Here is a 57,671-nt window from a genome sequence, read left to right on the forward strand (position 1 = left end):
GATTTACATAAATACTTGTGATTTACATAAATACTTGTGATTTACATAAATACTTGTGATTTACATAAATACTTGTGATTTACATAAATACTTGTGTTTTACATAAATACTTGTGATTTACATAAATACTTGTGTTTTACATAAATACTTGTGTTTTACATAAATACTTGTGTTTTACATAAATACTTGTGTTTTACATAAATACTTGTGTGCTAAACTACATAAATACTTGTGTACTAAACTACACTGATACTTTTGTACTAAAAAAAGTGACTTTTATTTACGATCGCCCCTACCGATCGACAGTATCCAAGTCAACAAGCGATTTGGGAGACAGCAATGAGCAAATTTCAGTTATTCGATGCAGTGAGTTTAACTGAACCCATCGCCCTCGCCGATCGCAAAATTGCGCCACCAGAAACAGCCGGGGCTATCGTGGTACGGGCGTCTCGCCCGTACATGATTTGTGATACGGGCGTCTCGCCCGTACATCATCTGCGGTTAAAATATTCATTGACAACAAAAAGTGCGATCGCCTTCCCAGGGCTGGGAACGGATGTTAAACAAGGTTTAAATGTTCATTGACAACAAAAAGACCGATCGCCCTTAACACCACCCAAACCAACTACTTGCTCAATACCACAGTATCCGTCTTCTCTTCCAGCGTGATGTAACCTCGATCTACAGCTAGCTGCATCACTTCCTGAAGAAAACCTCTTAGCACATCTAATACGTGAGTGCGATCGCATTCAAAAACCTTTTCCCAACCAGAAGTTGCAAACTTCCTCAACTAAAACTTACGCAGGGGAACTCACAAACCGGGTTTTTTGCGATAAAACTTCGTTACAGCCTGCAGATTCACTAAAAAACCCGGTTTCTTTGGGGGAGTGCGTAAGTTCTGTTTATGTAATTTTCGCATATTAAAGTGGTAAGTTGGGTTTTGTTACCTCAACCCAACCTACTAATAAACTTACGGTGTCGGATTCGGATACTTAGCGTGCACCGCATCGATTTCCGCTATGATATCCTTATCCAAATTAACCTCCAAACTACCGATATTTTCCTCCAATTGTTCGAGACTGGTTGCACCGATAATTGTGCTCGTGACAAACCAGCGCGATCGCACATACGCCAAAGCCATCTGCGCCGGACTTATCCCATGTTTCCCCGCAATCTCAACATACGCTTTCACCGCATCGTTCAGATTAGTTTTATCGTAACGCTGACCAAATCCAGCAAATAAAGCCAACCTTGAATTTTCGGGAATTCCATTCAAGTATTTACCCGTTAACAGCCCAAACCCCAAAGGACTGTAAGCCATCAATCCCACATTCTTAAAGCGGCAAGTTTCTGCTAAATTTAGGTGAAATGTCCGATTGGTCAAACTGAAAGCATTCTGAATCGAAACAACTTTCGGCAAACCGTGTTTTTCCGCCAACGTGCAGAACTCGCAAACTCCCCAAGGCGTCTCGTTACTCAAACCCAAATAGCGGATTTTGCCAGCTTTAATTAAGTCAGCAAATACCTCTAACTGTTCCAAAATCGGGACTGTTTCGTGCTCTTGGGCGATGTCGTAATCCGGCGCGCCAAATAGCGGGACGTAGCGATCGGGCCAGTGGATTTGATACAGGTCGATGTAGTCAGTTTGCAAGCGCTTCAGGCTGTCATTCAGGGCTTTTTCGACATTTGGGCGATCGATCTGATTTTTTCCTTCCCGAATCCACTTTAAGCGAGTGCTTCTGCCCGCCACTTTAGTCGCTATAATGACTTTATCCCGCTGCTGTTTCGCCAACCATTCGCCGATATATTCCTCTGTTTTTCCCTGAGTTTCCGCCTTTCCAGGGACAGGATACATTTCTGCCGTATCGATAAAGTTGATTCCTCTATCGATCGCAAAATCGAGCTGTTGGGCCGCTTCCTCAACGGTATTCTGCTGGCCGTAAGTCATCGTACCCAAACAGATTTCAGATACTGATAAGTCGCTGTCGCCGAGTTTTTTGTATTCCATGATTGCGATTGCTTGCTGCAAAATTATCTGCTTCTATATTACCGAAAAAACTCATTTAGTTGCTGAATCAAAAAAAAGTACGTGAAGCGCAGCTATTCCGGAAAAACTCTCCCTTTCCCCTCTTTTACTATGCGTCCTCTGCGGTTAAAAAAAATCAAATGCTATCCGCACTAAAATGTTAATATAAAGAATTATGCCTCGATAGTTTATGAGTAACCGCCCGCCAAAAGTTCCGTTTGTAAACTTCTCATTGCAACACCAACCAATTCAATCGCAAATAGCAGAAGCTATTAGAAAAATCATCCAGGAAGGAGACTTTATTTTAGGCGATGCACTCGCCGAATTTGAAACAGCATTTGCAGCAGCTTCTGGAGTAAAATACGGCGTAGGAGTGGCTTGCGGAACTGATGCGATCGCTCTGGGACTCCAAGCTTGCGGCATTAATGCGGGCGACGAAATTATCATACCCGCTAACACTTTTATCGCCACCGCGATCGCCGTCCTCCAAGCCAAAGCTATACCTATTCTTGTAGATTGCGACCCGGAAACCGCCCTGATTGACCTCACAGCAGCCGAAACAGCAGTTACCTCGAAAACTAAAGCAATTATTCCCGTACACCTTTACGGTCAAATGGTATCGCCCGGGCAGCTTTTAGATTTTGCAAACCGCCACGATTTAATCATATTTGAAGATGCCGCCCAAGCGCACTTAGCCCACAGAGAAGGATACCGCGCTGGTTCCATTGGTAAAGCAGCAGCATTCAGCTTTTATCCCAGCAAAAACCTCGGTTCTTTTGGCGACGGCGGGATGTTAATTACTAACGATGCACAACTGGCAGACAAAATGCGAACTCTCCGCAATTACGGAGCACCCAGTAAATATTTGCACACAGAAATTGGCACCAACAGCCGCCTCGACAATTTGCAAGCCGCCGTGCTCAACGTTAAATTGCCTTACTTAGAAAAATGGAATCGCGATCGCACCGACGCCGCCCAACACTACAATACTCTACTAGCACCATTGAAACACAAAGGCATTGTACCGATCGCCAACCACAGCAGCAGCGGTCACATTTATCACCTCTATGTGATCAAAATTACTGAGGAAAGCTCGATCGACCGCAACACCCTTCAGGAAAAACTCGCCCAAGACGGCATTCAAACAGGCATACACTATCCCGTACCTTGTCACCTGCAACCCGCCTACCAAAACTTAGGCAATCGGGGCGACTTCCCCCGCGCAGAAACCCTGTGCCAACAAATTTTATCATTGCCAATGTATCCCGGATTGAGCAATACTCAGATCGAGCAAGTTGTTCGGGCGATCGTACTATCATTGAATTGCTAATTGTTCATAAAATTTATGCGGCAGGTGTTTCAAGCAGTAAGGTGCGGTTCTCAAAGCGTTTTGGTGGGGAATTAATAAATCTTTAACTCACAGTTTAAAACCCGAAAGCGTTGCGAATCCAGCGCGGCAATCTTAAAACTTCTCAAACCATGCACATCCAGCGCAGAATTCGCATTGTTTTCAAGCGATACCTCCTGGCGGAAGGTATCACGGTGCTCCTAGTGCTGCTGTACGCCCCCCTGCTATTACACTGGTACGACGGCTGGTTTAACAAAAGCATCAGCCTCGAACACGAATATTTCAGCCACGGACTAATTGGTTTGCCCTACGCAGCTTATACTGCTTGGATGAACCGAAAGTGCTGGCGCAGCTTGCCCAACTCACCGCATCCTGTGGGAGGCTTTTTGCTGGTACTAGCCACGCTTTTTTATCTGAGTCGCTTGAGCGATTTAGTAAATTTATCCCTGCCCGTAATGCTGGCCAGCATTTGCTTATCTTTAAAAGGAATTCCCGGCTTGAAATTGCAGGCGATGCCGCTTTTATTTGTATTTTTTGCCTCGCCAAACCACATTCCTTACCTCATTGAACCCTACGCCTTGCCGTTGCAGCAATTCATTGCTGAGACATCAGGATTGATATTAATTAAAGTTGGTCTCAACGTGAGAGTGGAAGAAATTTATCTGTACGTAAACGATCGCATTGTAGAAGTTGCTCCGCACTGTGCAGGCTTGAAAATGCTGTTTACCAGTCTTTACGTCAGCTTAATTCTGCTAGATTGGACGGGAGTTTGGAGTTCTCACAAAAGAAGCATTTTGTTTTTAGTTAGTACATCCATCATTAGCATCACTTCCAACATTGTCCGCAACACTTTGCTCACTTACTTTCACGGAACCGAGAGAGAGGGGCTTTTTACTTGGCTGCACGCCGGATGGGGCGGAGACTTGTATTCTGCTTGTATACTAGGCTTATTGGTACTTCTCCTCAACGGGGTAGAAAAGTATTTCCCAAGCCAGTCTAGCAATTAATGAAACAGATGATTTCAGCACGGAAATTACTGCGGCGGTATCAATTATCTAAAATTATGATACTGGTGTTTTTGCTGATACTGGTTGGGGTAGTAGCAATTCCCGGCTACGCGACAGGAAGGTGGCCTTGGACAAACCCGCCAACTGTTGCAAACCTCAAGCAATTGAAAAGTTTGCGCCAAAACGGGATGACACTTCCCGGGTGGCAGGTGATGCGGGTCCAGAATAACGTCCAAATTGGCGGTCACAGATGGTTAGCTGAAGAAATTAAAAATGATCGAACAGTTGCCATTTTATTGCTGTTGCCTCAAAATGGCCCCAAAAACCAGCCCCAGGTAGAATGGTTAGATATTGATGGATTTCACCGGTGGCAAACAGATTCTCATCGCACTTTGAGGTTTACAGTTAAATTAGCGCCCATACCCGACAAGCCGCCCTCTACCGTCGAGGCCCGGTTTTTCCGAAGCTGGAATCCCCAACAAACTTTTGCTGTCATGCAGTGGTACGCTTGGCCTAACGGTGGTTCTCCAGCAACCAGCCGTTGGTTTTGGGAAGACAGCATTGCTAGACTGTCGAACCGCCGCGCCTCTTGGGTTGCTGTCAGTATCATCCTTCCCATTCAACCGCAGGGCGACATTAAGATAGCTCAACCATTGCTGGAATCTCTTGCCGAAAGTGTCCAGGCTAAATTAATTACAGAAACTTTTCGCTTTGAGTAAGCAGGTAGGTGCAAATAAATAGGCCTAGGGGGTGGGCGGGTTTTGCCAAAATCAACTGCTTCCTAGTAAATATCCGGCTTCAACTCGCCCCTAAAATATCTTATTGTTTTTTCTCGTCGCTATATTTAGATGAAACTTACAAGTCAGGTCATTATTCAAAATATTACTTTTTTAAATCCTATCAAAATGCGGGAAAAATCCACTATTAAAAATCGCCTCGCTTTTTCCTTGGCAGGTCTGTATTCAACTGCTTGGACTCTATCTTTTGCTGCTGTATTCTGGGGCTTTAACAGCAAAATTTTTTCGGAAACGGCTTTAGCTCAATCTGTTGTTCCAAGAGACGAGCGGCTCCTGCCGCCACCGCCATTGCGCGTACCGCCACTGCCGCCTGCCAATTTCAACCGGGATATTAACCCAGCTTTTCGGAATCGGCCCTACCGCCTTGGCCCGGGAGACCAGATTTCTGTTCAAGTTCAGCGCTTCCCAGAGCTAGGTTTTACAGGTCCAATCAGCCCTGAAGGGGTAATTGTACTACCGCTAATCGGAACAGTAAATGTGCGCGGTCTTACCGTCGAAGAATCACAGCAGCGCCTCCGCGAGCGCTTTGGCCAATTTATCAAAAATCCTCAAGTCTCGGCTGCTTTGCTGGTTCAGCGCCCGGTAGTGGTGACGGTGACGGGGGAAGTGGCCAGACCGGGTTTTTATCCGCTGCAAACCCCCCAGCTTCCTGCGGCTCTGGCGGCTGCTGCTGGGACTAATCCTACGGCGGAACTGCGGGCGGTGCGGGTGCGGCGGACTCTGCCGGGAGGTGCTGTCGCGGAGCAAGTTGTTGATATTTTGACACCGTTGCAAACTGGTATTGCTCCGCCGGATTTGCGTTTGGAAGATGGAGATGCGATCGTCGTACCGTATAAACAGGTTACGCCCGATCGCAAATCCGATCAAGATTTAGCATCCAGGTACAGCCTCGCTGCTGCTGCTGTCCCCGTCCAAATCACTGTCACCGGAGAAGTCAGCAAACCGGGTTTTTACACGCTTCCGGCGGGTTCTGGTCGAATTTCGGCTGCTTTGGTGATTGCGGGGGGAGTGACGGGAAAAGCCGATTTGCGGGAGGTGCGAGTGCGGCGGACGCTGATGGACGGCTCCTCGGTGGAGGAACCAATCGACCTCTACACTCCCCTAGCAAACGCTAACGATTTGTTCGATTTTCCTTTGGCCTCGGGAGATGTGATTGTCATCCCGGAATTGGACGCTAGTACCAAAAACCTAAACTACGACAAAGCTCTGGTGGCGCGGTCTACCCTGATTAAGCCGAGGATCTACGTTCGAGTTTTGAGTTACGCTAGTGGTGGTTTGACCTCGTTCTACGTAGAAAATGGCAGCAGGTTTTTGGATGCTCTCAACAACTTGCCTGTTAATCTAGCTGACTTGCGGAAAATAGCCCTGATTCGGTTCGACGAAAAGCAAGGTAGAGCAATCAACCGTTCGATAGATGCTAAAGCTGCTTTGGAGGGCAATGTTTCTCAGAACCCGATGCTCGAAGATAATGATGTGATTGTGATTGGTAGGAATTTGGTAGAGCGTATTGGTTATGTAATCAATACTTTTACTCGACCATTCCGGGATACTTTGGGATTTATTCTGTTCTTTGAACAGTTGAGAAATGGGGTAACAGATTTGTTCGGCCCGTCACGTAATGATAGGTAGTCATACCATTTTAAAAATTAAATTTGCGAGTTTCGATGGGGAATGACTTATGCGATATGCGTTTACAATTTACCTACAGTTGCAGCTTTTTGGGAAATGGGTATCATTTGTCAGCAATCATTAGTTATCGTTAACAATTAGCAATCTAAAATCTAAAATCTAAAATCGTCATGACTTTATCAGTTGTCAAACGTTATTTAATTGCTTTCGACCAATACAAGTGGGTGGGACTGGCTACTCTCGCGGTGAGTGTGGGGGTGTCGGGAGTAGTGGCCCTGCAGCCAAAGGCGGCGCCAGTTTACGTTGCAATAGGTACGCTGGCCTACGACAGACCGAGCGTGATTTTTTCATCGACTACTACTAAAATTCAACAGGAAGGACAAGAAATAACTAAAGATATGCTGCTGGATACAAGGGTGATTAAACCAGCCGCAGAAAAACTCATCAAACCCCAACAAAAATTAAACCAAGAAGAAGCGGCAAAAAAAGTACAGGCTTTGGCTAAAAAGCTGGCAAAAGATGTGCAAGTAAAGATGCCCACTAAGAATAATGACCCCAGCGCTTTGATTCAAGTATTGTACAAAAATGCCGATCGTAAAAAAGCAGTAGAGGTAGTAGAGACGCTGATGAAGGAAATGGTGGAGTACAGCAAAACATTTAATACTTCTAGACTGCGAGCGACGATCGCCCAAATTAACCAGCGTTTGCCGAAAGTAACTGAGGAACTCCGAGAGACGGAAGCAAAACTTGAAGCCTACGAAAAACGAGAAGGAACTTCAATTTTAGCAGCTCAGAGCGGTGCTTTGCCGCAAGCGATTACCAGCATCCAACAGCAGCAGCGGCAACTCCGCGTGCAGTTGGGAGGAATTGAAGCTCAAATTAATAGTTTGCAGGCTCGCTTGGGATTGAATGTGGAGCAAGCTTACGTCGCTCAAGCACTCTCTGCCGATCCAATTATTGCCCAACTGCGAGTGCAATTGTTTTCGATCGAATCTCAGCTCAAAATTCTCCGCAGCGACTTGCAGGAGGAACACCCGAAAATTGTAGAATTGCTCAAACAAAAACTTGCTTTTGAGCAGCAGTTGCAGCAGCGGCAATCTGAGGTACTCGGCGGTAACGGGGTGGCGGCTCCGCTCAGAAGTGCCGATCGAATTCGGGTAGACTCTTCTTTAGATCCGGCCAGACAGCAGTTAGCTCAAACTTTGATTGCTTTGCAAACGCAGCACGATACGGTGCAACAGCAACTTCAAGGAATCGAGAAAACTGAAAAAGAATTGCGCCGGGAACACGCGACAATCCCCAACAAGCAGTTAGAACAAGCTCGGTTAGCCCAGCAAGTGGCGTTCAAAAAAGCTCTCTACGACAAGATGCAGTCGGCTTTGGTAGATGCTGAGGCGGCGGTAGCTGAGACAACGGGGAGTTTGAGAATCGCCGAATTTCCGAAAACTGATGACGTTGAGTCAAACAAGAGAGGTTTGCCCGTGATGCTGGCGGTGGGCGGATTTGTGGGATTGCTGCTGGGCGGGGGGTTGATATTTTTGTTGGGGATGCTCAACGGCAAGTTTTACAGTTGGGAAGAAGTGCGGGCGGCTTTGGTGGAAAAAGAGGTGCCGATACTGGCAGTTTTGCCTGAAGTCACGGTGTTTGATTCCTACGGCGATGAAATGCCTCTGGCCCTGGAGGTAAATTCTCCCTATTTGGAATTTTACGAGCGGTTGCGTACTAATTTGCGCCGGATTGGGGACAAACCGGTGAAGGTGGTGTTGCTGACTTCGGCGGCGCCTTTGGAGGGGAAAAGTTTTAGTGCTTACAATTTGGCAATTGCATCGGCTCGATCGGGTAAACGGACTTTGCTAATTGAAGCAGATTTGCGATCGGCTTCTAACGTTGAATCTTTGAAAATTGCTGCCGATCCTTTGGCGACGGTGGAACCTTTGCACTATTACGGCAATATTAGCGAGTGTGTCCTTTTGGTTCCAGAGGTAGAGAATCTATACGTTGTGCCGAGTCCCGGCTTTTTGCGGCAAGCCTCCGCCGTACTCGAATCGAGCGAAATGCGGAGATTGTTTGAGGATGTTCGCAACCGCTTTGATTTTGTGGTTGTGGATTCTCCGGCTTTGAGCGAGTGCAACGACGCGCTGACGCTGGAACCGTACACGGACGGTATGATTTTGGTGGCGCGGCCTGGTTACACTTTGTCTAGTATGTTGTCTGAGGCTGCAGATCAGTTGCTGGAATCTGAGGAGGACGAGTCGAATAAATCCGGGCCGCGGCTGTTGGGAGCGATTATTAACGGTGCTGATATTCCGGTCAAGTTCCGCAATGATCTTGATGAATTGGAGTTGCCTTTGAGTGCGATCGGCGATCGCGCGATTGAAGTGCGAGCGAGGCAATTACCGCAGCCGTCAAAGCCTAAAAATAAGGCTATTAATAGTAAAGTGAGATAATTTATTTGGCTTGATTCTTGTAAAGCCATCCTCAATGAAATATGAATATATTGTAGGCGGCGACATAAGCACCTTAAGCTTAAAGCACCGTTAACAGCCAGTCGATTTTAGATTTTAGATTTTAGATTTTAGATTTAAAAATTGACTCCACAGATGAATCTGGGAGCTGGAACTTCGGTCTAAAATTTTTCGCTTGTCAACAGTCAACAGTTAACAGTCAACAGTCCTTACTTGAAAATTTGTCATCGCACTATTGATTGGATTCAGGGCGTTTCTGGTGTTTGCTCTGGATAAACTGTTCCAAATCGGCGATCGCATCTTCAAAATCCGACAAATTAATTTTCGCCGGTCTAGTCTTCTTCGGCAAACTCGAAGACTGACTCGCAGACTTAGCCGGAGGCGGTGGAGATTTAGGTTGTGCCGCTTGAGTGCTGTTCGATTCTATAGAATCGAACAATTCATCCAGGGACTCAAAAAAGGATTGAGCCGAGGCCCGGCGTAAATCTTTCTGGTCGTCATCTGTCATAAGCCACTCCATAGACTCTAAAAGTTGCCAATAAACTCTGCCCGCCCCCGGCGCGTACAGACATGAAAACCCGACTAAAACAAGCAAGCGCACACAATTTAACCGGACGGTGGAATGCCTGTTGCTGAACTTGCTGCCCCATATAAAACCTGCAGCGACCATTGTCAGCCTTCAAACTTATATTTAACTCTACAGCCGCCTACTGAGTGATTTGAGACTTGGTGCAGACCCAGCTCAAAATCATTGACCCTGAAAAAATCTCAGTTACGGCTCTTTCGTTGTCTAATTAACCCTAGTCTAGTCGAGAATAAGGAGACAGGACTTATGCAACTATTACCGCTGTTCAAAGGTTGCGATGGCAACGCGCCACCTCGAAAGGACGGAGAGACGGTGTTTTTTGCTTGAGTCCTAAGATTTCAAAGGCATTAGGAGATTTTAAGGTGACTCAGGGATTTGATTACGATTTAGCAATTATCGGCGCTGGCGTGGGCGGACACGGCGCGGCCATACACGCGGTTAGCTGCGGGCTGAAAGTGGCAATTATCGAAGCAGGGGACATGGGGGGGACTTGCGTCAACCGCGGCTGCATTCCCTCGAAGGCGCTATTGGCGGCTTCGGGGCGAGTGCGAGAGTTGCGGAATGCCCACCACCTGAAGACTTTGGGAATTCAGTTGGGGAATGTGGATTTCGATCGCGGGGCGATCGCCAATCACGCTAACACTATTGTTAGCAAACTTCGCGGCGACTTGACCAACAGCCTCAAACGTTTGAATGTCGATGTCATCCAAGGTTGGGGCAAAATTGCCAGTGCTCAAAAAATTACCGTCGAAACCGATAAAGGCGAGAAAACTATTACCGCCAAGGATATTATTCTCGCTCCCGGTTCGGTTCCCTTCGTCCCCCCCGGGATAGAAATTGACGGCAAAACTGTATTTACCAGCGATGATGCTGTCAGGTTGGAATCGCTGCCGAAGTGGATCGCAATTATTGGCAGCGGTTATATCGGTTTGGAGTTTTCGGATATTTACACGGCCCTGGGCTGCGAAATTACGATGATTGAAGCTCTAGATCAGTTGATGCCGACTTTTGACCCGGATATTGCTAAGTTGGCAGAACGAGTGTTAATTGCACCCCGCGATATTGAAACAAAAGTAGGTGTTTTGGCGAAGAAGATTACTCCTGGTTCGCCGGTCATTATTGAATTAGCTGATTTCAAAACTAAGGAAATTGTCGAAGTTTTGGAAGTTGATGCTTGTTTGGTAGCAACTGGGCGAGTTCCTGTCAGTAAGAATTTGGGGTTAGAAACTGTTGGCGTGGAAACGATGCGCGGTTATATCCCAGTTAACGATAAGATGCAGGTTTTGGCGGCGGGAGAACCGGTGCAAAATTTGTGGGCGATCGGCGATGTTAACGGCAAAATGATGTTAGCGCATTCTGCGTCTGCTCAGGGAATTGCTGCGGTGGAAAATATTTGCGGCCGTGCCCGCGAAGTTGACTATTTGAGTATCCCGGCGGCGGCGTTTACTCACCCGGAAATTAGCTATGTGGGGATGACGGAACCTGCGGCAAAAGAGTTAGGAAAAGCTGAAGGGTTTGAGGTAGCTTCTGTCAAGACTTATTTTAAGGGAAATTCTAAGGCTATTGCTGAAGGGGAAACCGACGGTACGGCTAAGGTGATTTACCGGAAAGATACTGGAGAGTTGTTGGGAGTTCACATTTTCGGTTTGCACGCTTCGGATTTGATTCAGGAAGCGGCAAATGCGATCGCCCAGCGCGATTCGGTGAACAATTTAGCATTCCGAGTGCACACGCACCCAACGCTTTCGGAAGTGTTGGATGAGGCGTTTAAACGGGCGGCTGGAGCGGGAAGTCATTAATTTGTAGGGGCTGTTTTCTTGTTTTATATCCCCGGCTTCTTGAAGAAGTCGGGGATTTCATTATTCTATTTTAGGGCGGTGGTAGAGCAAGTTAAAGGAGATGAAACTGCTCGCAATTGCATCTTTTAGCATTCTCCAGAACAGGCAAGATGCCTGTTCCACAAAGAGTAAGTTTTTTTGTGGGGTGGGCATCCTGCCCGCCCGTCAAAGGCTTATTGAGAAATGACATTCCCTCTTTGCGAATGTTCCTCAATAAAGGCCCGTTGTAATGTATAAATCGCTGTTCGTCCATAAACAGACAGCTAATCACTTCATCATTTTGGAGCGACAAATCGGCTCGAATGTGGCTGGTTCTTTTAATTTTTTCGCCTGGGTTTACTTGCCCTTTGAGGACGACTAAAATATCAATGTCCGAGTCGGGGCGTGCGTCACCTCGGGCTTGGGAACCGTAAAGTACCATTTGGGTGAGGCGATCGCCGTAGAGTTGCTCGGAGTGCGATCGTAATTGCGTCAGTATGTTCTTAAGCTTATCGTTAACGATCATATTTGTAGTAAATGATTGGAGGGCAAACTTTAAGCACAATGCTGCAAATATGGCTGAATTTTGGCAATAACAAAAGGGGATTCGAGATCGATCGACCAGTTTTCATCAATAACTTTGAGATGGACATCTAAAATCAAACTTCTATAAGTCCCTTTTTTTTTAGCCTTCTTCCGCAAGTTCTTCAGCTTTCTTTTTTCCTTGATAATGCAAAGCTTTGATGTCTGTCTCAAACTCCTGATATTTCTCGATTTTTTCCGTTAGATTTGTATCAAGCTTGTGAACTTCTCGGATATTTTCAACCGCTTTTCCAATTAATTCAGCATCAAAGTTAGTATCTCCTATTAGCAAAGCATTTACCTGACGTAAAAGAACAACAGCATCTTCTTTTTTAGCACCATTAGGATGATTATTCAAGAAGCTTTCCGCTAAACCCAAAATCTTCTCTGAAGCCTTTTCACCCGTTCTTTCAAGTTCTGCTTCAGCAATTCGCTCATCAAGTTCGCGGAACAGAATTTTAAAGTTATTGTTGAACTCCTTGAGTGCCTCTAAATCTTTTGGATCTAAATCTTTTTGGTCGCTACAGCTTTTTTTATGAAGATCCTGTACTACCTCAATGACGCTTCTGGCAAAAGGAAGCTTGTCTAAATGTGGTTTATTTTTCGAGGCCGCTTCAACGCAGGAATTGAGCGCTTTGAACATTGTTATACCTTCGTCGAGTTTTTTCTGAATCTCTTCTTCCTTGATATCTTGTATATCCTGCTCTGCCATGCTATAAAAATACTTTACATACTTGCGAGCTGCTAATACACTGAGCCTCAAAGGAATAATATCTTCTATTTGAGGCTCTTTGAGTTTTTCCGGAAAATTCACTCCTAGTTTCCTCAAATCACCGATTTGAAGTACATAACGTGGTTTGAGTAAATAATTCTGCTGCCAGCCATACTTTTCCCCCGTCAGTTGTAGCTTTGCTTTATTTCCATCTGAATCGCTGTCCATAAGGACAATCACTGCTGCTTGCTCAGTATCCCGACCACGTGCTAAGTAAGTCATGTAAGGAACATTTCCAGTTCCTCCAGCAGGCACAATCGTTATTTCATTCAAGTTCAAAGTTTCTAGCTCCGATGCACCGCTTCGCTGTAAATGAGTTGATGCGCCTGCCAGCAAAACTTGATCGACCGGCCCCTCAACCATAAGATTACACTGACTGATATAAACAGTTTCAGCGACAAATGCCCCTAATGAAGAACGAAGCGGTTCATAGCGGTTATTGGCAGCACTCTTAACCACTTGTGTCCCCTCATATCCAATTCCTTTATTCAAAACACGGATGCGTTCAGAGTGGTTCTTATCGATCAGAAAAGGAGAGTGAGTAACATAAACTACCTGAGAACTAGGAGTACCATCTTCAGAACTGGCAACTTCTTCAAAAATCTTCAGTAGATCCTGTTGAGCTTGATTGGATAAGTAGGTGTCAGGTTCATCCATGAGAAGAATTTCAGGGATGCTATTAGGTGGTTGATACGACTTATGTTGGATAAAGTAACTGAGAAAATATTTTAAACCTGAGCTTCTCTCCTTAAAAGAATATTTTGTTCCCGTCCGATCGACTATACTGAATTCTAAATTATGATCTTTAGCTTGAACGATAATTTGAAATTTTTTATCTTGTGGCCAATACTTCGGGAAATTTAGATTAGCTGATAGTTGTTTGTTAATTTGATCTATTAATGCTTCCGTATATCCTATATCATTTTTCCCCATTGCATTTGCTAGCTCAACAATAGCTGTCCTGCTAATCTTGGCAATAGTGCATATCATGTCATAGGCAAGTTTTACACTTTTTTATTCCTTTAATTCGCTGTCTTTATCTGTATTTATATAGTGAATTTCAAGTTCTTTTAAAAGAGTATTTATTAGTTCATCTCCTTTTTTTTCCTCATTATTAGAAGATGGAGAATTTTGAGGAAGTGAGTTTTGAAAGAAGGTTGAATTTTGCATTAATTGATCTAGCAATAATCTAATTTTATCTCTTTTTTCAAAAGATAATAATTCATATCTTGTGCCTTCAGGCTTTCCATTGATAATTTGAACTAATTTTTGAATCGGTACACTATCTGGGAGGGCTGTATTAGTATCGAGTCTTCTCGTTCTTGGTAGTATTTTCTGAAATTGTTCAAGAGAATGTGATTTAACTGGATGTGGGTTTTCACCCTCAGGTAGATAAATTATTAATTCATCAACGTTTTTCCTGAACAAATAAAACCTATTAAATTGTTGAGCTTTCGGGATGTCAGAGAGTTCCTTGATTTGGTCGGCTTCTTCTGTAGAAACGCCAGACCATTCAGTAACAAAATCTGGAATACGTGATTTATCAGCCGTGATTAGAAATCTGTCAGAGTATCGGCAAAAATCTGAAGCGGAGATTTCTTCATTTTCATGATCACGTCCAGTAATTGCTTTCTCTATCGCAGTCAGTAGGTGTGATTTTCCTGATTCATTAGCACCTACAACTGCCGTAATTTCAGGCTCTATAGGGACTCTAATAAAGGGAAACCATAAGTTGCTACCATCTGCATTAATTATTTCCCACGGATATTTTGTGATTTTTTTATTGGACTTATTGGACTTATTGGGCTTATTGGGCTTGGTAGATTGATTGTCGGTAGCGAGGTATTGCCGCGCGTGATCGACGTTGAAAGACTTATAGAATCGGATAAAAATTGTATCTAGTCTCATAGTTAAGGAAAAATGGGAAACACTGAAATTCATTATAGCTCAACAAGGAGAATGGCAAAAAGCCCGATCACCCCTACAATATCCTTTAGCACTCATAAGCAGTTACGCGAAACGCACACTACACTGCAAATGTCAACGCTTTTAACTGAAAATCAAAGCCAGCTCGCCCTTTATTCCCCTATCATGCTTCAAATCCGCCGCCGTCCCCCTAGCACCTCAGTCTCCGTCCTCTACCTCAGCTACCAAATCGCCGTACCCGACGCCGAACCTCAGCACATCCTCGAAGAAATCGTCTGGCAAAAAGAAGTAGAAGTGGCCCAAAAGCGCGATCGCACTCCCTTAGCCGATCTTCATAAAAAACTCCCGTTTGCACCGCCCATCCGCGACTTTCTTGCCGCCCTCAAAAACGGCAAAACCACACCCGCTATTATCGCCGAAGTTAAAAAAGCTTCTCCCAGCAAAGGCGTAATTCGTGAAGATTTCGACCCAGTGGCGATCGCTCTAGCTTACCAACAAAACGGCGCCAGTTGCATCTCCGTACTTACCGATGAAAAGTTCTTTCAAGGCAGCTTCGACAACCTCGCTAAAATCCGTGCCGCCGTCGATTTACCCTTACTTTGCAAAGAGTTTATTATCTATCCCTACCAAATTTATCTCGCCCGGATTCACGGCGCCGATGCTGTATTGTTAATCGCAGCTATTCTATCTGACAAAGACTTACAATACTTTGTAAAAATTGTCAAGACGTTGGGCATGACAGCTTTAATAGAAGTTCACACTCTCGAAGAACTCGATCGAGTATTAACCCTAGAAGGCGTTAACCTGATCGGCATCAACAACCGCAACCTAGAAGACTTTTCCGTCAGCCTAGAAACTACCGGTCAACTATTAGCCGATCGACAAACCGAAATCCAAGCAAAAGGCATCCTCATCGTCAGCGAGTCAGGAATCCACACTCCCGACGACTTAAATCAAGTTGCCAGCGCCGGCGCCCAAGCCGTCCTCATCGGTGAATCTTTAGTCAAACAGCCCGATCCGGGTGCAGCTTTAGCCTCGCTGGCAGATCGTCCTCCCAGCCTGTGAAAGGCGAGACCGCTTGACAAACCACCCTTAATTCTGATAAAAAATGATTAAGTAGGTAAATAATGAGAATTTCTAGCCTGCATCGACTCAAGCGCTACTGTAAAAAAAAATAGCACTCAAAGCTATATTGCATAGAAATATTTTGCCAGAAAGCAATTAAATCTATTCTGTAAGCGGGTCGATCGCAAGATTTAGCGTGTCCAACGCACCCAGCCCCGAATATTCGATCGGCAAGGCAGGGGTTATTGTACGGTTAGAAAACAAATAAAAAATCGGGCATCTAATGTTCACCTGTGATGCCTCATGCAATTGCAATGGGGTGTCGGTTCGCTGAGGTATATTAGCTTTCATGGAGCCAATCCCCCTTCCTTCGTACATTCATTATGAATTGCTACTTCAATTGTTAGAGCGCAAAACGATGTTTGCTGTCAGTCCACAATCGCCGCAGCAGCAACAAGTGCACCAACTTATTATTACACTGCGTAAAGCCCTTGCCATTCAAAAGCAATTAGAACAAAGCTGCGAGCGATCGAACATAGCGGTAGAACACCGCTGGTCTCTAAATGAAATTAACCACAAGGGAGTTAAAAGTTAAAAAAGTTAGAGTAGCGACGTGACGTATCGTATTTGATTTATTCTATATAACTCCCACAGAAAAACTTAGGACAATATCATGGACAACAAATTAATGCTGATGATTCCCGGCCCGACGCCGGTACCTGAAGCGGCCTTGTTAGCGATGGCAAAACACCCGATGGGCCACCGCAGCAAGGAATTTGACGGGATTTTTGCAGAATGTACCGAAAATTTGAAATGGCTGCACCAAACTAAAAGTGACGTGCTGAGTTTAACCGTTTCTGGTACCGGCGCGATGGAAGCTGGGATAATTAATTTCTTGAGTGCGGGCGATCGAGTTTTAGTCGGTACTAACGGCAAATTTGGCGAACGCTGGGCTGAAGTCGCCGAAGCTTACGGTTTAAACGCCGAAATTATTAAAGCCGAGTGGGGCCAACCTTTAGACCCCGAAAACTTCCGCGAAAAACTCGAAGCAGATACAGAGAAGCAAATCAAAGCTGTCATCATCACCCACTCGGAAACCTCTACCGGCGTCCTCAACGACCTCGAAACCATCAACCGCCACGTTAAAGCCCACGGTGAAGCTTTAATTATGGTCGATGCTGTCACTAGCTTAGGCGCTGTCAATATTCCGATGGACGCTTGGGGAATCGATGTCATTGCTTCGGGTTCTCAGAAAGCTTACATGATTCCTCCAGGTTTGGGTTTTGTGGCCGTCAGTCCCAAAGCTTGGGAAGCTTACAAAACTGCGAAACTGCCCCGCTATTATTTGGATTTGGGTAAATATAGCAAAGACGCTGCCAAAAATACCACTCCTTTTACTCCACCGGTCAATATGTTTTTTGCCCTGCAAGCATCGCTGCAGATGATGAAAACAGAAGGGTTGGAAAATGTTTTCGCAAGGCACAAACGCTTAATGACAACTACTCGCGGTGCTGTCAAAGCTTTAGGTTTGCCGTTGTTTGCCGCTGACGAAGCCGCCAGTCCTGCGATTACTTCGGTTATGCCACCAGAATCCGTAGATGCTCAAAAAGTTCGGACTTTGATGCGAAAGAGATTTGACATTGCTCTCGCCGACGGACAAGACCATTTGAAAGGTAAAATCTTCCGAATCGGCCATTTGGGCTTTGTGTCCGATCGCGATATTCTAGCAGCAATTTCCTCTTTAGAAGTGGTGTTGCGAGAATTGGGTCATGAAGGCTACACTCCTGGTGCCGGCGTTGCCGCTGCTGCGAAGCTTTTGGCTGAATCTTAATCCCAGTTATGAAAGGATTTTGGATTTTTGATTATTTATATCTAAAATCTAAAATCCTTTTAATATGCTTGGGATAACCAATCAAAGATTTTATCCAACTGGTCGAGAGTGACTAAACCGTATTGCCACAGAACCATCGGCAAGGAATTCGGGTCTTTATCGCGCTGCCGCTGTTTGTCACCGCCGACACGTTCGGCGACAGCAATTGACGCGGGAGAAATTGCCAAATCTTCTTGTAAAAATCGAATTAATCGAGTGTATGTAGCGGGTGCCATGTGATTTCACCTCTAAGTATAGGACACCATTTTCTGATGTGAACCTGATGTTTGTGATGAGTAATAAGCCAGTTTTAAATTTGTCTTGTAACCGTCGATAGCTGTTAAAACAGTATTAGCGGTTGAACTGCCAAAAGTAATGCTGAGTGCGAGCGCACAAGCTAACCTTTCCCAAAAAGTGAAAGGTTTTGCAATTTTGCTGATGTCGGCCCGATCGACTTGCGATCGCGATCGAACTTAAACTGAATACCTCGGCATCTTTGCAGCGCGAATCAGAATTTATTCTGCTACCTAAAACTACTAAACCAGGTTCAGAGTTTAACTTCATCTGCCGAAATGCAGAATCCGCAAATCTACTTCGGCAAAATTAGTTAGATATTTCGATCAAACCCGAAACTGCTACCAGAAGTTAAGTTTGCCAATTACCGCCAATTAACTTGGCTCGTAGCATATTACTTTAGATAGGTTTAGTAGATTTACCTCGCTCGCCAGAACTTCCAGAGAATTTCTTTTCGTCTTGCTATACCTTGAGGCTGAGTATCGTCTCTCAGGATTGGTAACGAGTCGCTGACTCGTCTCATACCTGCGACCAACAATCTACAGCTTCCGGAAACAAGCTCAAGTCCTGACTGGCTGAGATCGACATCGTAGCAAATCTTTCGGTGTTTGTACTGAATCTTACATTAATATTCTAATAGATTTAATCAATTTTTGTAAAGTTTCTAAATTTTCTGCGGTATTCCGAAGGTAGGGGGATCTCTGGGCGATGGAAAGCGGGGGATTGTGTCTGTCTGCAGGTTTTACTGAAACAGTCCGAAGTTTTACTGAAAAAACTCGATTTCAAGACGATCGCCCACTTTGACACCGAGTTCAGCAGCCCGCCCGCCCCTGAGTTCAATAACTCGATCGACAACAGTATCGGGCCCGTAGGTAGGACAAGGATCGGCAGTACAAGGAGGTGCAGAAACTTCGATCGCCTCAACCACCTCATCCCGGACAAAAATCATATCCAAAGAAATCTTGCAATTTTTCATCCAAAAATTGACCTGCCGCGCCGCTTTAAACTCAAACAGCATTCCTCTGTCATCCGGCAAAGAAGTTCTGTACATTAAACCCATAGCCTGCTGTTCCACTGTTTTCGCGACTTCGAGTTCGATTGGGCGATCGCCTATCCGAGCTCTAGCAGAAACAGGTAGCACTTGACCCGATGTTGTCGCCGTCGGAGACCGATCCGCCACAATACCAGTAGCACCAGCATTCGCGACAGGTAAAGTCGGCGAACATCCCAGCAAAAATATACTTACTCCAATACCGAGCAAATTAGTTAAATAACTCATAATGATTTTAGATTTTAGAGTTTTGATTTTAGATTGGTAATTGACAATTGGACATTGGAACTAGCCAACAGTCAACAGTCAACAGTCAACAGTCAACTGACTGCTTCAAGCTTCCCGCATCACATAGCCAACACCGCGCACCGTCTGAATCAAGCGCTTTTCGCCCTCATCTTCAATTTTGAGCCGCAGATAGCGGATGTAAACCTCAATCACATTCGACTCGCCCAAAAAGTCGTAACCCCAAACATTTTCCAGAATTTGTTCCCGAGTCAAAACCTCGCGGGGATGTTCCATCAAATACTTTAGCAGCTCAAATTCCTTCATCGTCAGGTCGATCGCCCGTCCGTTCCGCAGGGCCCGCCTAGAGGCCAAATCCAAAACTAAATCGCCAAACCTCAATTGTTCGTTGCTGCTGTTATCCGGCTGCAAATACAAGCGCACCAACTGCAAAAACTCCTCAGTGCGGTAAGGTTTGAGAAAATAATCGTCCGCGCCAGCTTCCAGACAAGCTACGCGATCGTCAACTGTATCACGACCGACGAGTAACAGCACCGGCACCCGATTGCCAATACTTCTGAGGTAAGAACACAGTGATAGCCCCGACTCAGCGCCAAGTATCCGGTCAATTACAATCAAAGCAGGCTGCAATTCATGAGCTAAATTTTGGCCGGTGGCGGTGTTAGAAGCTACTACGGGTTCATAGCCGGAGGATTTTAAGTCGAGACTCAAGTGTCCGGCGAGAACTTCGTCTGTTTCAACTAGCAGGACACAGGGATTGCGATCGAGAGTAATTGCTGCCATTGAATTGACCTGTGAAGACCATAACTGTTCTAGCACGTTTGAGGGTTGTTGACTGTTGTCAGTTGACTGTTGACTGTTGACTGTTAGCTGTTGTTTGTTGGCTGTTGACTGTTGACTGTTAGCTGTTGTTTGTTATTAGACTTCTCCTAAAAAGCAGATTTTGAACAGGCAGGATGCCTGTTCCACGATAATTATGGAAGATGTCTCTTTGTTATGGGTTATTTGCGAGTTGCTACCCATTATCAATTCCCAATTCTATAATGCCCCATGCCCCATGCCCAATTCCCCATGCCCAATTCCCAATTCCCAATTTAAATTATGACCATCATCGTATTCGGCAGTATCAACATCGACCTAGCAGCAAAAACTCCCCGGTTGCCGCAGCCAGGGGAAACTATCATCGGTAGCAATTTTTTCACAGCAGGCGGCGGCAAAGGAGCAAATCAAGCCGTCGCCGCCGCCCGTCTCGGCACTTCCACCCACATCATCGGTCGCGTCGGAAACGATAAATTTGCTGAAGAATTATTGACAAATTTACAATCTTATGGTGTAAATACAGACAATGTATTAATAGACCAAAACACTCATTCAGGAGTGGCAATTATCGCCGTAGACGAGACAGGTCAAAATAATATTATTGTGATTCCGGGCGCGAATAACAATGTCGGTGAAGCAGATATAGAATGTCTCAAAAAACTGTTAACAGCAGCTACATCTGTGCTGTTACAGTTAGAAATTCCCCTGGAAATTGTCCAAAAAGCTGCGAAAGCTGCTCGTCAAGCGGGGGTGCGAGTTATTCTCGATCCAGCACCGGCTAGGGCGGATTTGCCGATCGAACTTTATCCGCTAATTGACATTATCACGCCGAATGAAGTGGAAGCCAGCCAGTTAGTCGGTTTTCGGGTGAATGACACGGAAACAGCGATTGTAGCTGCCAAACACTTGCAGGAGCGCGGTGTCAAGAATGTTATTGTCAAATTGGGCGATCGCGGGGCTGTTGCTGTTACTGCGGATGAAACCTTTTTTGTACCGGCTTTTGCTGTGGAGGCGATCGACACTGTGGCCGCTGGCGATGCTTTTAACGGCGGGTTAGCCTCTGCATTAGATGCCGGTCTGTCGTTGTCAGAGGCGGTGCGGTGGGGCGCAGCAGCGGGCGCTCTGTGCACAACTAAAGTGGGTGCTCAAGGTGCTATGCCCGAGCGGGCAACTTTTGATAAATTTTTGCAGAATTTAATTTGAATTTCTCAGGTGCGTATTAGTTGAATTTGTCAGGTGCGGAATGCGCGCCATACTTTGACTTGTAAAGCGCGCATTAGTTGAATTGGTAATTTGTCAGGTGCGGAAGGCGCACCCTACTTTAACGATTTTTATTTAATCGTCGTCTTTGAATTCTTTGGCTAGGCGATCGAGTCGATCGTTATTTTCTTTCGCCAACATGACCAGCAAGCTAACAATATTTGTTGTTAACCCGCTAGTGGCGGTAATTGTTCCTTCTGGAACTTTGCCAAAATACAACAATCCGATGCCTAAAATATTGAAAAAAGTGCTGGCAATGATGAGTCCAAGAGTTGCGTGAGAAATCACGTGAGAAATCAAACGCGCTTGTTGACGCCCACTGTCTTGAATAATCTTGCGATCGAGCTTGGCAGAATCATCGGAGGATGGTGCTTGCTTGGGATGTAATTTATTGTCCGACATTTGTCTAAATTCAACACTACAATCCTATTTAAAATCAAGCAAGGTTGAGTTCAGAGTCGATCGAGGTTGACTTGTTGGTTGACTTGTAGTTGAGATTAAATCTATAATTCGGATAAGTAATTTTCTCTAGAGGCATCATGGGGCGATCGCTCAAAGTTTCTCCAGGGTGTATCGAACAAGTCAAATCGGCATTAGGACGCAACGGCTTTCCGACTCAGAAGGCTTTGGCTGAAGAATTAGAAATTTCCCTATCCACCGTCAAGAGCTTTCTGGCGGGTAAACCTGTTGATTATATAAATTTTGAGGAAATTAGCGGGAGATTGGGCTATGAGTGGAGAAATATCGCGCATCAAGACGAAACTATCCCTAAGCCTATCTTCGAGGAAACCTCAGCTTTCATCACTGGTACTCCCATCACCCATCCGCGCTACTTTTTCGGGCGGCAGAAGGAACTAAAACGCCTATTCGACTTACTGAAACGCCGTCCCCTGCAAAATGCTGCGATTATCGGCAAGAGGCGCAGTGGCAAGACTTCTTTGCTGCACTACTTGAAAAATATTACGACCACCCCAACAGAACAGTTGCGTCCCGGTCAAAAATCTGACTGGTTGCCCTCTCCAGAAAACTATCGTTGGATTTTCGTAGATTTTCAAGATTCGCGACGGCAAAATCGGGAAGGGCTGCTGCGCTACATTTTAGAATCCCTAAAAATGTCAGTTCCCAGCCCTTGCGACTTAGATAGATTTATGGATGTGGTTAGCAGTAATTTACGTCAGCCTACAGTCATCCTATTAGATGAAATTGGTGTAGGTTTACAGCGCTGTCCCGAATTAGATGATGGGTTTTGGGAGAGTTTGCGCTCTTTGGCAACAAACCAAACCAATGGGAATTTAGGCTTTGTCTTGGCAACTCCTGAATCACCGATCGACTTAGCGACTAGCACGGGACATAGTTCACCTTTTTTCAATATATTTGGATATACCACAACTCTGGGTGGTATGACTGAAGCTGAAGCACGGGAGTTGATAGCCAGTTCGCCCATGCCTTTTCCGGCTGAGGATGTCGAGTGGATTTTGACTCAAAGTAAATGCTGGCCTCTGCTGCTGCAAATTGTTTGTCGAGAACGATTATTTAGTCTGGAAGAGGGGGAAACTGAGGATGATTGGCGTGAAGTTGGGTTAGAGCAACTAAAACCCTTTGCTGATTTACAATCTATATAAAATGAAACTAACATTTTTAGAGCGAGACTATGACAACTAATTTACCGATAAAGTTGGAGCGTTTACCCAAAACTTTGCCAAGAGAAGGAGCTGTTAGGGTGGAGTTAGCACAAGGAGTGCTGGTATTTCGCGCTTCTAGGTTTTTCCTGGAGCGAATTGGAATATTAACGGCTAAAAGAAATGTAGCTGAACTCACTTCCGAAGAATTACAAGAATTGCAGGATTATGAAGAATTAAATAATTATCTTAGTTGGGTTAATCAGACAATTATCCATACTTTGCATTATCCCTTGCAAGGGACGGTCGATCGCTACAATGACCCCTTTGAACCTGCTTTACCTCTGGAAGAATGGGAAGCGCTGCAAGGATCGTACTGAATACCCATGCTGAGAAAACTGACAAAATAGGGCTTAAGCACGGATAGTCAGAAACCGGGTTTTTTTACGAAAATTGTTCGTCGCAGCCCGGAGATTAGGTAAAAAACCCGGTTTCTTTGGTCTTGATGTGTAAGCCATGAAAAATTCCCAACCAAAATGACCTCGCCAAATGTGCCGCGCAACGCCTACACCAATGCACCAGAACAGCATCCCAACCTAATTCTGGGTAGCCTGCAACTGCTGTTCTGGCTTTTATTTCATCTCTCGGCTTGGCAAAATCATCTCAAGCGTATTGACCCTGCTTTAGACACCGAATCTAAGATTAAAAGACGTTTAAGATGGCAAAACCCAGCTTTGTGGAAGCTACTAATACAAGCATTCCTGGTTTTGCCTGTCGTAGCTAATTCAATTGTTGTTGCTTTGGTACTTTGGCTACTAGGTGCGCCAGTAGAAAAGATTGCGTCAGGCGTGGCGTTCGGCGTGGCGTTCGGCGTGGCGTTCGGCGTGGCGTTGGGCGTGGCGTTGGGCGTGGGGTTGGAGGAGGCGTTCGACCTGGCGTTCGGCCTGGCGTTGGGCGCGGCGTTGGACGGGGCGTTGGACGGGACGGCGTTCGACGTGGCGTTGGGCGTGGCGTTGGGCGTGGCGTGGGGCGTGGCGTTGGGCGTGGCGTGGGGCGTGGCGTCGGGCGTGAGGGCGGGCGTGGCGTTGGGCGTGGCGGTCGGCGTGAGGCCGGGCGGGGCGTGGGGCGTGGCGTTGGGCGTGGCGTCGGGCGTGGCGGTCGGCGTCGGAATAAGTATCAACTTATGGCTGCCAGTGGTACTGTATCCTTTCCTCACGGGATGGAATATTCTGCTTTACCAACTAGACAAAGGACGCACAGCTACTAAACCCAGTTTCTTACGTTGGCATTCCGCTTTTTGGGATGAGTGGCAGCTCCTTCCCCTACAAGGCTTAGACCAGCACGTTCTCTTAGTAATGGAGCGTAACCCAGAAGAGGGCAAAGCTGCACTCAACTATTTAAGTACCAGTCCTCAGCGTTGGGCAGCACAAGAGGTACAAACTGAACTTGATGCACGGGGGTTAGAACGTTGTGAAGATTTAGCTGCTATCGGTAACGCCTACCGCAATCTAGCCATTGGAGAACTGAATAGTCCAGTTAGTTCCCTCCTAAGTAGCTTTAGTCGCATCAGCGAGGACGTAGAAGCAGCCCTCAACCAAAATAGTTTTTACAACCAGCGTTCAGTCCTAACTCCTGTAGCAGAAAGATTAAATGGTTTAATTCGAGAATTGACCCGCAGCAGTGACAAATATGCGGTACGCTTTCGCCCCATTGCTACCCGTTGGTATGAAATTGTCACCGACTATGTGCGGGAACTAGCAGAAGTTGTCGAACTGCGACAAGAAATCGACAACCCTTATATCATCGGCGTACCCCTTACAGAACAACAGGAAATCTTTGTCAAACCCGTTGACTTAAGTGGAACTTACATCAGTACGCGCATCGAGCAATTACTGCTAGACCGCCGCCGCCCTCCCTTGCTACTCTACGGTCAGCGGCGCATGGGCAAAACATCCCTCCTCAACAACCTGGGACGCTTGCTACCCAGCACTATCATTCCCATGTTTGTAGACTTACAAGGGCCAGTTGCATCGGCAAGCAATTATGCTAGTTTCCTATACAATATCGCCCGCAGTATGGCAAACTCAGCCCAGCGCCAAAGTGCGTTCACTCTCCCATCTCTTGACCGCGAGACACTGCAAGATGACCCTTTCACCCGCTTTGATGAATGGCTGGACGAAGTAGAAGAAGCGCTACAACAAAATATTGCCCTGCTTGCCTTGGATGAATTCGAGGCGCTAGATAATGCCATCACAAAAGGACGCTTTGATGAGGAGGATGTTCTGGGAATGTTGCGTCACCTGATTCAACATCGTCCCCGCTTCAAAGTGCTGCTAGCTGGTTCCCATACAATAGAAGAATTTCAGCGTTGGGCTAGCTATTTAATCAATGTCCAAGTCGTTCATATCAGCTACCTGAAACAACCCGAAGCGCGTCAACTAATTGAGCAACCAGTCAAAGATTTTACCCTGCGTTACGAAGTCAATGCGGTTGAGCGAGTCTTGCAACTCACCCGCTGTCACCCTTTCCTAATACAACTCCTCTGCGCTGAAATTATCGCACTAAAAAACGAGCAAGCTCCATCTTTCCGCCGACTAGCAACTTTAGCCGATGTAGAAGCAGCAATACCAGAAGCTTTAAGTGTTGGCCGTTTCTTTTTTGCCGATATTCAAAGCAATCAAGCAGATGCAGCAGGATTAGCTATTTTGCAGTTTTTGGCAGCACAAGGAGAAGGGGCAATAGTCAGCCGATTAACTATTTTGCAACACTTTCCCGATAAATCCGATGCTCTCAATTTACTTCTGCAACGCGAATTGATTGAGGAAGTTAGTGAGGGCTACCGTTTCCAAGTAGAATTAATTCGCCGCTGGTTTGCATCATCTCTGTCTGTCCAGTAGTCTACGGCGAGAGTAAGAAGATATTGCCTGTAGGGACACAACTGTGTTCATTGGTGTCAATTTAACGTTAAACCGATAGTCCGACAGGGGTTGAAACCCCTGCCTCAAAGCTAAAGTCCTCTCATACCAATTTAAGGTGAAGTTGCACATATCTCGATCCCCCTAAATCCCCCTTAAGAAGGGGGACTTTGAGAAGAATCTTGTCCCCCCCTTATTAAGGGGGGTTAGGGGGGATCAGATTCTATGCAGCCTCATAAAAAATTGGTATCAAGAGGACTGAGAATAAAAATTTTTAAACTCATTAGTCCTCTTCAGAGGACTTTAGCTATTAGACAGGGAATTCATTCCCTGGCGGACTGCTTTAACTTTAACCCTGCGGCCGCTGAATAATTGTTTCAACTACCCGCCGCTTGACTTTTGGATCGATACCAATCAGCCGCACGTATTCGCCGCCGTGTTCCGCCAAACAAGTTTCTAAAGATGCAACCACATCTTTTTCCTGTGCAGTTTTAATCGTCGCGCAACTTTGCCAAGAACCTGTTTTAAATCGGCGATTATCTGCATATTCCATGCCTATTTTGCAGCCTCTTGCTAATAACTGCTTTACTTGTTCCAATACCTCGGAGCTCAGTCGCGCTGCATGACCGTTACCCGCTTCAGAACTTGGCTCAACGTAAGCCTTATAATATTTGGATGACGGGTCGTTTAATTCACTTTGCGTGGGCGCAGCAGCAGGGGCATTGGGGGTTCCTTGAACGTTAAACAGGCGCGATTGGTTGTATTCATCTACTAAGCGCATTTCCTTAATCCGCTTTTGTTGGCCCACCATCAAACTGCCCATTTCTAATAAATGAGCGAGGCTGAAATTCGGGTTATGGAAATCGGGCGCTGCTTCCAAAGTGTTTACCAAACGCTTGGAAACTCGCTCGATTCCTACTTTGTGAATGAATTCGCGGATTTGTTCGTCATAAATGCGCGATCGCAAAGCACTAAAAAAGTCGATCGCCTGATCGGCAAAATTATCGACTAACGCCACAATATCGGTTTTTGACAATTTGTCCGACTCAAAAATTCCCCCAACAATGCCAATTTTATCATCCCGGCTGGGTTCCCAATAAAACTTTTCCATCCGCCCGTCGCGAATCAGCGGCGCGTACAGAGTAGAAAAATCATTTCCGGTGACAATAATCGGCACTCGGTGCAGCGGCGTACTGTCATAACTTCCTGGTAACTGCACGTTAGTTGGATTATCAGCAATATTCATCAGAGTCGCATTGACCATCTGAGTATTGACAGTATATTGAGTAGTAGTATCGAACCTGCCAGCACCGGCATCCAAATCGTTAATAAAGATGGCGCACATCTCGCCGCGCACCCGAATTTGCTCCGCAGCTTCCCGGTAGCGCAAGCGAATTAAACGCGCCGGATCTCCTGCATCCGGGCTTTCTAATTCCCCGCCAGATATCATCACCGGTTCAAAGCCCATCCGCCGAAAAACCAGTTCGGTTTGAAAAGTTTTGCCTTCTCCTTTGCGGCCGTGAATTCCCAAAATTAGGGGAACTCTTACCCCGGGTAAATTTAAAAAGTTTTTAGTGACGTGCACCGCAACTTTATCGAGAAAGTTAGGAGAAATGTAATAACTCATCAGTAGATTTGTGAGGGATTAATTGAGGTTACTGTTATGATTTTATGACAAAACTAACAGCCTGCACCGCTAACCTGGATTTTTACCGTACAATCGAGGTCTACATATTATGTGTTAAGGAGCGATTCGTGAGTCCAGAAACCTTATTAAAAGAACCGATCGTGCAAGCCGAAGCCAGTCCCTTCAGTTCTGAGAGCTTCGACAGCTATGTAATGACAACTTACGGGCGTTTTGCGATCGCCCTAGAACGAGGCCTCGGCTGCCGCGTTTGGGATACCGAGGGCCGCGAATATCTCGATTTTGTGGCGGGTATTGCTACCTGCACTCTGGGACACGCCCACCCCGCAATGATTGAAGCGGTAACTAAGCAAATTCAGACCCTGCACCACGTTTCTAATCTTTATTACATCCCCGTACAGGGCGAGCTGGCGAAGTGGCTTGTAGACCATTCTTGCGCGGACAGAGCCTTCTTTTGCAACTCCGGCGCCGAAGCTAATGAAGCGGCAATTAAACTCGCCCGCAAGTACGCCCACGAAAAATTAAATATCTCGAATCCGACAATCATTACCGCCGTTGCGAGTTTCCACGGGCGGACTTTAGCGACAATTACGGCAACCGGACAGCCTAAATACCAAAAGGGTTTTAGCCCTTTGGTTCCCGGATTTCACTACGTGCCCTACAACGATATTAGTGCGATCGAAAGTGCGATCGAGCAACTCGACAAAGACGAACGCCAAGTAGCTGCAATTATGCTGGAAGCGCTGCAAGGCGAAGGCGGAGTTCGCCCCGGAGAGCTCGCCTACTTCCAGCGCATTCGGGAAATTTGCGACGAAAAAGGCATTTTGCTCATTCTCGACGAAGTGCAAGTCGGGATGGGACGCAGCGGCAAATACTGGGGCTACGAAAACCTCGGCATTGAACCGGATATCTTTACGTCTGCCAAAGGATTGGGCGGCGGTATCCCGATCGGCGCTATGCTGTGCAAATCTTTCTGCGATGTATTTGAACCGGGAAGTCACGCCAGCACTTTCGGCGGCAATCCTTTTGCTTGCGCTGTAGCTTTGTGCGTTTGCCAAACTTTAGAACGGGAAAACCTTCTAGAAAACGTGCAGCAGCGCGGGGAACAGTTGAAAGCAGGGCTCAACAAGTTAGCGGCCGAATATCCGCATTTAATTGCCGAAGTGCGCGGCTGGGGTTTGATTGTCGGGATGGAATTGCAAGCTGATGTCGAACTTACATCCGCTGATATCGTCAAATCTGCGATCGCCGCAGGAGTGCTGTTGGTTCCTGCAGGGCCGAAAGTGCTGAGGTTTGTCCCGCCGCTGATTGTCACCTCCGCTGAAGTCGATCGAGCTCTGCTGGCAGTGGAGTCAGCCTTGCGCTCTCAAGCGGTACAGTAAAATCTACTGAGTTGATTTTTGTTAGCTGTAGCGCTGAAGCTCGCCCAATATCCTAAACTCACTTAGTCCAGGACACACTCCTCCTCAGAAACCGGGTTTCTTTCGAGATTTCTCGTTACCAAACCCAATAGTTTCCCAGAAACCGGGTTTCTTAGCCTAAGTGCGATCGGGGTAAAAGTAAACCCGTCCCGCTGCAAATCTGTCGGGGCGGGTTTGTCAAATTTAGAACTGTCTGTGAAACCCGCTCCGACAGACACACGGCGCCTTTAAGCGATTGTAGGTGCTACTTTCGCTATCTGCGTGTCTGTTGGGACTTGTGAATCCTGGTTTAACTATTTCGCGCCCTTCCCACTAAACGAAGTACCGCTATAGTGGGAAGGGCGGGTGACGACGATCGCATCTTTGAGCAGTTTTTGGGACAGCTTTCAAGACATACAAGATGCAATCGTCATCACCAAATTTTTCCCTAATGCTGTGCTCGTCAACTGTATATTGTGAGAGAATAGAAGAACCAAGGAGGTGATGTTGAGTGCTACACAGGGCTATCCAAGTTCGTTTGTATCCTACCCAAAAGCAACAAATACAATTAGCTCCCGCTTTGGGTTGTGCGCCTTGGTGCTCGAATTATGGTCTAAATAAATCAATTGAATTTTATAAAAAAACTGGTAAAAAACTTGGCTGCTCCGAACTCAACATACTTTTATCCGATATCAAAAAATTATATAGAAGTGCATGGCTAGGTGAGTGTTACAGCCAAGTTTTGCAAGCTACTACGCTCAATTTAACCACTGCCTACAAAATTATTTTTCATAAACTTGTTGGGTTTCCTAAGTTCAAAATGCCGCATAAAAAACAGTCTCTTCAGTATCGTCAAAACGTCAAGATGGTTGAGGATAGTGTCAAAGTTAGTCGCAATAGTGGAATAGCTCAACCCAAAATACCTAGATTAATTGAGGGTAAAAATAAGAGTGTAATTATTAGTAGGAAAAAATATTCACGAAAATCTCTGGTATCTATTAGAGTGAATGAAATTGAGTGTGAGAACCCGACAACAAAAGAAGGTAGGAATTATGGCATTGATTTAGGATTGAAACACTTTGCTATTGTCAACGAGGGCGAAAAAAAATCTAAATATGACAAGGCCAAGCATTCTGCCAAGCACGAGAAGAACTTGAAGCGCCAGCAGCAAAAGTTAAGGTGCCAGCAGACAGGAAATAATTCTCGGTACAAATATAGAAAAGTTGTTGCCAAGCTATACGAACAGTTTAGAAATTCGAGGCAATATTTTCTACATAAACTTAGTTATAAGTTGGTCAGCGATCGCCTCGCTGTCATAGTAGAAAACTTTCATTTGTGGAACAGGATTCGCAATCAAAATGTGGCGAAAGCAAGATCGGATGAGGTTTTGGAAAGTTTGACCAACTTCTTAGCCTACAAGTTGGAACGCAAAGGCGGGAACTTAGTCGAGATTGATAGAGGGGTTTCCACTTCCAAAGTTTGTTCTAATTGTTTCCATCAAATGGCCGAGATGCCATTAAATATGAGGGAAGGGACTTGTCCTCACTGTGCTACCGATCGCGATCGGGAGCGCGACAAGAAAGCAGCGATAAATATGAAAGCAGAAGGTATCAAAATACTAAAGGCGGAAGGTTCAGTTGTTTCTGCTTTAAAATGCGAGGTAATACCCAAGCTAGGACGAAAGTCTAAGCTAAGGTACTCGCCTATTAGTACAGAAGCCCCTACTATATTCGGTACTGCGATTTAGCGGTGGGTAGTTCACTTGGTTGCACGGAAGCAGCGCTCCTATGGTTAATAGTTTGGCGGAATGCACGATGGACGAACAGCGTCGCAAAACTGATGTTAATATGCTCCAAGCGCTGCTGGAAAATCCTGGCGACTCAGGAATAGATTTGATTTTGAGGACGAACCCAAAGTCGATAGACTTTGGGTTCGTGCAAACGCTTTATTTGGAAGAAGTGGCACTGACGCGAGAAAGCTTGCTGAAAGCTGCAAAATTTTTCCAAAGGGCGATCGCACCCTTAGAATCTGCAAAAGGGAATTATAAATTGCCCGCAACCGGGGCAGCCTATCTGGCTTTTTTAGCAGAAGTATTGCAGGCAGTCGCGCGCGGCGCTGATTCGCAGCACCTGTACTCGCTGCTGAGAAACAATTTAGACAAACTCGACCAGAATTTCGCACAACTGCTGCGCCACTGGGCCACTTTGGTGCTCCCTGCTGCCAAAGAATCGGAGACTAGGCGCATTGCAGCGTTAATCGGCAATCTGAGCAACAAAATTGGGCGGTTTCCCCTCGGCAGCAAAGCTCACAACTTGGAAATTGAAATTGCCGGTTACGAAACAGTTGCCAAGGTGTTTACCCGCAAAGACTTTCCCCAAGAATGGGCGGTGATGCAAAACAATCTGGGCAACGCTTATAGCGATCGTCCCAAAGGTGATAAGGCTCAAAATATCGAACAGGCGATCGCTTGCTTTGAAAATGCCCTACAAGTACGCACGCCCGAACAGTACCCGGAACAGTGGGCGACGCTGCAAAACAATCTGGGCAACGCTTACAGCGATCGTCTCAGGGGAGATCCGGCAGACAATCTAGAACAGGCGATCGCCTGCTATCAAAACGCGCTGCAAGTTCGCACCCGCGAAACTTTCGGGGAAGAGTGGGCGAGCACTCAAAACAATCTCGGCCGCGCTTACAGCCGCCGGCTGCGCGGCAACCGAGCTGAAAATCTGGAACTTGCAGTCGCTTGCTACCAAAATGCTTTGCAAGTCTACAACCGCAAGGTGTTTCCCCGGCGTTGGGCTACAACTCAAAATAATTTGGCAAATGCTTACTGCGAGTTGCTGCGGGGCAACCGAGCTGAAAATCTCGAATACGCGGTTACGTGCTATCAGAGAGCTTTGCAGGTGCGGACTCGGGAAGCTTTTCCGCAGCAGTGGGCGACTACTCAAAGGAATTTGGGTCGGGTGTTTGTCGATCGCATCAAAGGCGATCCGGTGGAAAATTTGGAAATGGCGATCGCCTGCTATCAAAATGCTTTACAAGTCTACACCCGCATCAAATTTCCCGAAGCCTGGGCTTCGATCCAAACTTACCTCGGTAGGATCTACAGTCGGCGGGTGAAAGGGGAAAAAGCCGAAAATATGGAAATGGCGATCGTCTGCTATCAAAATGCTTTGCTGTTTTGCAACCGCCAAAAAACTCCCGAACGCTGGGCAATGCTGTGTGCTTACCTCGGCCGCGCTTTCTGCGAACACGTGAAAGGGGAAAAAAACCGCAACCTAAAAAGCGCGATCGCCTGCTATCAAAATGCGGGCGAAGTCTACACCAGGCAGGCCTATCCCAACCGCTGGGCAATGCTGCAAATTTATCTCGGCAGGGCTTATTCGCAACTGACGGAGGCGGAAAATGTGTCGCACATGGAAAGCGCGATCGGCTGCTATCACAGCGCCTGTCAAGTCTACACCCGCGAAACCTATCCCCACCGCTGGGCTGAAATTTTATTTTATTTGGGTCAAGCTTACCGAGTTCGAGGCGACTTGCTTCGCGCCTACGGGGTTTTGACTGCTGCAGTCGATACTGTTGAATTCTTGCGTTGCGAAGTTGGGGTTGATACAGTCGATTTTGGCGATCGGACGAGTACCGAAAAAGTCAAATTAACCCGCACTTGGGCTGGACTCTATAAATGCCTGGTGCAAGTTTGCTTGGAACTCGGCGCCAGCCAACCTGAATATTACGCTAAGGCTCTGGAATACGCCGAACGCCACAAAAATCGGAATTTGGTAGAACTGCTGGTTAAATGCCACTTGACTCCGAAAGCCGAAATTCCCGCAGCGGTGCGAAGCGAGTTGGAGTCGCTGCGACTGGAAATAGCGGGGGAACAGCGGCACCAAGAACAGGGAGAACCTGAGCCGAACACGACCTTGATTTCTGAGGGCGATAGCCAAGGTTGGAACAGCGGTTCTCTGCTGCCGAACTCGGACTTCATGCACTTAAATCGATTGTGGAAGCAGTTTGATAGGTTGATTGCGCGGGAGGTGCAGGCAAACGATCCTTTCTTCAGCCTAGCTCACAAAGTTGAACCGATCGCTTTCGAGCAAATTCGCCAATTGTTGCCTGATGACAATTGCGCTGCTGTGGTGTGGGCGAGTTTGGGGGAGTTGCTGGTTGCTTTTGTGGTGGTAAAGAGTGCACAATATCCCGCCGTTCACCTCTGTTCCCCGCAAAATGCTTTGGCTGCGGAAACTTGGGCCCAGGAGTACCTCAGCGCTTATTCTGAACAAAAAGGTCGCTGGATCAATCATCTCCCGGCTCGCCTCAAACGCTTGGCTGCGATACTGGAAATCGATCGAGTGGTGGCGCTGATTCCGGAGAATTGCGATCGGCTGATTTTTGTGCCGCACCGATTTTTGCACGCTTTGCCACTCCACGCTTTGCCTTTGGCGGGGAGTGACGGGTTTGAGGACGGTGGGGGAATTTTTAGGTCTGGGTGGAGCGATCGCAGCGGTTTTGATGTCGAAACCTACAGCCTTTCGGATTTTTCTCAAAGTTCGTCTTTTGGCGACGTTGCAGCGCCTGCTGCTTATTTGATCGATCGATTTGCCGGAGGAATTCGCTATGCTCCTAGCTGTCAGCTATTGCTGTTGAGACAAAGTGCACGCGGAGCAGCTATTGGTCGGTACAGACCCGGTTTGCAGCACCTTTTGGCAATTCCAACTTTCACCAGAGATTCGTTCTACAGCAACATTGAAATCGGCAATATTTCCCAGTATTTTGCCAGTGCAGAAGTGGTGCGCCATAAGCCGGCAATTAAAGAGGCTTTTTCGCAAGAAATCTCTGCTAATAATGGGAATTTGCCCCAGCAAATAGGGCAGTTGCAGCAGAAAAAATGCGCTCATTTTGCTTGTTTGAGTTTGCTTAATTTGGCTTGGCCGCTGAAATCGGCAGTGTTTTTGAGGAATGATTCTCTGAGTTTGGAGGAAATTTTTAATCTAGATTTTCGGCAATATTTTTTAGTTACTTTATCTGGTTGCGAAATTGCCGCTGGCGGAGTTAGCGGTGCTGGAGGAGATTTTGTGGGTTTGTCGGCGGGTTTGTTGTATGCTGGCACCTCTAGTGTGGTTAGCAGTCTTTGGAAGGTGAACGATGTTTCTACGCTGCTGCTGACGAGCAAGTTTTATGAAAATCTGGGACGGTTTTCTCGGTTGCAGGTGGGAGATGTGGCGATCGCGCTGGGGGACGCTCAAAGGTGGCTGCGGGATTTGACTGGCGAGGAATTGGAGGTGTTGCTGGCGGATTTTCAACCTCAAATTTCGCAAATGTTCGATCGGCTTTCTCAAAGTTCTCGCCTGATTGCTGAGGCATCTTTGCAGCAAATTCGCAACCGCAAACCCTATCCTTTTGCCAATCCTTATTATTGGGCGGCTTTTACAGCGGCTGGGGTTTAGCTATTAGTCATTAGTCATTAGTCATTAGTCATTAGTCATTAGTCATTAGTCATTAGTCATTAGTCATTAGTCATTAGTCAACCATTCGTGACAAGTTAAGACTTTGCTACATTTGTCAATCAGTAATAATACTCAAAATAGTGCTGTTTGAAGAGTGGAAAATTCGCGATTTGGGGTCAGCGGGCATCAATATGGCGCTCCGCACGCTCGCACGAGCGCCCAAGTTTCCGTTTTTCACCCCATATTTGAAGAAAATTTGAGCATAATTGCTGATTGACAAATGCTTCCCTAGTTTAACTTGTCAGCAATGCGGTGAGAGTGGCCAGCTCTTGATTTACGGCAAGGCTGACAAAACCCGCGTAGTGCTTTTGCCGAAGTCGTTGTACACAGATTAGGATTCCCATTTTTTCCCGATGCAGGTTCTCTTGCCCCAAACATAAGCCAGCCAACGGTTTGCGACACTTTTCTGTATTATTCTCTCATAAGATTGATGGAAGAGCGGTAATTACCGTGATGCCAAGCGCTTATCGCAACGCACCGTGGATCGAAGTTGAGGCGAAACTTAAAGAGGAAGCGATTGAAAAATTGCGTGTATAATGGATTAGTAGGGCTTGCTGAAACAGTCTTTATCGCATAAGTCAGAAATCCCAAACCCAGGACTACAAAGCCTTACCAACAAAAGTTAGTAAGCAAATCATCCGCCGATTAGATTCAGCATAAAGCCCGCCAATCATTAAACTTAACTGTGGAGTGGCTGATGATAGTTGTAAATATGCCATACTTTCAGGGTTTGACGATTCTAGCCGATTTACCACCAAGCCCAGGTTATACGCGCGATTTTAGTTACTGCGTGAAAATTACTAACCAAGAAAAGTATCCAGACTATTGGCTATTCTTACAAATTAGTTCAGTAAATCCTAATGCACCCCCCAGCCCTTATATATTAATTCAACCAGGAGAATGCGTCCCAGTCTATGGTTATAGACCCATTGCAACAATCTCAGCAATTGCTAAAAATAAAGTCCAGCCCAAAGACTTAGAAAATAGTAGCCAAGTAACGATACTTGAAAATATTAATCTCCAAAATGCGCTGATTAAAGGTACTCCAACTATTCAGCCACCAAGCGAGCTACCTGCAATATACCAAAAGGTAGAAGATAATTTTCAAGTCAAATCGCTTAATTTGGACGGTTTACAGCTATCTCTAGTTAAGCAAGACAGGCAACTAGCCCTCAACTGGCTCGTTTTTCCGGTAATCGGAATAGCAATACTAGGATGGATAATTATTTCCAGAATAAGAAAAAAGTAGATGGTAAGCCGCAAATGACTACAATTATGGGGAGCGGACTAATTATTTTAGTTAGTGCATTGAGTGCAATTGCTTTTCCCTTTACTACTTATGCCACCACACTATTCACGTTCGGCATTGCTCACATTGCTATTGAATTACGCTATATCGATAGCCGTTTTTATCAGAATTTAAATAAAACAATTGAGTGGCGTTTGCTGCAATTAGTCCTATCAATTGCTTTATTACGCTGTTGTGCTATCTTTGGGCTAATTAGCATTCAGTTAGCTCCTTTGTTGGAATTATTTGCCGGACTAGGATTAATTTTAGTCGCTACTCACCACGTTTATCGACAGAATTGGCAATTGGGGATACTTGGTTTAGCTGTTAGCTGTTTATGCGGTATTGGGATTATCAAAGACCCGATTGCTACCTTAGTTATACTGGCGCTCGTTCACAATTTAACACCAGTAGCATTTATTCTAGAACGACAACGTACTAAACTACTTCGCACGTTATTAATCTGCGGACTCGTGTTTGGAGGAATACCAATAGGAATTATTAGTTTAAAAAGTTTAGGAATAATAAATTTTCCCCTTGAAACAAACACCCATTATTTAAATGCTTTTGTTGCACCATCATGGCAACATTTATCAATTGCTTATCCATTGTTCTCGGCTGCCACCTTTCTCCAGTGTATGCACTATGCAGCGGTCATCGGCTTATTTTCGCGGTGGACGAAAGAGGATGCGGAAACATTCTTATTCTGGCTTCCATCTAAAAAATTCTACTGGTTGTTGGCTGGAATATCGGTTTATTTTTTAGTAGCTTTTCAGCATTCGTTTGCACTTACTCGTGCTTTCTACGGCATCGCAGCAGCTATTCATGCTTGGTTAGAAATTCCATTATTATTGCTATTACCCCTGCCAATAATAAAACAGAAGTCCGCAGCTATAGGAAGCGAGATTAGCACCGAAAGATAAGCCGATGTTCCATCGCCATGAATAACCAATTGCCCATCGGTACATTAAACTCTCAACAAGCGCGACACCAGTTTCGATCGATAGGGAACGCATCGGGAAACTTAAATACGGTGATAGTTCGATAAACAGCTTCCACGCTATAGGATGAGTGATCGATGTGGCAGCACCAGTAATTATTGCTAGCTTTCGCCAGTCTTTTTTTCTAACTTGAGCGCAGATGGCGACAAATAAGCTCTCGATCGCAATCGAAACAATCAGTGCAATTAGTTCTTCTGAAGCGAAAAACATGGCGAAATAACTGGATTAGTTCCATTGCTGACAAGTTAAACTAGGGAAGCATTTGTCAATCAGCAATTATGCTCAAATTTTCTTCAAATATGGGGTGAAAAACGGAAACTTGGGCGCTCGTGCGAGCGTGCGGAGCGCCATATTGATGCCCGCTGACCCCAAATCGCGAATTTTCCACTCTTCAAACAGCACTATTTTGAGTATTATTACTGATTGACAAATGTAGCAAAGTCTTAACTTGTCACGAATGACCGTCAACAGTCATTAGTCAACAGTCATTAGTCATTTAAAAACCCGACACTAACAACTTATTTAAAGTTATCAGTGTCGGGCACAAATTCAACAAATTACCAGCAAAAGTTTAGGACTTTTTGCCGAAAACTTGTTCTTTTAATGCTTGAATTTCTTGACCTAATTGTTGGCGGTTGGACGATCGCAGCAAATAGCGGTAGACAAACCACCCGGTGTATCCGATACCAATTAGCTCGAATGTCGGTGCTAGCAGGGGGATGTCGTTGAGTTCATCTATTATCCCCAAAAGCACTTTCAAAGAGACAATCGAGGCTACAATTACACCGATAACAGTCAGGGGACTTTTGTACTGCTCGTAAAAGCTGCCGATGTAAGCGGGAAACTCGGACAAAATTGAGATAATTTGTTCTTTGATCTGCTGGGTCTGACTTGGCGGTTCGTCGGTAATTATGACTTGTGTTGTACCCATCGAACTTTCTGCTTCATTTCCGGCAGGAATTTCGGTAATGATAACGGTTGTTTCTGGTTCGTTTGATGAAGTCATTTCTCCACTCGCAATAGTTTTTTGCTGGTTGGCGGCAGGTATTTCAACTGCTGCTGCGACTGTTTCAAGAGCCGGTATTTCGACTGCTGCAACCCCCCCGTCGGTTGGTTCAAGAGCCGACACTTCGCCTGTTTCTGAAGTCGGTATATCGACTGCTGTAACTTCCACTGCTGGTTCGACAGTCGGCGTTTCGACTGTTTCGATCGCAAGTTTTTCCACTTCTGAAACCTCTGCTGCTGATGGTTCAACAACCGGGGTTTCGACTGTTTCAAGAGTCGGTGTTTCGACTTTTGAAACCTCCACTGCTGACTGTTCTGTAGCAGAACTTTCGGCGACTGTTTCTGCGTGTGGTTGTTCTGGGGTAGGAGTTTCGTCCGCGACACCAACAGCAGGCCCATTCAAGTTGCTAATGGCATCAAGCAAACGGGTTTTAGCCGTTCCTCGCTGGTGAAGGATTACCCAAGATTCTATCAGGTCGGGGCCGTGCATTGCACCTGTCAGAGCAGCTCTGAGCGATCGCATAATTAGCCCTTTGTTAAGATTTTTCTCTTTACTGAGCTTTTTAGTGATTTTCTGAGCTTCGGCTGATGTCAGGGACGAATGACTTTCCATCGCTTCTACAACAGCTTGTAAAGCCTGTGCAGCCCCTTTTTGCTGCAACTGTGCGAGTGCTTCTTCTTCGTATTCCACCGTGGTGGAGAAGAATACCTTACACATATCCACAGCATCGGTTAAGCGAACGAGACTCGGGCCGATTAAAGCAGCTATTTGTTCGAGCCAGGGCCGGTCTGCCTGCAAGTCAAACTCATAACCGCCTTTCTGCCACCAATAAGGTATCAGCAAATCTGTCAATTGCGGCACTGGCATTTTGTGCAGGTATTGACTGTTTAGCCAATTGAGTTTATCCCAATCAAATTTTGCACCAGCTTTGTTGACTCGATAGAATGTAAATAATTCTGCTGCTTCCGAGAGTGTAAATATTTCCTGCGTTGAATCCGGCGGCGTCCAGCCGAGCAAAGTCATGTAATTAACTAAAGCTTCGGGCAGGTAGCCCATATCTTTGAAGTCAGAAATCGAGGTTACGCCGTCGCGTTTAGAAAGCTTTTGCCCTTGGGAGTTTAAAATCAGCGGCGTGTGGGCAAATTCTGGGATTGTCGCGCCCAAAGCTTCGTAGAGCAATATTTGTTTCGGAGTATTGCCGATGTGATCTTCGCCGCGGATGACGTGGGTGATGCCCATGTCGATGTCATCGACAACTACGGCGAGGTTGTAGAGTGGTTGGCCGATAACGCCGCCGCTGGATGCACGGGCAATTACCATATCGCCGCCGAGGTCGCTACCTTTCCAGGTTACGGTGTCGCGCACCATGTCGTTCCAAGAAATTGTGCGATCGTCGTCGATGATAAACCGAATCACAGCTTGTCGCCCTTCGCCTTCAAAAGCTGCGCGCTGTTTGCTTGTCAAGTTGCGGTGCCGGTTGTCGTAGCGGGGGGCTTGTTTGTTGGCTTTTTGTGCTTCCCGCATTTCGTCGAGTTCTTCCGACGTGGTGTAGCAGCGGTAGGCGAGTCCATTGTCTAGAAGGGTTTGGACTGCTTGGCGGTATATTTCCAGACGCTGTGACTGAAAACTCGGGCCTTCGTCCCAGTTCATACCCAGCCAGGTGAGTCCTTCGAGGATGTTATCGGTGTATTCGCTTTTAGAACGTTCTACGTCTGTGTCTTCTACCCGCAGGATGAATTTTCCGCCTTGGTTGCGGGCAAACAGCCAGTTAAATACGGCGGTTCTGGCGGTACCGATGTGTAGGTTTCCGGTGGGACTGGGGGCTAGACGGACTCTGACATTCATGTAGATTTTGGCTTTTAGATTGGGCGATTTGCTGATTGGGCGAATAGCGGATGTTTAAGACTTTAAATTTTATTATATTTTGTTGCCGAATTAACAGTTGTGCTTGGCAGGTGCTTTGCCTCGAATTGCTTGATAATAGGCGATCCTCTTCGAGGGCTTTCCTTGGGATCGCGGAGCTAACGAGCGATCGGGCGAAAGTCTCCGGCAAGGCAGGAGAGGGCATCTTGATGATATTAGCTTGCGCGTGGCCAAGACTGGATTCACCTTTGGGACTATTTTTCACACCACAAATAACTGCTTTAGGAGTACCCAAGGCGCACCTGATAACTATTGATGCTTGTAAAATGTTTGTGTGCGATCGACGACATTAAAATATTTTTCCCTATGTCTGCTGCTAAAACCGAGTTTTCCGAATCTGTTGCGCCCTCACCAGAGTCTGCTGCGCCTGCTTGGCAGATTGAGTTGCTGTACGACGGTGAATGTCCTCTGTGCGTGCGGGAGGTTAATTTCTTGAAAAAACGCGACGCGGGGCGAGGTTTAGTGTCGTTTGTGGATATCGCGGATGATGGCTACAACCCGGAGGCCCACGGCGGAATCGACTACGAAACGGCGATGGGGCGGATTCACGCGCTGTTACCCGACGGTACGACAGTTAAAAATGTGGAGGTTTTTCGTCGCACCTACGAGATTTTAGGGATGGGATGGATTTATGCAGTTACTAAGTTACCAGTGATCGGGGCGATCGCCAATTGGCTGTACGGAATTTGGGCTGACTGGCGGTTGAAGCTGACGGGAAGGCCGGATTTAGCAACTATTATGAGCGATCGAACTCAGCGGATCGAGTGCGAAAGTCAGGGCCGCTGCCAACCCAACTCAAAATGAGTCATATTTAATAAGTTCGATCGACCTATCAGAAGATGTCCGCAGAAACAGACTGCAACTAACATTAAAGGTGGACTACTATTAAAGGTCAAAAAAAATGCAAGATGCAGGCTATACAGTCTTCATGGGCTTCGGTGGTCTCTGGATACTTATGGGAATTGTCGCTGTAATTTTCCTGTTCAAATCGGACGGTCAAAAACTTAGGTTTGGCAAATGGGGACTGCTAGTGGCGATTCCGATTCTCGTGCCCATCGTCCTGGTTTTGACATATCAGATAGCCCGACCCTTTATTTCCTCGCACCTTTGAGCGCTGCTGGGAGTCGATCTTTAAATTTAATTATAGGCAAAGATTGTGGGGAACTTGTGAGGAAAGTTGTAGGAAAGGGGGATAAATGTTAGGAGTCGTTGATGGGGGTGGGTGGAGAATCGGCTACAACCTCACGCTGGCTTAACTTTGAGGCTTTACGGATCACCTTGTACTACACCCTCACCGATAACTCAGGTGGTACAACGACCAAGATAAGTGGCGGCACATAACTTTTGGAACTCTACCAAAGGCTTGGGTCAGTCCGCTGCGCTCGCGAACGCGGACTCAAATTTTATGTTACAATGCACTACAAAAGGTAAGCTAGATAGATTATCTTTAACTTTAATCAATAACTGACAACCTACGCTATGTCACAATTTAAGGCTGTCCCATTGTTGAATGCAGAAGACTTTGAGAGGTATCAATGGACAGAGATACTAGACCGAGCAAACCCTAATGAATGCTGGAATTACTACGATAAATTTCAAGCGAAAGCCAAAGCCTATCAATTATCTGGTGACACGCTAGGGCAAGAAATTTTCAAATTTTTGAGTGAAATTACCTCTGTTTTCATGGAGCCTTTTGGATTGAATAGTACCTCTACTTTAGAAGAGACTATTTTACCAGAGACTATGTTAGGGGTTTTATCTGACGATCAACTCGCTTTGTTAAGGGAGTTAGTTGTCAGGGTAATTGAGCCCGAAATGCGGGCAAGAATAGCTGATATCCTCTGGATTTGTTGTAAACGAGATCCAGAAAGGAGTAGACCTATTCAGATGGCTAAAGTGGCTGTAGAGTCATATCTTCAAGCTGCTAAAAATCTTGAAAACACAGAAAATCAGAAAACTTGCGATGAAAGGCTACAGCGAGCAGCACAATTAGCCCCTATAGTTGATGGGAAGAAGAGTACAGAAATGCGCTGCATAGTGATTTCTCACATTGAGCAACTTATAGAGCGTTATGCAGTTGTAGAAAATGAGTTTATAACAGGTAGTGCAATGCAGGTACTTCAGGAGTATTTAAGGAAAAGCCGCAGTGTTATTAAGAGTAACAACCTTCCAATCTATGCAGCAAAGTATGCAGCAGTTGCCGCTCAAAAGGCAGTTTTTGCAGAAAACTTTCAAGACTACCATAAAGCTTTTTTTCAGAAGATAGCATACCGCCAGATAGAAAGCGATTGGTACAAGATAGCTAATGATAAAGAGGCTGAACGTAATGCAAGATTCAATCTTGCAGAAGTTGAGGTTTGGTATGCTCAACAGGCATTAGTTAGAAATGAGCCTAATTCCTACATTGTAGCTGCTGGGAGACTTAAAAATGCAATCGCAGCCTTCAGAAAGATTGAAGATACGTTTGGAAAAAAACAAGATACCTCCGATCGCATACAAGATTTACACAAACAAATGCTTGATTACCAGAGAGAATCAATGTCTCAAATGGTTACTATTCCTACTGCTCAACCAGAGAATTTTGATGACCCTGAAATGCAAAAAGTAGCAAGAGATATTGTGCGAGGTAAGCCATTACGTGATGCCCTGTACTCTCTGGCCTTTGGATACAAGCTAATTCGCGATCTGGCAGATATTCAGGCAGAAGGAAAAGCAGGTAAAAGTTTTAATTTAATTCCAACAGCTTTTATAGATGAAGAGGGAAAAACAAAAGCTATTAGTGGAAATGGCGAAGATAGTTTAGAGAATTCAATGTTTAGAATCGCTACTTTCTATCAGTGCTGGTATGCGCTAAATTTTATTGTTCCTGCTTGCAATCAAATTTGTTCTGAGCATAGTGTGCATTTGGAAGATTTATCTTTTGTCGTTGCTGAGAATCCATTTATTCCAAAAGGGCGTGAACCTCTTTATGCAAGAGGTTTATTAGCTGGCTTACAGGGAGATCCAGTAATTGCGGCACATCTATTAATTCCACAGCTAGAAAACTCCTTGCGTCATATTTTGAAGCAAAACGACTTTATTACGTCCCATCTCACTTCTGCCATGATTCAGGATGATTACACTCTCAATAAAGTTCTCGATTTGCCTGATTTAAAGCAGGTTTTGAATGAAAATATAATTTTTACTCTCAAGGGTTTACTCGTTGAACGAATGGGTTCTAATCTCAGAAATGAGATTTGTCATGGCTTATTTACTCACAATCAATTCTTTACACCACAACTAGCCTATCTCTGGTGGTTAACGCTGTACTTATGTCTCCTCGTACCAACTTACAGACAATGGGTTGAGAATGAAGATCAATGATAGAGATAGAGTGATACTACTGCTGCAATCGCACCACCCATCTCAAAGTAACGCCCCACCAAGAATCTCATGCCAACTTAACTCTGAAGACCAACAGATAGGGTCTTGGTCGCGTCCCACCGAGGAATCAGCAGCATAAAAACTAAATTCTACAGAAAGTTTCTGCATATCTCCCTGTAAGCGGATGACATACGGAAAGTCTCCAGATGTCACCTCATTTGAGATGATATCCAGAGACTTCCGTATCTCTACCCATTTATTGAGTAGTAAAATGTTCAACTACCCATTAATTTATAATCAATAAGAAATTGCGATAGCTTTTTTCAGCAATCTGAACATTTTCTATTTTGAACGGGACAGACGGGGCTCGAACCCGCAACTTCCGCCGTGACAGGGCGGTGCTCTAACCAATTGAACTACTGTCCCTCGTTTTGCCGTTTTTTCAGGCACAATTTCTATTATGCCTATCACTTCACCTTTTGTCAAGAGGTATTTTGAACTTTTATTTGGAAGCCCAAAATCTGAGTCTCTTGCAGGGGACTGAAGTTGTTGTCGCTCACCAAAATCAGACCTCTGCTAGCATCCGCCAAGACGGGGCCAAATGTCAACCCCTCAATGTTGTCTAGGGGAATTTTCAGCGTTTCCAAATCCAGCAGCAGGCGTTTTTGAGCGGGAGAAACCTCGCTGAGACGGCTTTTGAGGCTTTGGAGTGCTTCAATACGATCGCCCTTTTCCAGAGAAATCTCAAAAATTCTGATAGTTGTGCCGGTTTCCAGGGAGAAAGCACGCTCTAAACTCAGCAAGCGCTTATCGTCGATCGCCAACAAATCCACTAAACCGTTGCTAGTTAATTTTCCCACAGGATTCGCACCAGCGGGTAGCGGTTCGGTGATGTAGAGAAACGATGCTTGTGGATTGCCGCTCACCGCATCGTAGCGCAAAATCCGGCACGGACTCCCGGTTTCCAGGGAAGCTACGGCGCCATCTTGAACCAACGCGTTTTCGGTAGCGGTGAATAGGTATTTGCGATCGGGCGTTAAAGTTAAACTTTCAAAAGCGAGATTGTTGCGGATGCCTTTAGTGCCCTTGTCGTCGGGCAAAAATAGTTCAGGAATTGCCAGCGTTTTCAGCAGCTTACCATCCAGGGAGAACTCTTTGATAAAAGGATTTATTTGGCGATCGACATCTCCCTCAGAAGAAACAAACACGCTCTTGCCAGTAAAAGCTATCCCTTCGGGATCTAAACTTAATTCAGGAAAACCTTTGCCGTTTTCATCTAATAAAGTAGTGACACCAGTAAAAGTAATTTGCTCTTTTTCCAGTTTACCCGATTGCAAGTTAATTTTGAGAGTATAGAAGCGCGCCGGAGCCTTGCTGCTGCGGTCATCAGAAATGGCATAATAAACTTGTTTCTCGGCATCATAAGTAATGCTCGAAAGTCCGCCAATTTCCGTCCCCTGAAACGGAGAACCTGTAGGAAATATTGCTCTGCCGATAAAATCTATTTTCGTAACGGCGAAAGATTTGGCTGACTGGTTTACCCAAATAGCAACAGTTGCTGCCATCAAAAAACAGACAATAAATATAGTTGCTTTTCCTAGCTTTCGCATTTTACCAATAAATACATTATTACCTATCTTCCTCTTCCCTTTCTTCCTTCGCGCCCTTCGCGTCTTCGCGGTTCATTACATCTACAAATCACGGCTCATGATTCAGCAAAAAATTGGTCAACCAATCTTTAACCACATAAGTAGCACGACAGTCGTCCTCATTGTAGCGGACGATCGCCTCCAAGAGCGATCGATCGCCGGTTTTAAGCCAATCCTCGTACCAGCAGACGCACTGAGCGCCATTAGCCTTAGCATCTCGCCAGTCAAAACCCAGCCAGCGGGCAATTGGTTTGAGTGCGTAACTTTCCACCGGCATAATCGCTTTTTGCGTCACTTGTTTGTGAATATCTACAAACCGTTTCAGCACGGGTTTCCACAAATAAGCTGGAGTATTGTAAAGTTTAGCCAGTCGTTTAAAAGTCTTGACTTCGTAGTCGCAAAAGTGAAAAATCGGAGCAATGGGATAAGCCCACATTAATTCTAAGAATTGCTCCCAAATTGCACCTTCCTCTGCTGCTGATTCTGCTAAAAAACCGTGGAATTTTTCCGTATTGTTGGATCGGTCAACAACTAAGACTCCGTGGAGGTAATCCAAGTTTAACTCGGGTTCGGCTTCAATATCAAAGTAGAGTTCGATTGGGGCGATCGGCAAAAAGACTGATTGGGAATACGGAATTGGTTTCTTGCGGAGAATTGGCGCAGGTATAGAAGATGTGGCAGGTTTATTTTCTCTAATTTTTACTTCCTCAACGGCGATGTCATTCAAGATATTTTCTACAATATCTGGTACTATTTCAGATGAGTTAAGTTCTTCTGAATTCTCACTTCTACCTTCTTCTCGATCGTTAATCCCTGTATCCGTGTCAAAATCCGTGTCGTGCCTTCCTTCTTCCTTCTTCCCTCTTCCTTCTTCCTTCTTCCTGACATCCGTTACATCCGTTACAGAATCCGTTGCCGAACTTCCCTCTTCCTTCTTCCTTCTTCCTTCTTCCCGCAATAGCGGTTGATTTAGCAAGTGCGATTGAGCTTGCTGCACTACATCAAAGGCAACTCGGTCGGGGAATTCTGGATACTCAGAAAGCAGTTCGGAACTAGCATTAGCGAGAGCTTCTACATCAGTAATTTCGAGAGTTTTTAGTCTAGCATAGCGGCTGGCAGTAACTCCCGGTAATAACGAAAGATGTTTAATAGATTCGGCTTCGGCGTGACAGATAGTATACCAACCGCAAAGATTGCACTTTTGCCGGGAAATAAACACCTCTGGTTTATCCCGATTTTCTATCATCTGAATGCAGTTGTCTAAAATCTCGAACATCTCAGGAGTTCGCTGGTCTAGATTCACCGACCACAGCCCTTTTTTTCGCAGCATCAGCCACGCAGTATCGGGCGTTGTTTCCTGCACGGAAGCTAAAACTTGGGCGTGAAAAGCTGCGATAATTTGATACTCTAGTTTTGGTCGCTTGCTAAGCCAAATATCCGCAGTAATATAACTCCAATCGCCAAATTTTGATTTTCCCGGCTGTTTGATTAATAAATGGGGGCGGCCGATCAGGGTAATGTTTGAAGAGGGAAGATTGGAGGATGAAAGATGAACGGGAGTTTCGGGGAGTTCGCCAAATTCGGGGAAATATTGACTGTCAATCCCTACCATAGAAGTTGTTGCGGCTTTGGTTTGGCCGAATTCGCCCTGGATGAGAACTCCTCGGTAAATGCGATCGACCCCTTGCTGCATTAAACTCAATGTAGCGGCCGCGCCGGCTTCCCAATCCCCTCTAGGATAATATGGTTGTTGGTAAGTCTCGTGTTCCAAAGCTTGCTGCTGGTATGTGGCGCTGTCGCGCATCAGTTTCAGCAGAAAGTCGCTGGGGGGGTCTAGTTGTTTCCAGTCTCCGCAGGTGTCTAAAAATGCTCGGAGATGGCATCGCTGATAGGAAAGTAGCAGTTTGTCAGTTATTAACATTTAGTATTCGCAAGGCATAGAATAATTAGAAGGAAAGCACGATACGAATTTGGACACGGATACAGGGATTGATTATTTAGCTTGAGGCAAAAGTCAAAGGATAGAAAGTTCACACCATCAGTTATTCAATATTAACGCTATCAATAATTCCCCAGAAAAAATGACAAAGGACAATCACCGGCAACAATTCCCTGCTTTGACCAATAAAGCTTATTTTAACTACGGCGGACAAGGGCCGCTGCCTGAGCCTGCTTTAGACGCGATTTATCAGGCTTACAAACGGGTGCAACTTGGCGGGCCGTTTTCGGGGGAAGTGGGGGGTTGGGTGGTTCAGGAGGCGATGCTGACGCGACGTGCGATCGCATCTGAATTGACCGTACCTCCTGAAACGATTGCCCTCACTGAAGATGTCACCGTCGGCTGCAATATTGCGCTGTGGGGCATTGACTGGAAAGCAGGCGACCATTTGCTGCTTTCTGATTGCGAACACCCCGGCATTGTAGCTAGTGTAATGGAACTTCAGCGCCGTTTCAACATTGAGGTTTCGGTTTGTCCGTTGGCGGCAACTTTGAATGAGGGTGATCCGGTGGCGGTGATTGCTGATAGTTTGCGGCCAAATACTCGCTTGTTGGTTATCAGTCACATTTTGTGGAATACTGGGCAAGTTTTGCCTCTGGCTGAGATTGTGAAAGTATGCCATGAACCCCCCCTAACCCCCCCTTGCCAAGGGGGGGGACAAGAGGAGTTTTCCCTGATTCAAGGGGATGGGCAAGAGGATTTGTCCCTGATTCAAGGGGATGGGCAAGAGGATTTGTCTCTGATTCAAGGGGGGAGACAAGAGGAATTGTCTGCAAAGAAGCACAAAGTTAGAGTATTAGTTGATGCGGCTCAATCGGTGGGGGTTTTGCCTTTAAATTTGATTGAATCGGGGGTTGATTTTTATGCTTTTACTGGTCACAAATGGTGGTGCGGCCCGGAAGGTTTGGGGGGGCTTTATGTGAGTGCGGAAGCTTTGGCAGATTTGCATCCGGTGTTTATCGGTTGGCGGGGAATTGTGACGGATGCTAATGCTAAAGTCCTTGGCTGGAAGTCGGGATCGCAGCGCTATGAAATTGCGACTTCGGCTTATCCTTTGTATGCGGGTTTGCGGAGTGCGATCGCCCTGCAACATGAATGGGGTACGATCGAGGAAAGGTATTCAGAAATCTGCCGTTTGAGTAAGTATCTCTGGGAGCGTTTGTCAGAACTTCCTGATGTGGAATGTTTGCGGAAATCTGCGCCGGAAGCGGGTTTGGTTTCGTTTAGATTAACTAACGGGATGCCGCACAAAAAGCTAGTTGATGTGTTGGAGAAACAGGGGATTATGGTGCGGACTATTCTTTCTCCTGACTGTGTGCGGGCTTGTGTTCACTATTTTACAACTGAGGCGGAGATTGATAAGTTGGTTGGGGCGATCGCAATTCAATTCGTATAGCCGGGGCAGGTTTATCTATAGTCCTGGACGCACGGGTAGTCAGCAACCGGGTTTTTGCGAGAATACTTGGTTACAGCCTTTGAACCGGGCAAAAAACCCGGTTCCTTTTTTTGGCATCAATATAATAAGATGGATTCGGTGTTATTGGCTACAGGCTTGCCATGTATGAGTGGAATTGACCGTGAAGTTACTCTAGAAACCCGAAGCAGTCTCATTGACAAACATCTCCCCGGAACCCAAAAAGCAGAAAGCGAACTTGAAAGCGAAGGAATTGTCCATCTCTTTAATGATAGAGAAACAATGGAAAGAGTCGCCGCAGAAATCAAGACAAGAGGCGAACGCACAGGAGCGGACGATCCAGAGGATAATTATGAACGCTATGGATTGTACTTTTCAGAACAAATTGGTTATATACTGAAAGCAGACGGTACTCGGATACCACTAAACTACGGTGAAATAAAGATTAAGAAAACCACAGGTAAATATCATGTCATACCTCGCACAAGACCCCGTACAAGCTACTAAAATCAGTCAAGAATCAGAGCAAGAGAGTGAGTGGGAGTTTGCGGAAATCTGGGCTGATACTCTGATATCTCCTCCTTATATCCTGATGTTAGTTAAGGAAAAATCAGGTAAGTTTTGCATCCATAACCCGGCACAAAATTATAAAATTATTTTTTATAGTGACAATTACGAAGCTGCTAAAATGTGGCTTTTAGAGGATGAATATGAGCGTTTGAATAGTCGCATTTTACAAGAAGTATAAAGTAATGTCGCGAAGAGGGATTTGATTATTTATGTCACCAAACTTCGTTCCCCATAGCAACTCCACTGTCAATCTCATTATGAAGATTCTCAGGCGCGATCGCCTCAACCAACTCCTCAATGGAATACCGCCAACGAGTTACCGGTTCGATAATTTTCTCAGCGTCAATAGAGGCATCTATTTCCTGAGAGTGGGCTGCATAAAAAGCGAGAACATCGTTCACTTGAGCTTCACTTAAATCATACTCAGTGGCAATTTGGTTTGGCGAAAAACCCCATTTCTGAGATGCAACTACTACTGTTTGCAACCGCAAGCGAGTGCCGCGCAAAACGGGGACGAGTTCGCCGCTAGCGCCCCGCACATAGGTGATTTCAGGAAAAGCGCGATCGTCCTTCCGCTGCTTGAGAGTAGCGAATTTTTCGGCTACAGCCCAGAGAATAAACTGATCGAGGGAAATGCCTTGGAGTGTCGCCAATTTTTCAGCTTCTTGCTGTAGCTGAACGGGTAAGTTTAAGGTGTGGGATGTCAGCGTGAATGGCAGTCAGTGGGGTTCGTAGTTTATGACTAACAATGGAGATATAGGAGATATAGCGGTTCTCAAGAAAGTGAGGTATGGGGGCGAGTCTTATGCCTATGCCCTATGCCCTATGCCCTATGCCCTATGCCCTATAAGCACCTCATGTTACTGAGAAAGGCTATAAGCTGTTAAGCATTTAAACAGGGCATGAGCAAAATGCCAAACGCTTAGACCTCAATCTTGACAACGAATCGAAATAATTGATTTAAATGCACAACAGCTTAAATTATGGACATTAATACGATCATTGTGCTTAAGCTTATAATTTATTTCAGCTATAGCCAGCCACAGCCAGGAGAACAACTATGTTTCGCAACATGAACTTACAAACAAAACTAATCAGCGCTTTTTTATTAATGGGGTTGATCGTCTTCGTGTTTGCTGGGGTAGGGTGGAACGGGGTTTCCAGGCTAAGTGTACACATCAATACCCTCAGTGATAATAGCCTGCCAAGTGTGACTGGATTGTGGAAAATTAACGAAGGACAGACCCAAATTGAGTCATCAGAGCGATTACTCTTCGATCCGGACATGACTAAGGCAGAAAGGCAAGCAGCATTAACTAGAATCCAAAATGCCTGGAAACAAATCAACAAAGGCTTTCAAGAATACGAAGGGACTCCACGTACCCCAGAAGAAGACAGAAAATACAAAAAATTTCAGCAAGACTGGGATGCTTGGAAGAAATCCCATGAAAAATTGCTGAATATCGAGCAAGACTATAACCAAATAGGTATCCGCAATCCCTGGAAAAGGCAGGTTGAGCTAATCAGTCAGGGGAAGGGAAATTCACCAGAGATAGCAGCAGTTAAAACAGCACTGGAACTCCGTAGCAGGATGGATGAGTTTGCCTCAAGCACAGAGGAGCCTTTATTTAATACAGCTACAGATTCAATTCTATCAGTTATAGCAATCAATGAAGACATTGCCGACAAAGCTAAAAAATCAGCCGATCAGGATATAAATCAGACTGGATTCTGGGTTCTTGTGGGTATGATTCTAGGTCCGGTGACAGCGATTATTTTGGGAATATTCTTGAGCATTACGATCGCCAAGCCCATCGACAAAGCCCTCAAAAGCATTGTCAATATGATTGTCAGTTCTTCCAGCCAAATTGCCGCTACAGTTGAGCAGCAAGAACGGATCGTCAATCAGCAAGCAACGGCGGTGAATGAAACTACTTCCACAATGGATGAATTGGGAGCATCATCGCGCCAATCAGCAGAGCAAGCAGAATCAGCACTGGATAATGCACGTCAAGTTTTAAACCTAGCGGAGGAAGGAGCCACAGGCGCACGTCAAGTTTTACACCAGGCGGAGGAAGGAGCCACAGGCGCACGTCAAGTTTTAAACCAGGCGGAAGATGGCAATAAGGTAGTGGAGAAATCTCTAGAAGGAATGTCTGAGTTAAGAGAAAAAGTGGCGACGATCGCCGCACAGATTATGCGATTGAGCGAGCAGACTACTCAGATTGGCAGCATTACAGGCAGTGTAACAGATTTAGCTACTCAGACGAATATGTTAGCTTTGAATGCCTCAGTCGAAGCTGTTCGGGCTGGAGAACACGGTAAAGGATTTAGAGTTGTAGCTAATGAAATTCGCCGACTGGCAGATCAGAGTAAAAAATCAGCCGAGAAAATTAATACCATCATTACTGATATCCAGAACGCGATCAATTCCACAGTCATTGCTACAGATGAAGGCACGAAAACAGTCAAAGAAGGTATCAAACTTTCTCAAGATACAGCCCAAGCTTTTAAACAGGTAACACAGTCGATCAATGATATCGTTTTGAAAAATCAGGAGATGACGATCGCGGCTATCAACAATAGCGTTTTGAAGAATCAACAAATGACTCTCGCTTCTATCAACGATATCGTTTTGAAGACTCAACAAATTTCTCTCAATGCCATGCAACAAGCATTAGCCGTCCAACAAGTAGTTGAAGCAATGAATACTATCAATTCTGGAGCTAAACAAACTGCTAGCGGCATTAATCAAACTAAGGTAGGTACTCAACTACTAAACGATGCAGCTCAAAATCTTAAAGTATTGAGTGCCAAATAGAGAGATTATATCGATTCCGGTTGCACTCCTCATGATTGTTAACAGTTCACTGTAAGTCAAAAAACTGAAAATTACGCTTATATTTGGTTGCCACTTTACTATTCCGATGAAGCGCAGATTTGATATGAGACCAGAAATGTACGGGAAAATAATTTTTATTTTAGTCTAATCTCTAATCTGTATTTTGTATAAGAAGCAAAGTTGCGGGTTATTAGCGATTTCCAGCGATCTATTACGTCACTGAGATTTTTCCCATTTTTTTACCCAAGATTGTGGCTGTCATTTTTAAGTTTTACAGTACCATAAATAAGCCAAAAAATAGCCCTTTCTCTAAAAAAAGCAAAGGGCTATCGACTTTTTAACTCAATTAATTAATGACTGTGCCCGTGCCCGCCATGAGAATGCCCGTGCCCGCCATGAGAATGCCCGTGATCACCATGAGAATGCCCGTGATCCCCATGAGAATGACCGTGCCCTTCATGAGAATGCGCGTGCTCGCGCTGCGCCGAAGCCAAACTCGGATTAACAGCAACCGCCGTTTCACTCAACAACGCTTCAATCTGCGGATTTGCCCACTCAGCGGCCATTTTCAGAAACTCTGGATGGTCGTTAACGCAAGGCAATTTGCGGTAAGTAACTCCTTGACGCTGTTTCTGCAAAGACTCAATAATGTGGTCTACATCTAACAATGTTTCGTGATTTTCTGTGGCAAATCCGATCGGCATAAAGACGATCGCAGTTGCACCCAAATCAATCAAATTCTTCGCAGCTAACGTCGCATCCGGCTGTGTCCATTCAATCAGCGGCGTGTCGTGATTCAGCCAACCCACCGAAATCAAAGGATAGCGGTGCATCAAACGTTCCCGCACGCGATCGTACAAAGCTTGACTTTCCACAATACCCGAAGTAAAGCCCTTCGCCTTGTGCGGACAACCGTGATTCATCAGCACAATCCCAATCTGAGAAGGCAAATGCGCTACAGCTAAATCGTTCTTAATTTCCTCTTCCACCAAATCCGCCATTAGCTGGATGTAAGCCGGTTCATCGTAAAAAGAAGGAATGTAGCGCTGTCCTTTTACCCAATGTTCCTTACCATCAAAGGTTTGTGCTAAAGCTTTATTCACCTGTTCCACAGCAATGCCACTGGTGAAAACAGAATCAACTACCAACAGCGGATAAATCAGAATTTTGTCAAATCCTTCTGCTTGAATTTGAGGAATTACTTGTTCCGGCAAAAACGGCGCGCAAAAGTTAAAAGCTTTGAACACTTTTACTTTATCGCCCCATTTCTCCTGTAAATTCTTTTCAATCCCAGCGCGCTGCTGTTCAAAAATTGCATTGTGCGGCGAAACGAATTGACCGTGTTGGTGACTCCACTCGTGCAAGTCAAAGATTGCTAAAATCTTCGCCAGCGGCGGATAAATCCAAAGCGGTACTGGCGCAAACTTTGCCGTCAGTAAGTTTAAAGCTTGTTCGTTGTAGTTGGCAAAATCGTCGTAGCTTTCGACTTCGCCGTAACCCATCAGCAATACAGCAACGCGATCGTTACTTGCGGGTGCTGCAGATGTTTTGAAATCGATTTTTTCTGGAGAAGCAACCACTTTGTATTCCTCAATTTTATTTATTCTAAGAGATCCAGGCAGGATGAAGGGTGAATGGGAGATTTTTCATTTTTTGCGATCGCACGAGTGACGTGCGCGGGGCTGATTCCCGGTTTCTGCGCCCATACTTCCCGGTTAAACCTCTTATTTATCCTAGAAACCGGATTGATGAGCATCAGTCCTAAGTGGGTTTTTTGACCGTGACCCCAAATTCGTAGCAGCTATGCTGGCAGGCCTCTAATTTTCACAGTCCTGTTTGTTTAAGCTTTTGTGGGGTCGGCTTCGACGCCGGAAAAGTTAAATCTAAATACAGAACTGCTTAAAACTAGAATCAGCCTTTGCTAAGCTTGACAGGAGATGGGGCGGGGGGGGATAAGTTTCATGTTTTCTTAAGACTCCCTCACTTTGGCTCAGATTAATGCGGTTTGGAGCGTTCCCAGCTTTTAACTTGGGGGGATACTCTTCAAACTTGACTCTATTATAAGTTTAACACCCTATCCCCTGGGGTAGTATATGATAGAGTAGGTATATGATAAAGTTATGTTGCGAACTATATTAACTTTCTTGACGAACTATGAGACTGGTAATTTGCCCCGGAGTCCACGAACCAAAGCTAACCGACTGTTTCCTGGCGGGACTTTCGGGGCTTTGGGGACTGGCAGCCGATCGCCAAAACCAGCAAATAGTCGATCGTGTCAAGATTTTTCCCGCTCATAAATATCCGCCTTTTTCAGCTCTTGACATATTCCACTTTTTGTGCAGGGAAGAGTTAGGAGGAGAAAGTCTAGTATTTGTCAGCTTTTCGGCAGGAGTAGCCGGGGCGATCGGGGCGGCTTGGATGTGGCAGCAACTCGGCGGCAAAGTCGGGGCTTTTTTTGCCTTAGACGGTTGGGGAGTACCTCTGGTGGGCAATTTTCCCATCCACCGAATCAGCCACGATCGCTTTACGCACTGGAGTTCAGCAATTCTCGGTGGCGGTGGAGAAAGCTTTTATGCAGATCCGGCGATCGAACATTTGGATTTATGGCGAGCTCCCCAAACGGCAAAAGGCTGGCACGTCAGCCAAACCGCCGCCGGGATTGAGACTGTCGCACCCACAACCGCAGCAAAATTTTTAGTCCACCTATTGAAACTATACGGAGTCCAATCAGTTGTTTAATCTTAATTTAGTATCATCAGCGATCGCACCTATTGCCACCATCGCCCGCCTCGACAATTCTGTCACTTCCAGCACAACAAACACCATCAAACAGTGGCTGATATTTGGTGCCTCAGCATTTTTAGTCTCAATTCCAGTCTTCGTGCAAGCACCGTTAGTGCGTTTATATCCAACCATCAGTTTGCTATCAACTATCCCCTGGTTCGTTCTGAGTTTAATTCTAATTTTCCGCCCCAAAACCCAACTTTGGGGAGATTTATTATTAGGATTTGCCGGATGTTGGCTCGCAGGTTCTATCTATTGGGGCTGGTTTAGATGGGAACCAATTTTACATCTACCTATAGAATCAATTGGCTTGCCTTTTGCTATTTGGTGCTTGGGCAAATCTTGGGGAAAAGTTGGTGGCTATTTTTACTTGGGTTCGCTATTCGGTACTGCCATTACTGATTTATATTTTTACTTAACAGGGTTGATGCCCTACTGGCGGCAAGTGATGCAGGCGGAACCGGAATTAGCAATGCCGATTTTTCAAAGTGCGATAGGTCAAATTGAAACTCCTTGGGGCATAGGCTGTGCTCTAGTTTTAATCGCTGTGCTGCTAACAGTCGGTTTGCTGAGTTTGCGCGATCGAGAACTGCACTGGCGCGCTTTCAGCGGAGCTGTGTTAAGCACGCTTTTGGTAGATGGTTTATTTTGGCTGGCTGCTTCTGCTGCTTAATATCTATGATTAGTTTTTATGGGGGTGATTTTTGACCGCAAATGTGGGCGGATTGACGCAGGTTAACGCAGAGTTTTTTGATGGATATAGTCTTGAGATTCCTGACTTTTTTTTAAGAAGTCGGGAATTTGGGCATTTACTGAACAATTATGAGTTAAAATCTAAAATCTAAAATCTAAGCATCCCAAATCAATATCATGTCTTTCATTTCAATTCGCGGTGTAGAACATTATTACGAGTGGATAACAGCAGATAACACGGCCCAACCTAGCGGGAAACCAGTGATGGTATTTCTGCACGGCTGGGCGGGTTCAGCGCGCTACTGGGAAAGCACGGCCCGGGCTATTGCTGATGATTTTGATTGTTTGCTTTACGATATGAGAGGTTTTGGTCGATCGCCTCTGCCAAAAGAGCCTCCTGAGTCCAGCTACGAACTCGAAACCTATGCCCGCGACTTAGCGGAATTATTAGAATCTCTGAATTTAAGCCGCGTCTTTCTCAATGCTCACTCCACAGGTGCATCAATTGCTACTTTATTTCTCAACCTTTACCCCGAAAAAGTAGAAAAAGCAATTCTCACTTGCAGCGGGATTTTTGAATACGACGAAAAATCTTTTACAACTTTTCACAAATTCGGTGGCTATGTGGTAAAATTTAGACCGTCTTGGTTGGCATCGATCCCCTTTGCCGAGCGGCTATTTATGGCCCGGTTTTTGCGCCGTTCCCTGCCCACAGAGGTCAGTCTGGCGTTTCTCAAGGATTTTTTAATGGCAGACGAGCAAGCTGCTATAGGTACAATGGTGACGGCCGTCAGCAAAAGAGCAGCCGAGGAAATGCCCCAAGAATTTGCGCGGCTGAGTGTTCCCACACTGCTTGTGGCCGGAGAATTCGACCAAATTATCCCCGCCGTCATGGGAGAGCAAGCAGCCTCCCTCAGCAAAAAAGTAGAATTTGTTATAATTCCGAATACGGCTCACTTTCCGATGCTGGAGGATGCCGCAACATATTTGCAGCGAATTCGAGAATTTTTGCCAGCAGCGGCTTAGCTGAGTTATTGTTCATCTAATGTACGATCGGACAAGCAAGCTTTGAGAACGGCTTTTGCTCCGATCTTAATTTTTAATTCCTAATTTCTTAAAGCGAAAGGTGGTACAATGAACGACCTCGACCAATACTATAAAGTGCTGGGACTGTTGCCGGGAGCTTCCAGAGAAGAAATTAGCCAAGCCTACAAGGATTTAGCGTTCATTTGGCACCCCGATCGCATCCCCAAAGACAATCCCAGACTACTACAGAAAGCTGAAGAAAAGATTAAGGAAATTAATCAAGCTCGCGAAAAATTGCGATCGATTCAACCAAGAGGTCAGAATCAGAACGTTCAGCAAAAACATACTCAGCACAAACACACCCAGTACCAAAACACCCAGCAAAAACACACCCAGCACCAAAACACCCAGCAACAAAACGCTCAGTACAGAAACACTCAGCAACAAAACACCCAGCAACAAAATACTCAGTACAGAAACACTCAGCAACAAACTACCCAGCAACAAAATACCCAGTACAGAAATACTCAGCAACAAAATACCCAGCAACAAAATACTCAGTACAGAAACACGCAGCAACAAAATACCCAGCAACAAAATACTCAGCAACAAAATACCCAGCAACCCAATACTCAGCAACCCAATACTCAGCAACCCAATACTCAGCAACCCAATACTCAGTACCAAAACACTCAGCAACCCAATACTCAGTACCAAAACACTCAGTACCAAAACACTCAGTACCAAAACAATCAGTACAGAAATAGTCAGTATCCCAACACCCAGCACCAAAACACCCAGCCACCATCGGCCAACCCAAAAGAACCCCGCTACTCTTCTGAACCCTCTTCAGGAAAATATGCTGGAAATTATGCGGGAAACTATGGGGGAAACCCTGCAGGGCCCTATTCAGAGGCGTCCCGCTACCAATCGCAGCCGCCGCCATCTCAGTCATCTCCGTCTTACCGCCAAGCTGGGCCGCAAGCTCCCGATTTGAGCGGTTCCAACTTCAAAGGAGCTTCCTTAAAAGAAAAGGATTTTTCAGGAAGAAACTTGAGCAATGCAAACCTGAGTGAAGCCGACTTAAGTGATGCTTTTCTACACAACGTCAATCTCACAGGCGCGAATTTGCACCAAGCAAACTTGTTCAGGGCCAATTTGTTAGGAGCTTGTTTGATCAATGCCAACTTGAGAGAAAGCAACTTAATCGGAGCCGATTTGAGCGGTGCTGACTTGAGCGGTGCTGACTTAACAGGAGCGAAAATCGGTTACGGCGATCGAGTTATGGTCAAACTTACCCGGACTACATTAACAGGTACAATCTTACCCGACGGTACTGTTCATAGCTAAATTATTTAGTTTTTAAGTCTGTGGTTGTAGACGCGGGTTTTACCCAAAATATTTGCTGCAACTCCAAATACAAAAAAATTTGCCCTTCGCGAATTTGGGATAAAAACTTATATTCTGTCC

At 45.6% G+C, this 57,671-nt stretch carries 47 protein-coding genes, 1 tRNA gene and 1 pseudogene; 30 read left to right on the top strand and 19 right to left on the bottom strand.

Annotation, left to right across the window (positions count from 1 at the left end):
- Window positions 1–339: 339 nt before the first annotated feature.
- A complete protein-coding gene (locus QUB14_RS08780; RefSeq protein WP_333218287.1) occupies window positions 340–585 on the top strand; it encodes a hypothetical protein in 246 nt (81 codons plus the stop codon).
- Window positions 586–625: 40 nt separating this feature from the next.
- Here QUB14_RS08780 and QUB14_RS08785 read toward each other — a convergent pair whose 3' ends face one another.
- Both QUB14_RS08785 and QUB14_RS08790 read right to left on the bottom strand, forming a co-directional pair.
- Window positions 626–790, bottom strand: coding sequence for a hypothetical protein (locus QUB14_RS08785; protein ID WP_333218288.1), 165 nt, complete (start codon window positions 788–790; stop codon window positions 626–628).
- A gap of 180 nt (window positions 791–970) precedes the next feature.
- Window positions 971–2,029 carry an NADP(H)-dependent aldo-keto reductase gene (locus tag QUB14_RS08790; RefSeq protein WP_333297154.1) on the bottom strand — a complete coding sequence of 353 codons (1,059 nt, stop codon included), beginning with the start codon at window positions 2,027–2,029 and terminating at the stop codon, window positions 971–973.
- Window positions 2,030–2,216: 187 nt separating this feature from the next.
- Between QUB14_RS08790 and QUB14_RS08795 the strand changes: the two genes are divergently transcribed.
- The 5 genes from QUB14_RS08795 to QUB14_RS08815 all read left to right on the top strand — a co-directional run bounded on the left by QUB14_RS08795 (window position 2,217) and on the right by QUB14_RS08815 (window position 9,254).
- Window positions 2,217–3,356 (top strand): DegT/DnrJ/EryC1/StrS family aminotransferase, encoded by a 1,140-nt coding sequence (locus QUB14_RS08795; RefSeq protein ID WP_333218290.1) that lies wholly within the window; start codon window positions 2,217–2,219, stop codon window positions 3,354–3,356.
- Window positions 3,357–3,505: 149 nt separating this feature from the next.
- Window positions 3,506–4,381: a cyanoexosortase B gene (gene crtB / locus QUB14_RS08800; protein ID WP_333218325.1), complete on the top strand. Its 876-nt coding sequence runs from the start codon at window positions 3,506–3,508 to the stop codon at window positions 4,379–4,381.
- On the top strand, window positions 4,381–5,100 hold the full coding sequence (locus QUB14_RS08805) for a cyanoexosortase B system-associated protein (protein ID WP_190662734.1): 720 nt from the start codon (window positions 4,381–4,383) through the stop codon (window positions 5,098–5,100). Before crtB ends, QUB14_RS08805 begins: the two co-directional genes overlap by 1 nt.
- Window positions 5,101–5,229: 129 nt before the next feature.
- Window positions 5,230–6,807 carry a polysaccharide biosynthesis/export family protein gene (locus tag QUB14_RS08810; protein ID WP_333218291.1) on the top strand — a complete coding sequence of 526 codons (1,578 nt, stop codon included), beginning with the start codon at window positions 5,230–5,232 and terminating at the stop codon, window positions 6,805–6,807.
- A gap of 170 nt (window positions 6,808–6,977) precedes the next feature.
- A complete protein-coding gene (locus tag QUB14_RS08815) occupies window positions 6,978–9,254 on the top strand; it encodes an AAA family ATPase (RefSeq protein ID WP_333218292.1) in 2,277 nt (758 codons plus the stop codon).
- 250 nt (window positions 9,255–9,504) lie between these two features.
- Here the strand turns inward: QUB14_RS08815 and QUB14_RS08820 are convergent, their stop codons facing one another.
- The gene (locus tag QUB14_RS08820; RefSeq protein ID WP_333149812.1) at window positions 9,505–9,780 is read right to left on the bottom strand and encodes a hypothetical protein; all 276 of its coding nucleotides are present in this window, start codon (window positions 9,778–9,780) and stop codon (window positions 9,505–9,507) included.
- Between the two features lie 440 nt (window positions 9,781–10,220).
- Between QUB14_RS08820 and lpdA the strand changes: the two genes are divergently transcribed.
- Window positions 10,221–11,657 carry a dihydrolipoyl dehydrogenase gene (gene lpdA / locus QUB14_RS08825; RefSeq protein ID WP_333218293.1) on the top strand — a complete coding sequence of 479 codons (1,437 nt, stop codon included), beginning with the start codon at window positions 10,221–10,223 and terminating at the stop codon, window positions 11,655–11,657.
- A 91-nt stretch (window positions 11,658–11,748) separates the two neighbouring features.
- Here lpdA and QUB14_RS08830 read toward each other — a convergent pair whose 3' ends face one another.
- The 3 genes from QUB14_RS08830 to QUB14_RS08840 form a co-directional block, all read right to left on the bottom strand.
- A complete protein-coding gene (locus QUB14_RS08830) occupies window positions 11,749–12,201 on the bottom strand; it encodes a nucleotidyltransferase domain-containing protein (protein WP_333218294.1) in 453 nt (150 codons plus the stop codon).
- 159 nt (window positions 12,202–12,360) lie between these two features.
- Window positions 12,361–14,019, bottom strand: a complete 1,659-nt coding sequence (locus QUB14_RS08835) for an AAA family ATPase (protein WP_333299536.1) — start codon at window positions 14,017–14,019, stop codon at window positions 12,361–12,363.
- Between the two features lie 24 nt (window positions 14,020–14,043).
- Window positions 14,044–14,970: a hypothetical protein gene (locus tag QUB14_RS08840; protein ID WP_333218296.1), complete on the bottom strand. Its 927-nt coding sequence runs from the start codon at window positions 14,968–14,970 to the stop codon at window positions 14,044–14,046.
- Between the two features lie 150 nt (window positions 14,971–15,120).
- Between QUB14_RS08840 and trpC the strand changes: the two genes are divergently transcribed.
- The 3 genes from trpC (at window position 15,121) to QUB14_RS08855 (ending at window position 17,851) form a co-directional block, all read left to right on the top strand.
- Window positions 15,121–16,020: an indole-3-glycerol phosphate synthase TrpC gene (gene trpC, locus QUB14_RS08845; RefSeq protein WP_333218326.1), complete on the top strand. Its 900-nt coding sequence runs from the start codon at window positions 15,121–15,123 to the stop codon at window positions 16,018–16,020.
- Between the two features lie 349 nt (window positions 16,021–16,369).
- Complete coding sequence (locus tag QUB14_RS08850) at window positions 16,370–16,615, top strand: DUF5340 domain-containing protein (protein ID WP_333037960.1); 246 nt, start codon at window positions 16,370–16,372, stop codon at window positions 16,613–16,615.
- A gap of 78 nt (window positions 16,616–16,693) precedes the next feature.
- Window positions 16,694–17,851: an alanine--glyoxylate aminotransferase family protein gene (locus QUB14_RS08855; RefSeq protein ID WP_333218297.1), complete on the top strand. Its 1,158-nt coding sequence runs from the start codon at window positions 16,694–16,696 to the stop codon at window positions 17,849–17,851.
- A 59-nt stretch (window positions 17,852–17,910) separates the two neighbouring features.
- Here the strand turns inward: QUB14_RS08855 and QUB14_RS08860 are convergent, their stop codons facing one another.
- The 4 genes from QUB14_RS08860 to nblR all read right to left on the bottom strand — a co-directional run bounded on the left by QUB14_RS08860 (window position 17,911) and on the right by nblR (window position 20,264).
- Window positions 17,911–18,126 carry a DUF2949 domain-containing protein gene (locus QUB14_RS08860; RefSeq protein ID WP_190662748.1) on the bottom strand — a complete coding sequence of 72 codons (216 nt, stop codon included), beginning with the start codon at window positions 18,124–18,126 and terminating at the stop codon, window positions 17,911–17,913.
- A gap of 115 nt (window positions 18,127–18,241) precedes the next feature.
- Window positions 18,242–18,454, bottom strand: coding sequence for a hypothetical protein (locus QUB14_RS08865; RefSeq protein ID WP_190662749.1), 213 nt, complete (start codon window positions 18,452–18,454; stop codon window positions 18,242–18,244).
- Between the two features lie 493 nt (window positions 18,455–18,947).
- Window positions 18,948–19,463 (bottom strand): DUF192 domain-containing protein, encoded by a 516-nt coding sequence (locus tag QUB14_RS08870; protein ID WP_333218298.1) that lies wholly within the window; start codon window positions 19,461–19,463, stop codon window positions 18,948–18,950.
- A 105-nt stretch (window positions 19,464–19,568) separates the two neighbouring features.
- A complete protein-coding gene (nblR, locus tag QUB14_RS08875; RefSeq protein ID WP_006632044.1) occupies window positions 19,569–20,264 on the bottom strand; it encodes a response regulator transcription factor NblR in 696 nt (231 codons plus the stop codon).
- Window positions 20,265–20,582: 318 nt separating this feature from the next.
- Here nblR and rbsK point away from each other — a divergent pair, with 318 nt between their 5' ends.
- A complete protein-coding gene (gene rbsK, locus QUB14_RS08880; protein WP_333218299.1) occupies window positions 20,583–21,503 on the top strand; it encodes a ribokinase in 921 nt (306 codons plus the stop codon).
- A 132-nt stretch (window positions 21,504–21,635) separates the two neighbouring features.
- On the opposite strand, the gene QUB14_RS08885 is transcribed toward rbsK, so the two are convergent.
- The gene (locus tag QUB14_RS08885) at window positions 21,636–21,962 is read right to left on the bottom strand and encodes a TRADD-N-associated membrane domain-containing protein (RefSeq protein WP_333218300.1); all 327 of its coding nucleotides are present in this window, start codon (window positions 21,960–21,962) and stop codon (window positions 21,636–21,638) included.
- A 137-nt stretch (window positions 21,963–22,099) separates the two neighbouring features.
- Between QUB14_RS08885 and QUB14_RS08890 the strand changes: the two genes are divergently transcribed.
- The 3 genes from QUB14_RS08890 (at window position 22,100) to QUB14_RS08900 (ending at window position 26,076) form a co-directional block, all read left to right on the top strand.
- Window positions 22,100–23,182: an ATP-binding protein gene (locus QUB14_RS08890; protein WP_333218301.1), complete on the top strand. Its 1,083-nt coding sequence runs from the start codon at window positions 22,100–22,102 to the stop codon at window positions 23,180–23,182.
- A 29-nt stretch (window positions 23,183–23,211) separates the two neighbouring features.
- Window positions 23,212–23,559, top strand: a complete 348-nt coding sequence (locus tag QUB14_RS08895; protein WP_333218302.1) for a hypothetical protein — start codon at window positions 23,212–23,214, stop codon at window positions 23,557–23,559.
- 156 nt (window positions 23,560–23,715) lie between these two features.
- Window positions 23,716–26,076, top strand: a complete 2,361-nt coding sequence (locus tag QUB14_RS08900; protein ID WP_333218303.1) for an AAA family ATPase — start codon at window positions 23,716–23,718, stop codon at window positions 26,074–26,076.
- A 367-nt stretch (window positions 26,077–26,443) separates the two neighbouring features.
- Here the strand turns inward: QUB14_RS08900 and QUB14_RS08905 are convergent, their stop codons facing one another.
- Entirely contained in the window at window positions 26,444–27,721 is a 1,278-nt protein-coding gene (locus QUB14_RS08905) for a ribulose bisphosphate carboxylase small subunit (protein ID WP_333218304.1), read from the bottom strand.
- Between the two features lie 128 nt (window positions 27,722–27,849).
- On the opposite strand from QUB14_RS08905, the gene QUB14_RS08910 reads away from it, so the two are divergent.
- The 5 genes from QUB14_RS08910 to QUB14_RS08930 all read left to right on the top strand — a co-directional run bounded on the left by QUB14_RS08910 (window position 27,850) and on the right by QUB14_RS08930 (window position 36,854).
- On the top strand, window positions 27,850–29,121 hold the full coding sequence (locus tag QUB14_RS08910) for an aspartate aminotransferase family protein (protein WP_333218327.1): 1,272 nt from the start codon (window positions 27,850–27,852) through the stop codon (window positions 29,119–29,121).
- A gap of 529 nt (window positions 29,122–29,650) precedes the next feature.
- Window positions 29,651–30,886: a transposase gene (locus QUB14_RS08915; protein WP_333218305.1), complete on the top strand. Its 1,236-nt coding sequence runs from the start codon at window positions 29,651–29,653 to the stop codon at window positions 30,884–30,886.
- Window positions 30,887–30,926: 40 nt separating this feature from the next.
- Complete coding sequence (locus QUB14_RS08920) at window positions 30,927–34,583, top strand: CHAT domain-containing tetratricopeptide repeat protein (protein ID WP_333218306.1); 3,657 nt, start codon at window positions 30,927–30,929, stop codon at window positions 34,581–34,583.
- Between the two features lie 772 nt (window positions 34,584–35,355).
- The gene (locus QUB14_RS08925) at window positions 35,356–35,892 is read left to right on the top strand and encodes a hypothetical protein (RefSeq protein WP_333218307.1); all 537 of its coding nucleotides are present in this window, start codon (window positions 35,356–35,358) and stop codon (window positions 35,890–35,892) included.
- Window positions 35,859–36,854: a hypothetical protein gene (locus QUB14_RS08930; protein WP_333218308.1), complete on the top strand. Its 996-nt coding sequence runs from the start codon at window positions 35,859–35,861 to the stop codon at window positions 36,852–36,854. Before QUB14_RS08925 ends, QUB14_RS08930 begins: the two co-directional genes overlap by 34 nt.
- Before the next feature lie 649 nt (window positions 36,855–37,503).
- Here the strand turns inward: QUB14_RS08930 and QUB14_RS08935 are convergent.
- Both QUB14_RS08935 and gltX read right to left on the bottom strand, forming a co-directional pair.
- Window positions 37,504–37,938, bottom strand: coding sequence for a CAAD domain-containing protein (locus QUB14_RS08935; RefSeq protein WP_333218328.1), 435 nt, complete (start codon window positions 37,936–37,938; stop codon window positions 37,504–37,506).
- 402 nt (window positions 37,939–38,340) lie between these two features.
- A pseudogene (gene gltX / locus QUB14_RS08940) lies at window positions 38,341–39,783 on the bottom strand (glutamate--tRNA ligase); the annotation flags it as partial.
- Window positions 39,784–40,116: 333 nt separating this feature from the next.
- Between gltX and QUB14_RS08945 the strand changes: the two are divergent.
- The 3 genes from QUB14_RS08945 to QUB14_RS08955 all read left to right on the top strand — a co-directional run bounded on the left by QUB14_RS08945 (window position 40,117) and on the right by QUB14_RS08955 (window position 43,224).
- Window positions 40,117–40,665 (top strand): DUF393 domain-containing protein, encoded by a 549-nt coding sequence (locus QUB14_RS08945; protein WP_333218309.1) that lies wholly within the window; start codon window positions 40,117–40,119, stop codon window positions 40,663–40,665.
- A gap of 97 nt (window positions 40,666–40,762) precedes the next feature.
- Window positions 40,763–40,972, top strand: coding sequence for a hypothetical protein (locus tag QUB14_RS08950; protein ID WP_333095267.1), 210 nt, complete (start codon window positions 40,763–40,765; stop codon window positions 40,970–40,972).
- A 368-nt stretch (window positions 40,973–41,340) separates the two neighbouring features.
- Complete coding sequence (locus QUB14_RS08955) at window positions 41,341–43,224, top strand: DUF4209 domain-containing protein (protein WP_333218310.1); 1,884 nt, start codon at window positions 41,341–41,343, stop codon at window positions 43,222–43,224.
- A 352-nt stretch (window positions 43,225–43,576) separates the two neighbouring features.
- Here the strand turns inward: QUB14_RS08955 and QUB14_RS08960 are convergent.
- The 3 genes from QUB14_RS08960 to QUB14_RS08970 all read right to left on the bottom strand — a co-directional run bounded on the left by QUB14_RS08960 (window position 43,577) and on the right by QUB14_RS08970 (window position 46,794).
- Window positions 43,577–43,650, bottom strand: a tRNA-Asp gene (locus QUB14_RS08960).
- Window positions 43,651–43,706: 56 nt separating this feature from the next.
- Window positions 43,707–44,834, bottom strand: coding sequence for an esterase-like activity of phytase family protein (locus tag QUB14_RS08965; protein ID WP_333218311.1), 1,128 nt, complete (start codon window positions 44,832–44,834; stop codon window positions 43,707–43,709).
- A gap of 88 nt (window positions 44,835–44,922) precedes the next feature.
- Window positions 44,923–46,794 carry a TM0106 family RecB-like putative nuclease gene (locus tag QUB14_RS08970; protein WP_333218312.1) on the bottom strand — a complete coding sequence of 624 codons (1,872 nt, stop codon included), beginning with the start codon at window positions 46,792–46,794 and terminating at the stop codon, window positions 44,923–44,925.
- A 160-nt stretch (window positions 46,795–46,954) separates the two neighbouring features.
- On the opposite strand from QUB14_RS08970, the gene QUB14_RS08975 reads away from it, so the two are divergent.
- The 3 genes from QUB14_RS08975 to QUB14_RS08985 all read left to right on the top strand — a co-directional run bounded on the left by QUB14_RS08975 (window position 46,955) and on the right by QUB14_RS08985 (window position 49,034).
- The gene (locus QUB14_RS08975) at window positions 46,955–48,268 is read left to right on the top strand and encodes an aminotransferase class V-fold PLP-dependent enzyme (protein WP_333218313.1); all 1,314 of its coding nucleotides are present in this window, start codon (window positions 46,955–46,957) and stop codon (window positions 48,266–48,268) included.
- A 66-nt stretch (window positions 48,269–48,334) separates the two neighbouring features.
- On the top strand, window positions 48,335–48,793 hold the full coding sequence (locus QUB14_RS08980; protein ID WP_242728746.1) for a DUF6972 family protein: 459 nt from the start codon (window positions 48,335–48,337) through the stop codon (window positions 48,791–48,793).
- Window positions 48,756–49,034 carry a hypothetical protein gene (locus QUB14_RS08985; RefSeq protein ID WP_333218314.1) on the top strand — a complete coding sequence of 93 codons (279 nt, stop codon included), beginning with the start codon at window positions 48,756–48,758 and terminating at the stop codon, window positions 49,032–49,034. Before QUB14_RS08980 ends, QUB14_RS08985 begins: the two co-directional genes overlap by 38 nt.
- 34 nt (window positions 49,035–49,068) lie before the next feature.
- Here QUB14_RS08985 and QUB14_RS08990 read toward each other — a convergent pair whose 3' ends face one another.
- Entirely contained in the window at window positions 49,069–49,509 is a 441-nt protein-coding gene (locus tag QUB14_RS08990; protein WP_333218315.1) for a DUF433 domain-containing protein, read from the bottom strand.
- A 407-nt stretch (window positions 49,510–49,916) separates the two neighbouring features.
- Here QUB14_RS08990 and QUB14_RS08995 point away from each other — a divergent pair, with 407 nt between their 5' ends.
- On the top strand, window positions 49,917–51,677 hold the full coding sequence (locus QUB14_RS08995; protein WP_333218316.1) for a methyl-accepting chemotaxis protein: 1,761 nt from the start codon (window positions 49,917–49,919) through the stop codon (window positions 51,675–51,677).
- Window positions 51,678–52,048: 371 nt separating this feature from the next.
- Here QUB14_RS08995 and QUB14_RS09000 read toward each other — a convergent pair whose 3' ends face one another.
- A complete protein-coding gene (locus QUB14_RS09000) occupies window positions 52,049–53,278 on the bottom strand; it encodes a ferrochelatase (protein WP_333218317.1) in 1,230 nt (409 codons plus the stop codon).
- A gap of 574 nt (window positions 53,279–53,852) precedes the next feature.
- On the opposite strand from QUB14_RS09000, the gene QUB14_RS09005 reads away from it, so the two are divergent.
- The 4 genes from QUB14_RS09005 to QUB14_RS09020 all read left to right on the top strand — a co-directional run bounded on the left by QUB14_RS09005 (window position 53,853) and on the right by QUB14_RS09020 (window position 57,551).
- Entirely contained in the window at window positions 53,853–54,437 is a 585-nt protein-coding gene (locus tag QUB14_RS09005; RefSeq protein WP_333218318.1) for a hypothetical protein, read from the top strand.
- Window positions 54,430–55,155 carry a DUF3120 domain-containing protein gene (locus QUB14_RS09010; RefSeq protein WP_333218319.1) on the top strand — a complete coding sequence of 242 codons (726 nt, stop codon included), beginning with the start codon at window positions 54,430–54,432 and terminating at the stop codon, window positions 55,153–55,155. Before QUB14_RS09005 ends, QUB14_RS09010 begins: the two co-directional genes overlap by 8 nt.
- Window positions 55,156–55,352: 197 nt before the next feature.
- Window positions 55,353–56,201: an alpha/beta hydrolase gene (locus QUB14_RS09015; protein ID WP_333218320.1), complete on the top strand. Its 849-nt coding sequence runs from the start codon at window positions 55,353–55,355 to the stop codon at window positions 56,199–56,201.
- A gap of 108 nt (window positions 56,202–56,309) precedes the next feature.
- Entirely contained in the window at window positions 56,310–57,551 is a 1,242-nt protein-coding gene (locus QUB14_RS09020; protein ID WP_333218321.1) for a pentapeptide repeat-containing protein, read from the top strand.
- Window positions 57,552–57,671 lie beyond the last annotated feature (120 nt).

The sequence above is a fragment of the Microcoleus sp. B3-D2 genome (genome assembly GCF_036705345.1).
GTDB lineage: Bacteria > Cyanobacteriota > Cyanobacteriia > Cyanobacteriales > Microcoleaceae > Microcoleus.

Bases quoted from the DNA above. Each gene is read 5' to 3' on its own strand.
- QUB14_RS08780 (WP_333218287.1), top strand. From the start codon at position 340: ATGAGCAAATTTCAGTTATTCGATGCAGTGAGTTTAACTGAACCCATC.
- QUB14_RS08795 (WP_333218290.1), top strand. From the start codon at position 2,217: ATGAGTAACCGCCCGCCAAAAGTTCCGTTTGTAAACTTCTCATTGCAA.
- crtB (WP_333218325.1), top strand. From the start codon at position 3,506: ATGCACATCCAGCGCAGAATTCGCATTGTTTTCAAGCGATACCTCCTG.
- QUB14_RS08805 (WP_190662734.1), top strand. From the start codon at position 4,381: ATGAAACAGATGATTTCAGCACGGAAATTACTGCGGCGGTATCAATTA.
- QUB14_RS08810 (WP_333218291.1), top strand. From the start codon at position 5,230: ATGAAACTTACAAGTCAGGTCATTATTCAAAATATTACTTTTTTAAAT.
- QUB14_RS08815 (WP_333218292.1), top strand. From the start codon at position 6,978: ATGACTTTATCAGTTGTCAAACGTTATTTAATTGCTTTCGACCAATAC.
- QUB14_RS08820 (WP_333149812.1), bottom strand. From the start codon at position 9,780: ATGACAGATGACGACCAGAAAGATTTACGCCGGGCCTCGGCTCAATCC.
- QUB14_RS08830 (WP_333218294.1), bottom strand. From the start codon at position 12,201: ATGATCGTTAACGATAAGCTTAAGAACATACTGACGCAATTACGATCG.
- QUB14_RS08835 (WP_333299536.1), bottom strand. From the start codon at position 14,019: ATGATATGCACTATTGCCAAGATTAGCAGGACAGCTATTGTTGAGCTA.
- QUB14_RS08840 (WP_333218296.1), bottom strand. From the start codon at position 14,970: ATGAATTTCAGTGTTTCCCATTTTTCCTTAACTATGAGACTAGATACA.
- trpC (WP_333218326.1), top strand. From the start codon at position 15,121: ATGCTTCAAATCCGCCGCCGTCCCCCTAGCACCTCAGTCTCCGTCCTC.
- QUB14_RS08850 (WP_333037960.1), top strand. From the start codon at position 16,370: ATGGAGCCAATCCCCCTTCCTTCGTACATTCATTATGAATTGCTACTT.
- QUB14_RS08855 (WP_333218297.1), top strand. From the start codon at position 16,694: ATGGACAACAAATTAATGCTGATGATTCCCGGCCCGACGCCGGTACCT.
- QUB14_RS08860 (WP_190662748.1), bottom strand. From the start codon at position 18,126: ATGGCACCCGCTACATACACTCGATTAATTCGATTTTTACAAGAAGAT.
- QUB14_RS08865 (WP_190662749.1), bottom strand. From the start codon at position 18,454: ATGAAGTTAAACTCTGAACCTGGTTTAGTAGTTTTAGGTAGCAGAATA.
- QUB14_RS08870 (WP_333218298.1), bottom strand. From the start codon at position 19,463: ATGAGTTATTTAACTAATTTGCTCGGTATTGGAGTAAGTATATTTTTG.
- nblR (WP_006632044.1), bottom strand. From the start codon at position 20,264: ATGGCAGCAATTACTCTCGATCGCAATCCCTGTGTCCTGCTAGTTGAA.
- rbsK (WP_333218299.1), top strand. From the start codon at position 20,583: ATGACCATCATCGTATTCGGCAGTATCAACATCGACCTAGCAGCAAAA.
- QUB14_RS08885 (WP_333218300.1), bottom strand. From the start codon at position 21,962: ATGTCGGACAATAAATTACATCCCAAGCAAGCACCATCCTCCGATGAT.
- QUB14_RS08890 (WP_333218301.1), top strand. From the start codon at position 22,100: ATGGGGCGATCGCTCAAAGTTTCTCCAGGGTGTATCGAACAAGTCAAA.
- QUB14_RS08895 (WP_333218302.1), top strand. From the start codon at position 23,212: ATGACAACTAATTTACCGATAAAGTTGGAGCGTTTACCCAAAACTTTG.
- QUB14_RS08900 (WP_333218303.1), top strand. From the start codon at position 23,716: ATGACCTCGCCAAATGTGCCGCGCAACGCCTACACCAATGCACCAGAA.
- QUB14_RS08905 (WP_333218304.1), bottom strand. From the start codon at position 27,721: ATGAGTTATTACATTTCTCCTAACTTTCTCGATAAAGTTGCGGTGCAC.
- QUB14_RS08920 (WP_333218306.1), top strand. From the start codon at position 30,927: ATGGTTAATAGTTTGGCGGAATGCACGATGGACGAACAGCGTCGCAAA.
- QUB14_RS08925 (WP_333218307.1), top strand. From the start codon at position 35,356: ATGCCATACTTTCAGGGTTTGACGATTCTAGCCGATTTACCACCAAGC.
- QUB14_RS08930 (WP_333218308.1), top strand. From the start codon at position 35,859: ATGGATAATTATTTCCAGAATAAGAAAAAAGTAGATGGTAAGCCGCAA.
- QUB14_RS08935 (WP_333218328.1), bottom strand. From the start codon at position 37,938: ATGACTTCATCAAACGAACCAGAAACAACCGTTATCATTACCGAAATT.
- QUB14_RS08945 (WP_333218309.1), top strand. From the start codon at position 40,117: ATGCTTGTAAAATGTTTGTGTGCGATCGACGACATTAAAATATTTTTC.
- QUB14_RS08950 (WP_333095267.1), top strand. From the start codon at position 40,763: ATGCAAGATGCAGGCTATACAGTCTTCATGGGCTTCGGTGGTCTCTGG.
- QUB14_RS08955 (WP_333218310.1), top strand. From the start codon at position 41,341: ATGTCACAATTTAAGGCTGTCCCATTGTTGAATGCAGAAGACTTTGAG.
- QUB14_RS08965 (WP_333218311.1), bottom strand. From the start codon at position 44,834: ATGCGAAAGCTAGGAAAAGCAACTATATTTATTGTCTGTTTTTTGATG.
- QUB14_RS08970 (WP_333218312.1), bottom strand. From the start codon at position 46,794: ATGTTAATAACTGACAAACTGCTACTTTCCTATCAGCGATGCCATCTC.
- QUB14_RS08975 (WP_333218313.1), top strand. From the start codon at position 46,955: ATGACAAAGGACAATCACCGGCAACAATTCCCTGCTTTGACCAATAAA.
- QUB14_RS08985 (WP_333218314.1), top strand. From the start codon at position 48,756: ATGTCATACCTCGCACAAGACCCCGTACAAGCTACTAAAATCAGTCAA.
- QUB14_RS08995 (WP_333218316.1), top strand. From the start codon at position 49,917: ATGTTTCGCAACATGAACTTACAAACAAAACTAATCAGCGCTTTTTTA.
- QUB14_RS09005 (WP_333218318.1), top strand. From the start codon at position 53,853: ATGAGACTGGTAATTTGCCCCGGAGTCCACGAACCAAAGCTAACCGAC.
- QUB14_RS09015 (WP_333218320.1), top strand. From the start codon at position 55,353: ATGTCTTTCATTTCAATTCGCGGTGTAGAACATTATTACGAGTGGATA.
- QUB14_RS09020 (WP_333218321.1), top strand. From the start codon at position 56,310: ATGAACGACCTCGACCAATACTATAAAGTGCTGGGACTGTTGCCGGGA.